The following is a 57,671-nucleotide window of genomic DNA, read 5'->3' as shown; positions in this document are numbered from 1 at the left end:
ATTTAAAGTATCTCCGGCCACCTGCCCGCTAGCCCGCGTATTTAGGGCTTCTCCAAGGAGGATGCTCTGAAGCCCTTGTAAACAGGTCATTTCCGGCGCCCATGCCCTGAAGCCCTTTATTGATAAGGGTTCCAGAGGTGCCTGCCTGGAAACACCCACTCCACGCGGGTTTCCGAGGGGGCGTGCTGCCGCTCAGCGCAACGGCATCAAGAGAAGTCTCTTAGGGGAAGGTCAGTGCGCAGGCTGTGGCGATTCGTGTTTTTCGTGTATTTGGAGCATCTCTGAACACCTCCCCTGCCAGCGCACACGCACCAGCAGACCGCCTGCATCCGAGTCGTGCAGACTGACCGTGGCGCCATGCCGCTCGGCGATGGCGCGCACGATCGCCAACCCCAGCCCGCTGCCGGGTTCCTGTTCGCCCGCACGCCGGTAGAAACGGCCGAAGACCCGCTCACGCTCGGCGGCGGGAATACCCGGCCCGTTGTCGGCCACTTCAAGCACCGCCGCCCGCGACGCAGCCTCGCCATACGTATTGGTGGAGTCGCTTTTTCCTGCCGTTTTTTCCTCCGCCGCCTGGCTGTCCTCATAATGACAGGTGACGTCGACCCGTCCACCCGGCGGTGCATGGCGCAACGCATTGGTCAGCAAATTGGCCAGTAGAATGCGTAAGGCGCCCGCCTCGCCCGTGACAAAAAGACTGTTTTCCCCCGCGAGCAGCCCAAGATCAACGCCGCGCGCTTCGGCAAGCGGCATCTGCTCGACGATTGCTTCGCGCGCCAGCATCGTCAGATCAACGCGCTCCATCGGCATCGCCGCCGCGCCCGGCTCCAGCCGCGCCAGCGTCAGTAACTGCCCGACCGTATGGCTGGCGCGTTGCAGCCCGCGCTTAAGATTATCGAGCGCGGTGCTCCGCTCCGCCTCGTCTGCCGCCCGCTCGACCAGCTGTATCTGTAATTGCAGTGCCGTCAGAGGGGTACGCAGTTCATGTGCGGCGTCGGCGACGAAATCGCGTTGTGCCGCAAAAGCGCTTTTGAGCCGCGCCAGCAGATCATTGAGCGCTGCGGCCAGCGGTTGAATTTCCTCCGGCAAATCGTCGTCCGGCAAGGGGCTGAACGAATCGGGCGAACGCGTGCGCAGCGATTCGGCCAGGCGCGCCAGCGGCCGCAGCCCCAGACCGACCAGCGCCCAGACCAGCGCGCCAACAGCGGGCAGAAGAAAGAAAAACGGCCGCAGCGTCTTCCAGGCCGCATTGGCGGCCAGGCGGTCGCGCACGCGCATCGGCTGGGCGACGGCGATGGTCATGCCCTGGTACTGAAGGGCGAAAACACGCCATTGCCCTTCACTTGTCCTGGCCTGTGAGTAGCCAAGCTGTGTCAGTTCCGGCAGCGACTCGTGCGGCTTGGAGTAGTAGACCGTCAGGCCGGTCGCATTCCAGACACGGATAACGTAGTCAACATGGCCGTCGTCAGCCGGAAAGGAGTGGGCGTCAGGGAAACGTTGATCGCGCACTGACAGCGCAATCTGCCGTAGATGGTAATCAGACAGCGCATCCGCTTCATGGCGGGCGGCGCGCCAGGTTGCCCAGCCGGCGATCAGCATCGCCAGAGACATGGCGCCGAGCAGCGCCAGCAGCAGTTGGCGGCGAATCGAGTTCATGGTGTTTTCACGGCCGCTCCGGCACCAGATAGCCGACGCCGCGCACGTTGCGGATCCATGCCGCACCCAGTTTGCGCCGCAGCGAGTGGATATGAACCTCGACGGCATTGCTTTCAACCTCTTCGCCCCAGCCGTAAAGGCGTTCTTCAAGCTGGGCGCGCGAAAGCGGCATCCCCGGCCGTTCGAGCAAAGCGCGCAGCAGGGCGAACTCGCGCCCGGAGAGGCTGACCGGGCGCCCCTCCAGCGTCACGGCGCGTGTGGCCGGATCGAGCGTTAATGCACCGTGTTCGATCAGCGGCGAAGCGCGTCCGCCGCGCCGTCGCATGAGGGCGCGAATGCGCGCCGACAGTTCGTCGAGATCAAAAGGCTTGACAAGATAATCGTCAGCGCCGGCATCAAGCCCCTTGACGCGGTCGGCAACCGCATCGCGTGCGGTAATCACGAGCACTGGCAGTTCGACGCCCTGGCGGCGCAAACTGGCCAGCAGGTCGAGCCCCGACAGGTGCGGCAGCCCGAGATCGAGCAGCAGCATTTCATGCACCCCTTCGGCAACTGCCAGCGTTGCCGCAGCGCCATCGCGCACCCAGTCGACGGTATGCCCTTCCTGACGCAAACCACGCTGTACGCCATCGCCGATCATCGGGTCATCTTCGACCAACAGCAGACGCATCGCCTACTCTCCACAAAACGACATGATCACGGCGGCCATGATACCCGCTCTACAGCTACCCACCATTTTTGTGCTGTTTGCCCCCTCGCTTCTATTCATTTTCATCCGTTGATTCGCCGCGCACGATATGGAATATCCGGGAATATTTGCATGCGGGAAAAACGCCCCTGCAATTCGATTTTTAAGAAAGCGGAAAGGAAAACGCATGAAAACGCATTTTTGGCACTTCGCCGCCTTATGTCTGAGCAGTCGCGGCACCAAGGACAAACGTCAAGGCCAAAACGGGCAGTCCATCATCCCAATCATTGTTTCATCATGACCCGTTTTGCCTATTTTTACGTCCTAAAGTGTTTATTTAAATGGGCGATGACCGATGATTTCTGCTACGCTTGGGCGTCAAGGGAATGTTGCCAAACAATCTGCCGGTATGCATCCGCCGCGCACCCTACCCTGTCAAAAAGGCCAGAAACAAACAGACTCCTCCAATGCATGAAAGCGCCCCGCTGATCACCACGCTCGCCCTGGGACTTGGGTTTGGCCTTATCTTCGGACTCATTGCCGAACGTCTGCGTCTGCCGGCGCTGGTCGGTTACCTGCTCGCCGGCGTCTTCATCGGTCCATTCACACCGGGGTTTCTCGCCGATGTCGACATCGCCAAACAGTTGGCTGAAATCGGCGTCATGCTGCTGATGTTTGGCGTCGGGCTGCATTTTTCCGTCGATGATCTGATGGCAGTGCGCAAAATCGCGCTGCCCGGCGCGATCATCCAGGTCACCATCGCCGCCATGCTGAGTACGCTGCTGGCACTGGCGTGGGGATGGAATGCCGGCGGCGCGATCATTTTCGGCTTTGCTCTTTCCGTCGCCAGTACAGTCGTTGTATTGCGCGGGCTGGAAGCACAGCGTGCGCTCGATTCAATGAACGGCCGCCTTGCCGTCGGCTGGCTGGTCGTCCAAGACCTGATCATGGTGTTTGTGCTGGTCTTGCTGCCCCCGCTTGCCAGCCAGCTTGGCGGCGAACAGCAGTCGTGGAATGACGGCATCTGGCAGAATTTGCTGATCACCGTCGAGAAAATGCTCATCTTCGTTGTGCTGATGCTGGTCGGCGGGCGCCGCTTGATCCCGCGTCTGCTCTGGCTCGTGGCGCGTACCCGCTCGCGCGAACTCTTCACGCTTTGTGTGGCCGCTGCCGCCGTCAGCATCGCCTATACCGCCGCCCGCTTGTTCTCGGTGTCTTTTGCTCTGGGCGCCTTCTTCGCCGGCATGGTGATGCGCGAATCGGCATTCAGTCAGCGGGCCACCGAGGAATCGCTTCCCCTGCGCGAAGCCTTCTCGGTGCTTTTTTTCGTCTCGGTCGGCATGCTCTTCGACCCGCGCATCCTGCTTGAAGACCCGTTCCAGATTCTGGCCATGCTTTTCCTCATCATGCTCGTCAACCCGCTGGCGTCGGCAGCCATTGTGCTGGTTTTCCGCTACCCGCTCAATACGGCGCTGATGCTCATGGCAAGCCTGGCGCAAATCGGTGAATTCTCCTTCATTCTCGCCGGCTTGGGCCTGAACCTCGGCCTGCTGACGATGGAAGCGCAGAATCTGATTCTGGCCGGCGCGCTGATTTCGATCACCTTTAACAAACTGATGTTTTTCTGCGTGCCGCTACTGCAAAAATGGATTCTCGCGCATCCTAAACTCGCCAGAAAACTGGAGCGCCCCGGCGACCCGCTCGCCGAACTGCCGATGAGTACGGAAGAGAAATTTCTTTCCGGACAGGTCGTACTCGTCGGTTATGGCAAGGTCGGTCAGCGTATCGCCCGCGCCCTGACCGAGAAGAACATCCCCTTTGTCGTGGTTGAGGAAAACCGAGAAATCGTCGAAAGTCTGCGCCAGCGCGGTATTGCCGCTGTCGGCGGAAACGCCGCCGAACCGGCCGTACTCGTTCAGGCGCACATTGCCCGTGCCAGCATGCTGGTCGCCTCGGCGTCAAGCGCCGTCGAAGTACAGAAAATGATACAAACGGCACGCACGCTGAACCCAGGAATCGAGGTCATCATCCGCGGCCTTTCCGAGGAAGAAGCTGACCTGCTCGCCGAAGAACACGCCGGAAGAGTTTTCCTCGCCAAGGAAGAACTGGCCAACAGTATGTGCGCCCATGTGCTGAAGCGTTTCGGCAAAGCGCGCAGAAAATCCGGCGCGCGGCACTAAGGCTTGGGCACTAAGACCGGCATGGCAGGATCACCGGCCCATCCTGGCCTATCCTGACCCCTCCTCGCTTATCCTGACTGATCCTCACGCTTTTCCCTGCCCGGTTGCCTGCTCCGGCTTTTTCCGGGAACGCGCAGCGCGCATCAGGATAATGGTCGTTACCGGCGAGGCAAGCAGAATAAAAACGGCAATCAGCAGTTCATGAATCACCAGGTGCCTGGCCATTGCCGAGGCCATAAGGGTCGAGGCCAATAATACGCACCCCGTGCCCAGTGTATTGGTCAGGGTTGGTGCATGAACGCGGGCGTAAAAATCATCCAGACGCAGGAGACCGAGCGCGCCGATCAGCGAAACCAGGCCCCCGGCGACAAGCAGAAGCGAAGCCGGCGCAACGGCCCAGAGCGGAAGATCGACAGCGTTCATGGTTCAATCACCTCGCCGCGAAGCAGGAACTTCGCCATTGCCGTCGAACTGACAAAGCCGAAAATGGCAATCAGCAGGGCGCTTTCGAAATAGACGGATGAGCCGATGTCGATTCCCAGTGTCAGGATAATCAGCATGGCATTGATGGAAAGCGCATCCGCCGCGAGAATGCGATCCTGCGCCGCCGGCCCACGCAGTATGCGGATCAGCGCAAAAACCATGGACAGCGTAAAACAGACCAGCGCAAAGATCAGTGCATATTTGAGCATGACAGTCATGTAAAAATCTCCATGAGCGGACGTTCGTAGCGTTCCTTGATTGTGCGTTGAACACCGGCACTATCTTTGAGATCAAGAATGTGCAGCGTCAGTACATTGTTTTCCGGATTAAGGCCGGCCCAGGCCGTGCCCGGCGTCGCCGTAATGATGATGCTGAGCATTGCCAGTCCGTGCGGATTGCGCATATCCAGAGGAATATCCAGGAAGGCCGAATGGGGCGGCCGACGGGCGGCGTATAGAATCACCTGTCCGGCTTCGATATTGGCCTGAACGATATCGACCAGTACCCGACCGCACAGCGCCAGCATAACGCCCAGACGCCGCGGCACGGCATGCAGTGGACGCACGCGCCGGGTCAGCGCATTTGCCGCCAGCGCAAACACGCCGCCCAGCAACCAGTCGGCGCCATCCAGCGACTTATTGATCACCAGCCAGAAAACAAGCAGGCAGGCAGGCATCAGGAAACGCCGCATACGTTCAATCATGGTGTCCCTTCCCTGCCCTCATTGTCTCCTCTCCCCCAACTCCCCCGATCTCCCCTGCTTCCCCTATTTTCTTTCCCAACCCGGCTCATTGCGCCTTATCCGGCGTCACGGCATAGATATACGCGCCGACATCATAAAGTGCGTGCGAGGCGGCCGAAAAATAGGACATGGCCGCTTCCGGCCGCAAGGTTAACGCGATGCACAGCAACAGCAGCGCCGCAACCGGCCCGGCTTCCAGCCAACGCAATCTCGGCGTCTGGCGCTCCATATCCCAGAAAATACGGATGCCGAGCCGTGAGAGTGCAATGATGCCCGCCAACCCGGACAGCAGCATGGCGGCAATAAACAATCCGACGTGCCAGTTTGATGCCGGCGGCAGCGAGTTCAAAGAGGCGCCCAGCATGGCAAATTTGCCGATGAAGCCGGGCATGGGCGGCAACCCTGTCAGCACCAGGCCGCACAAAATAAAGGACAGCCCGAGAAAAGCGGCCGTGGCCGGAATCGGAACACCGGCATCCTCATCGGAAGCGTCCGCCTCGTGCGAGGATTTGACGCCAAATGCCTCCAGGCTGATAGCCAGGAGATCGTCAATCTGGCTCCGGTCGCGCTCGGCAATTTCGACCAGCATGAAAAAAGCGCCACACCCCAGTACCGATGCGGTCAGATAAAACATGGCGGGAGCGGTCAGTAAAGTACCGATAAAGCCAAAGGCGGTCAGCAATGTACCGGAAGAGACGATCACGAAAAAAGCAGCCAGGCGGCCCAGTTTCTGCGAACTGAGCACGCCCAGCGTACCGATAGCGACCGTTGTCAGCCCGCAATAAAACAGCCAGTCGCCGTCAAACGGCGCGGGTGCGATGCCGTTTTCCTGCAACAGCGTTCCCATGCGCAGCAAGGCATAGATGCCCACTTTAGTCAGGATGGCAAAGACCGCCCCCGCCGGCGGCGCGGCATTGGCATAGGCTGCGGGCAGCCAGAAATTAAGCGGCCAGGCCGCCGCCTTGATGAGAAAAACAATGCCCAGCATGGCTGCCGCCAGATCGAACAGGCGGCGGTCATCTGCCGCCAGCTGCAAAACACGCTCCGGCAGCTCTGCCATATTGAGCGTTCCCGTCAAGCCATAAACGAGCGCCGCCGCTACCAGAAAGAACAATGACCCCAGCAGATTGACTGCGATGTAATGCAATCCCGCGTTGACCCGTAGTGTATTCGGGCTATACAGCGTCAGTGCGTAAGACGCGGCGAGCATGATCTCGAAAAAAACGAAAAGATTGAAAAGGTCGCCCGTCAGGAAAGCGCCGTTTAAGCCCATCAGCTGAAACTGAAGCAAAGGGAAAAACTGGACGCCCGCGCGCTCCCAGCGCGCCAGTGAATAAGAAAAAGCCGCCGTGCCAAGCACCGTCGCCAACATAACCATCATGGCCGCCAGGCGATCCACGACAAGAACGATGCCATACGGCGCAGCCCAGTTACCCAAGGCATAAACGCCGATTGTTTCCGGCCAGGCGGCAAGCCGGCCATCCGCGGCCGCCATCAGCGCCAATGCAACGCCCAGTTGTATCGACAGGGAGAGCAGTGAAAAGGCCGCGCGCGCCATGCCGGGCATTGCGCAACAGCAGCAGCACCGCGCCCGTCATCATCGGCAGCAGAATCGGCAGGATCGGCAGATGCGGTAGCAGGATGCCCATCAACGAAATTTCCATGGCCCGCGTCATCCGGCGTTATCCGACATTATCCGGCTCGTGGCCATCGACGTGATCATTGCCATTCAAACCGCGCGCAACCAGCAGAACGACAAGAAAAAGCGCCGTCGTGGCAAAGCCGATGACGATGGCGGTCAACACCAGCGCCTGCGGCACGGGATCGGTATAAAAGGCGCTGCTGGTGGAAAGCGGCGCGATCAGCGGCGGCGTGCCGACGCGCAGGCGTCCCATGCAGAAAATGAACAGATTGACCGCATAGGAAAGCAGCGACAGGCCAACGATGACCTGGAAGGTACGCGGCCGCAAAATCAGATAAATCCCCGATCCGGCGACGATGCCAATCGCCAAAGACAATACTATTTCCATCGGACGACCTCGCTGGCCTGATGCTCTCTGGAATGACGGCGCAAAGACTGGTGGGCGATGGCAATCAGCATCAGCACGGTGGCGCCTACGACCACCAGATACACGCCCATGTCGAACACCAGTACGCTCGACAGGTGAATCTGCCCGATGCCGGGCACTTCACCATGCCAGGTCTGGCTGGACAGGAAAGGTTCGCCCGCCAACGCACCGGCGATGCCGGCAGCGCCGGCGCAAAGCAAACCCAGGGCCATCCAGCTGAGCGGCAGAATACGCAGGCGCAGCTCGACCCAGACCACACCGCTGACGATATATTGCAGGATGATCGCCGTGGCAAACACCAGTCCGCCGACAAAGCCGCCGCCGGGCGCGTTGTGGCCGCGCATCAGGAAATACATCGATACCATCAAGGCCAGCGGCAGGATCAAGCGCGCCAGGACGGCAGGAATCATGGCATCGCCTTCCGGCAGCAAAACCGTTTGCGCCGCGGCTTCGGCATCCAGTGCTTCAGCCATTTTTTCGCCTCCCACGGCAGGCGCGGGTTCAGCCGCTTCCGCATTGCGAATACTTTCCGGCGCTGGCCGGAAACGGCGCAGCAAGGCAAATACGGTCAGCGCAACAATGACCAGCACCGTGATTTCACCAAAGGTATCGAAACCGCGAAAATCAACGAGGATGACATTGACGACATTCCGGCCACCACCCTCTGGCAGCGAGCGCTCGACGAAAAACGGGGAAATCCCATCGACACTCGGACGGCTCATGATCGCGTAGCTGAGTGCCGCAAGGCCACCGCCGCCCAGCACGGCCAGCAGCAGGTCGCGCAGCCGCCGCAAACGGGGGCGTATCGATGGCCGCGCCTCTTCCATAAACCGCCTGTCACGCTGCGGCAGCCAGCGCAGCCCCAGGAGGATCAGCACGGCCGTCACCACTTCGACAGCCAGTTGGGTTAACGCCAGGTCCGGCGCGGAAAGCCAGACGAACGACAAACTGGTTGCCAGGCCCGTTCCGCCTAGGAAAATCAGCGCAGTGAAACGGTGATACTTCGCCTTCCAGGCAGCCATGACGGCGCAGGTCGCACCAACGATCCACAGCAGTATGAAAGATACGTCGGGCGCGATCGTCCACCGCCGCCCCCAGGTCAGCCCGCCGTTCCACAAAGAGAGTATGCCGCCCCCCACAATGACGAGCATCATGAAGCGCAGTTGCGTTTGCAGCCTGTCGGAAGAAAGCACGGGCAATATCCGGCTGGCCATTGATGTCATGGCCCTCAGGCAGTTTTCAAACGCCCGCTTGCCATCGATAGCTTCCAGCAGAGGAACAGCATCTCTCTGGCGGGTAAGCCATGAAAAATAGAGTGCAACGCCGCCGCATAAGGCGATCAGGCTCATGTAAACCGGAAGATTCAGGCCGTGCCACAACGCCAGATCGTAATGCGGCGCGTCGGCGCCGAGCAGTGCCGTCGTCGCCATTTTCAGAAAACCTTCGACCGTCTGTCCGGGAAAAACGCCGACCAGCACGCACATCACGACCAGCAACGCGCTGGGCAACAGCATCCAGCGTGTCGGATCGTGCGGCGTATGTGGCAAATCAGTGGCCTGCGGCCCAAAAAACACATCGTGGATGAAGCGCAGCGAATAGGCAACGCTGAACACGCCGGCAAGCGTTGCAAAAAACGGCAAAACGATGCGCACCCATCCCACCTGGTCAAGATAGACGGTTTCTGCAAAAAACATTTCCTTAGACAAAAAACCGTTGAGCAAGGGTACGCCCGCCATCGCCGCGGCCGAAACCATCGCCAGCGTTGCCGTGATCGGCATGACGCGCGCAAGGCCGGACAAGCGCCGGATATCGCGCGTACCGGTTTCGTGATCGATGACGCCGGCGGCCATGAACAGCGAGGCCTTGAACGTCGCATGATTGATCATGTGAAAAACTGCGGCAACCAACGCCAGCGTGCTGTTCATGCCAAGCAGCAGGGTAATCAGCCCGAGATGGCTGATCGTCGAATAAGCCAGAATGCCCTTCAGATCATTCTGGAACATGGCCAGATAACCGGCGATGACCAAAGAACACAAACCGGCGCCGCCCACCATCCAGAACCATTGATCAGAACCGGCCAGCAACGGCCACAGCCGCGCCAGCAGAAAGACCCCCGCCTTGACCATCGTAGCCGAATGCAGATAGGCGGAAACTGGCGTCGGCGCAGCCATCGCATGCGGCAGCCAGAAATGAAAGGGAAACTGTGCGCTTTTGGTCAGCGCCCCCAGCGCCACCAGGGTAACGATCGCGGGATACCAGGCATGGTTTTTGACCACATCGGCCGCCGCCAATACGGCATCAAGATCATAGCTGCCGACGATACGGCCAATCAGCAGTACGCCACCGAGCAGCGCCAGCCCGCCGGCGCCGGTCACGATCAATGCCATGCGCGCGCCGCTACGCGCTTCGCTGCGGTGATGCCAGTAAGCGATCAACATGAACGACACCAGGCTGGTCAACTCCCAGAACATGGCCATCTGCAACAGATTGCCGGATAGAACGACGCCCAGCATGGCGCCCATGAAGGCGAGGAAAAAGGAGAAAAAACGGGGGACGGGATCGGCCGGTGACATGTAATAACGCGCATAGACCACAACCAGCAACCCCATGCCCGCAACCAGCATGGCAAACAGCCATGAAAAGCCATCCAGACGCAGCTGAAAAGCAAGACCCAGCGTCGCCGACCAGGGCATTTCCAGGCGCAGAACGGCATCGTTGGCTAAATGCGGGTACAAAGACGCGAGCAGCACCGTCGTCAGCAAAGCGACAAAACCGGCCAGCCACGCCTCGGCATTGCGGGCATTAGTCGGCATGAGTGCCGCACAAATGCTGCCGATCCAGGGAGTTATCAGAATAGTCAGGAGCAGGGTCATCGCGGCGCAAGTTTAACCGATAAGCGCCAGATTCCAGCCGGTTATCGGCACATTCCGCGGATTTATTTCACTGTGGTCTCCACCGCCGGCACAACGCTTAAAAATCCCGGCAACGGCACGGCCAAAATCTCGGCAACGGCACGGCCATCCAGAATCAAAATAGCCCAATGCCCAGTACGCCTTCCATCAAATCCTCAAGCCCTCCTCAACCCCTCCTCAAGCTCAACGCCGGCGGGATGGCGGCCGCGGCCAAACTACGTCATTTTCATTCCACAATGATGATTTATCAGGCATGATACGCCCCATGGCCTGCTGCACGGGTCAGCCGCCGCGTCCGCCGTGTTCTCCGCGTTCTTTTTTGCGCTTTAGCTTTCACACCGTCACGGGACGCTTTCCGTTTCTGCTTCATCCAACCTGAAAGGAACCATTATGGGAATTTTTAGCACGATCCTGTCCAAGCTGGGCTTTGGCGAAGCTGAGGCCGCCGCGCCAGATCCCTCGACCGCTGCCCCTGCTGCCCCTGCTGCCCCCGCCGCTTCTGCCACTTCTGCCGCACCGACGCCAATCAGCACCGTCGATGTCGTCTCCAAACTGGAAGGGATGGCCAAGGCCAACCCTGAAAAGCTGAACTGGAAGACCTCCATCGTCGACCTGATGAAACTTCTCGGCCTCGAAAGCAGCTTGGCCGCGCGCAAGGAGCTGGCTACCGAACTGGGCTGCCCGGCCGAAAAAATGGGCGATTCGGCGCAGATGAACATGTGGCTGCATAAAACCGTGCTGCAAAAGCTGGCCGAAAACGGCGGCAACATCCCGAAAGAACTGCTCTAGGGTCTTGGCCGGCGCTGAGCGGCGATACCTGCTTCAGCGGGTTGAGCCAGAACGCCGGCAAGCGCCGCTTCTCCTGACGTACACAGCAAGGCCGCCTGGAAATCCAGGCGGCTTTTTTATCCCATTTCAAGAACGCCCTGAGATACCCTGTCCACGCGGGTTTGCGAGCATCCTCCTCTGAAGCGCCCTAAATACGCGGGCTAGCGGGCATCCTTTCCGCGGCGCCTAAAACATAGCGGCTCGACTTTGCCAAAAGACAAGGCGTTAAGCCGCTGACAGACCATTCAGTACGGCAAGGCAAGGCCAACACAGCAACGCAGTATTTTGGCAAAGGAAGCCGTGATTCCCCTGTTTATGTTTTTTGATGCCCGGAAGCCCTTATATTTAAAGGGCCTCCGGGCGATTTATGTTTTCTGGCTTGTTTGAAAGGGTCTCAGGGCAGAATTTTCAGCGCGTCTCACCACTTGCCAGCAGGTTATCGACGACTTCGGCCACGTCGCGCGACAGGTTCGGCGTCTGTCGAACCGCTTCCAGCGCAGCGCGGGCATGCGCCTGTCGGCCGGCATCAAACCTGCGCCAGCGGTCGAAACTGCGCGCCAGGCGCGAAGCCACCTGCGGATTGAGCGGATCGAGTTTCGTGACCCACTCGGAGATCAATCGATAGCCGCTGCCGTCGGCCGCGTGGAAGTGCCGATGATTGGCGCCGAAGGTACGCAGCAGGGCATACACTTTGTTCGGATTGCGGAAATCGAAGGCCGGGTGCGCACTCAGCTCGCGAATGCGTTCCGCCGTCACGGCGCAGCTTGTGGCCTGCACCGCCAGCCATTTGTCGACGACCAGCGCTTCGTCCCGATAACGCGCGTAGAAATCGGCGAGCGCCTGCCCGGCAAGCGATTCTGGGCAGCATTCGTCCGCTTCGTGCGTTTTCTGTTTTCCCGAAACCTCTGCCATCTCGCCCATCTCCTGCGCCAACGTCGCCAGCGCGGCGAAACGGTCGGTCATGTTGTCCGCCTGGCGGTATTGCGTCAGCGCCAGATGCAGCCCCGCTTCACCGGCCGCCTCGCTGCGCTCGGCAAGATAGCTGAGGCATTGATTACGCAGGGCGCGCTCACCCGCACCCTGCATATCTGGCGGGCAGGAAGCCCGGTTCTCCCCGGCCGACAACGCTGCATAGACGGCCGAAAAATCTTCCGACAACGCATCGGCCAGATAGGTGCTCAGGCTGCGCCGCGCCTGATATAGCGCTTCCGGATCAACCGTCGGCAAGGATTCTGCCAGCGTTGCTTCACTGGGCAGACTCAGCGCTTCGGCAACAAAACCGGCGCCAAACGCGGCGTGCCCGTTCAGCAGCCGGCGCACGGCCTCGGCATAGGCGGCAGGCCAGACGGGGGGACGTCCGGCGGCGATCTGCGCCGTCGCCGCCAGAATCAGGCGGCTGGCCAAGCGCTGCCCGGCCTCCCAGCGATTAAACGGATCGCTGTCGTGCGCCATCAGGTAAATCAGGTCGGTATCCAGATCCTCTTTATCGAGAATGACCGGCGCGGAAAAATCACGCAGCAGTGAAGGAATCGGCGGCGCATCAATGTTCTCAAAAACAAAGGACTGACGATTCTCGTTGAGCAGCAATGTGCGCGCCGAACCCGGCAATTCGCCGCCGGAAGGATCGTACAGGGCAACGCGGATGGGGATCGGATACGGCGCGGCATCACTTGCGCGAATGTTGGACTGCGTAAAGTTCAGTGTGTAGCGTCTGGCCGCCGCATCATAGGCGCCGGATACCGCGACGCGCGGCGTGCCCGGTTCGGCATACCAGCGCATGAAACGTTGAAGATTAAGGCCGGGATTTTCTCCTGCCGCATCCGGCGTCTGTGCGGCCATCGCCGCAACAAAATCCTCACACGTCACAGCCTGCCCGTCATGCCGGCGGAAATATTCCTCCAGACCGGCGCGAAAAGCGGCGCGTCCGATCAGCGTCTGGATCATGCGCACGACTTCCGCTCCTTTTTCATACACCGTGGCCGTGTAGAAATTGTTGATTTCCACATAAGAGGACGGTCGCACCGGATGCGCCATCGGGCCGGCATCTTCAGGGAACTGCACGGCGCGTAACGTGCGCACGTCCTTAATGCGCGCCGTGGCGCGATCATGCGCATCCGCACCGAACTCCTGGTCACGGAACACCGTCAGCCCCTCCTTGAGCGAGAGCTGGAACCAGTCGCGGCAAGTGACGCGGTTGCCCGTCCAGTTGTGGAAATATTCGTGGGCGACGACACGGTCGATATTCTCAAAATCGGTATCCGTCGCCAGATCGGGGCGCGCCAGCACGTACTTGGTATTAAAGATGTTGAGGCCTTTGTTTTCCATCGCCCCCATGTTGAAATCGCTGACGGCAACGATCATGTAATGGTCGAGATCGCACTCCAGGCCAAAGCGCTGCTCATCCCAGCGCATCGCCTTTTTCAGCGCCGCCATCGCGTGTCCGCACTGGTCGAGCTCGCCGGGCTCGACGTAGATCGCCAGATGCACCGTGCGCCCCGAAGCCGTCGTGAACGCATCGCGCAGCACATCAAGCCTGCCGGCAACCATGGCAAAAAGATAGCAGGGCTTACGGAATGGGTCTTGCCAAACCGCGTAGTGGCGGCCGTCCGGCTCATCGCCCGCCGCAACCGGGTTGCCGTTGGCAAGCAGCACGGGAAAGCGCGCTTTATCGGCATGCAGCGTCACCGTATAACGCGCCATCACGTCCGGCCGGTCAGGGAACCAGGTAATGCGGCGGAAACCCTGCGCCTCGCACTGGGTGAAATAGCCGTCGCGGCTGCGGTAAAAACCGGACAGCGCCGTATTTGCATCCGGTTGGATACGCACGCGCGTTTCCAGTGAAAAACGCTCCGGCAGATCACCGGACAGCGTCAATGACTGCGCCGTCAGTTCGTATTCATCCGGCGCCAGCGCCCGACCATCACAGCGCACCGATAACGTTTCCAGTGCTTCGCCATCGAGCCGCAGAGGCTGTCCTGCTTTGGCCTCCGGGTTGCGGCGACATGCCAGCGTCGCCGTGATGCACGTTCCATCCGCGCGGATATCGACATCGAGCCTCACTTCATCAACCAGCCACGGCGGCGGCGCATAATCGGCCAGGCGAACAGGAGAGGAAATCGTATCGTCAGTGTCGTGCATGATTGCTCCGAAAAATTATAAAAATGAGCCCAATGATAAGCCCAGTCGGCGATGATGGCCGAAATATCGAGGCATCAGTCGAGGCATCAAAAAAAGCCCGCCGGAATAGCGAAGGGCGCAGGAACAGCGTGCAATCCGATGGGAAGCGATACCCCGTTCCCACCCATGCGGCCAAAAATTATGGGGAAAGCAGCCGCTGTCGCTGGATCCAGGATCGTCAGATCAGCCAACGTCGCGCCATCCTACGCCGATTCCCTACACCGGGAGAAAGTCTCCAAACAATCTCCAAACACTGCGGTGATTTTTTAACGAAGGCCGAGCCAGAGGCGTGCATGAGCGATGCAAGCACGCACAGCCGCTGGCGTGCCAATCCGGCAACCCAAGCCACAATTAAAAATTGGCTGCGGCAAGACAGAAGACGCATAGTCACCCTCCTCGTGCGCCAGACGGGATGCATGGCATATGCAGCCGCGATAGCCGCGAAAACAAACGGCTATCTTGAAGATTGGCGGCCGCAGATTCAGCGAGCGATCGGCTTGTAGCGGATGCGTTTTGGCTTTGCGCCCTCCTCGCCCAGTCGCTTTTTCTTGTCTTCTTCGTATTCTTGGTAGTTGCCGGTGAAGAAGATCCATTGCGATTCGCCTTCGGCGGCCAGAATGTGCGTGCAGATGCGGTCGAGGAACCAGCGGTCATGGCTGATGACGAGCGCACAGCCGGCAAATTCGAGCAATGCATCTTCGAGCGCACGCAGCGTTTCCACGTCGAGGTCGTTGGAAGGTTCGTCGAGCAGCAACAGATTGCCGCCCGTCATCAGCGTTTTCGCCAGATGCAGGCGACCACGCTCGCCGCCGGAGAGTTTGCCGATAATTTTCTGCTGATCGGCGCCCTTAAAATTGAAGCGGCCGATGTAGGCGCGGCTGGGCATTTCAAATTTGCCGATTTGCAGGATGTCGCGCCCATCGGCGAGTTCCTCGAAAACGGTCTTGTTGTCCGAAAGGTTTTCCCGACTCTGGTCGACGTAGGCCATTTTCACCGTCGGGCCGATGACAATCTCACCGCTGTCGGGCTGCTCGGCACCGGTGATCATGCGGAATAGCGTCGATTTGCCGGCGCCGTTCGGCCCGATGATGCCGACGATGGCGCCAGGCGGCACAGTAAAGCTCAGGTTATCGATCAGCAATCTGTCGCCAAAGGCTTTGCTCACGCCCTTGAATTCGATCACCTTATCACCCAGCCGCTCAGCAACGGGGATAAAGATTTCCTGCGTTTCGTTGCGCGCCTGGTATTCGTGGCTGGACATTTCCTCAAAACGGGCCAAGCGCGCCTTGCTCTTGGCCTGTCGCGCCTTGGGGTTGGAGCGCACCCATTCTAGTTCCTGCTTCATCGCCTTCATGTGGGCGTCGAGCTGTTTCTGCTCCTGTTCGAGCCGCGCTTCTTTCTGCTCCAGCCAGGAAGAGTAGTTGCCTTTCCAGGGAATACCGTGGCCGCGGTCAAGTTCGAGAATCCACTCGGCCGCATTGTCAAGGAAGTAACGGTCGTGCGTCACGGCGACGACGGTGCCGGGAAAGCGGACAAGATACTGCTCCAGCCATTCGACGGACTCGGCGTCCAGGTGGTTGGTCGGCTCATCAAGCAGCAGCATATCGGGCTTGGAGAGTAGCAATTTGGCGAGCGCGACGCGGCGTTTCTCGCCACCGGAAAGATGCTTGATGGACGCCTCCCACGGCGGCAGGCGCAGCGCATCGGCGGCGATTTCCATCTGGTTTTCCGTATCGGAGCCAGCGGCGGCGATGATGGCCTCCAACCGCGCCTGTTCCTCAGCCAACTTGTCGAAGTCAGCATCCGGTTCGGCATAGGCCGCATACACCTGATCCAGCCGCGCCTGCGCATTGATGACTTCGCCCATGCCGCTTTCGACTTCATCGCGTACGGTTTTTTCCGGGTTGAGACGCGGTTCCTGTGGCAGATAACCGATTTTGATGCCGGCCAGATGCTGTACTTCGCCGTCGTATTCTTTGTCCTCGTTGGCCATGATACGCAGCACGGTCGACTTGCCTGCGCCGTTGAGGCCGAGCAGGCCGATTTTGGCGCCGGGGAAGAAGGAGAGGGAAATGTCTTTGATAATCTGCCGCTTGGGCGGTACGACTTTGCTCACGCGGAGCATGCTCATAACGTATTGCGCCATGACGAACCTTGCCTGAAGTAAAAGGATTGGATGATTGAAAAAGCGAGGAAAAGCCGTGAAGGGCTGGAGTTTACCCGAGCCGCGCCGGTTTGTACCGCTGGCGCGGCGGCGCGGCTTTTGCGCTATCTGCCCTGTTTTGATGCGCTTGCCACCCACACCATCTGTGGCACCTGTGGCTACGGATAAACACTCCCAACCCGATCTAATGCGAATGCGCCACCCAAGCCACCCGCCGCTTGTCCGCATGTAGCGGGCATTTCCGGCCACCCTGCCCTGAAACGCCCATCCAGCAAGGGCTACAAAGGAGGCTAGCCGGAAAAGCCCAAAAGACACGGGCTACAGCAAGCCAACGCACCGCTGGCCAGGTAGTATCCAGGACAAAGGCAAAGCAACGCGTCGCGGCTTAATCGTGCTGCGCGGGGAGTTTCTTGCTCCTGTTCCTGCGCATTCTCAGGTTAAGCGTCTCGACGGTCAGCGAGAAAGCCATGGAGAAGTAGATATATCCTTTGGGCACATGGTAGCCAAAGCCATCGACGATGAGTGTCAGACCAACCATCAGCAGAAAAGACAATGCCAGCATTTTGATCGTCGGGTTGGCTGAGACGAATTCACCAATAATCCGGGCAAAGAGCATCATCAGGCCGACGGATGCCACGACAGCGGCGATCATCACCTCGACGTGATCGACGAGGCCGACGGCAGTGATAATCGAATCCAGCGAAAAAACCAGATCGATCATGATGATCTGGAAAATAATGGAGGAAGCCGTCACCTGCCCGGCACTCGTTGTCAGATGCTCTTCCTCGCCCACGACCATCTGGTGAATTTCCTGCGTACTTTTCCAAAGCAGGAAAATACCACCGCCGATCAGAATCATGTCGCGTGCGGAAAAGCTCTTGCCAACAAAGGAAAACAGCGGCTCTGTCGCACCAACGATCCAGGAGAGGATAAGCAGGAGGCCGATACGCATGAACATGGCCAGAAACAGCCCGAGCTTCCGGCTTCTTTCCCGCGTCTCACGCGGCAGCTTATCGACGAGGATCGAAATGAAAATAATGTTATCGATCCCCAAAACCAGTTCAAGCACCGTCAGGGTCAGAAATGCGATCCACATCTGGGGATCGAGCAGAATGTGCATGGTTAATGCCCTTTGAAAATATTTTGGCCGCCAGAGGCAATTCACAGAAGCAATTTACTGTGACGGCTTTTCATCAACGGCGGATTCTAACGGCGACAGCGCCATGAGAAAAGAGGCAAAAAGCCTTCGGAAGAGACGCCTGTTTTTATCCTGATTCCAATTTACCCGTTCCGCCCTGTTGTTTCGTTTTACCTCTCTCCTGATGCCATTCGGTCAATCATGTTTCATCCGTGCCCTAAAAATCGAACGTACTTTTCAGGCATCGGATTGCGCATACGGAAACGCCTGATCGGATTAAATCGGATGAATTGTCAGCCGGCCAGATATCGTCCGGTTTTGCCGACGCCCTCGCCGGCAGCAATCGTTGCCTTGGCGAACCGGCCAGTTTCAGGATTCTGAACCTTCCGTGCACTCAGCGTACATTCAGGCGTCCGCCGGGCTAGCGTATGCCGCGGCATCAAGCTGTGCGTCGACATCCGCGTCGTTGTCCGGCTTCAGCCGGAATAACCAGATCGGTTTGCGCATTCCGGCTGATGCGTTCCGGTGAATCGACAACGGCGGTATGGGTTTCGACCACCGGCGCATATACATCGGAAGCGGCCTTGACCGATTCGATGGCGACGGCTTCCTGCCCGGCAATTCGACGAACACGAGACCGCCCAGCAATTCCTGGGCATGGCCGGTCATGCCGATGGTCGGCATACCGTCAGCTTAAAACGCGCCCATTCATGACTCTGCGTGCACTTCAGGTTAGCGGAAATATTAATACAAAATATCCTTAAATAATATATAAAACAATATATTATAAATATTACTTAATAAATTACATTAGGAAATTTCAGCGCCGTGTCGCGCACGAAGCGGGCCTGCCGTATTCATCGTAAACGCCACGTACTGCCAAACACCCCACCCGCCCTGGATAGAAAATAAAAAGCCTTCCATGCGCCCTTATTGCGGTTGAATTGGGCGCTGGCAACTCGACTTTTGCCTACCGCCCAGGAAATTTCGGCTTGCGTTTTTCACGGAACGCGCGGATGCCTTCCTGATAGTCCTCGCTGTCATAGACAACCCGCCGCATTCCCTGGATACGCTCGAACAACTCGGGCGACACAGCATGGGCGCTGGAAAGCATATGCAAGGTATTTTTCATGACACTGATGCTGAGCGGAGAATTCATGGCGATGTGCGCAGCAATGTTTTCAACAAAGGATTCGATCTCATCCGCCGGCCTGACATAATTGACGATACCGAAATTGAAGGCCTGGTCGGACGGCAGCGGCTGTGCGGTAAACAACATCTCCTTGACGATCGGCAGCGGAATCATGTTGAGCAGGGTCAGCAGACCGCCAATGTTGTAGGGCACGCCCATCTTGGCGGGCGTGATAGTAAAAGTGACATTTGGCGTGATGACGAGAATATCGCAGGCCATGGCGACTTCGCAGGCGCCGCCCCAGACGCTGCCCTCGATCATGCCGATGACAGGCGCCGGACATTCCTGGATGGTGCGGATCAAAAGGCGTAGCGGGTCGTTCCAGCCCAGCGGGTCGCGTTTGCCGCCAGGCAGCTCACTGACATCGTGCCCGGCCGACCAGACCCGGGCGCCCGGACGAGCGCGCAGGATGATTGCGCGGACTTCCTGACGGCGGAAATCCCTGAACGCCGCAATGATTTCATAGACGAACGCTTCGCTAAGCGCATTGCGTTTTTCATCGTGATTCAATGTGATGATGCCGGTAAAACCGCGCGTTTCCGTGATGATGTGCGCCATAAGAAGCCTCCTTTGTGACGGTTCTTTTACCCTTGCATTTTGCCTGTGATGCGGAAGCGTACGGAGAAACGGCATCCGCCAGAACGGCACCGAAAATTTTCGTCTGAAAATAAACTCATAAAGATCAAAGAACTACCTGCTATCACCATGCAGCATTCCGCGACAAACCTCCGTACACACGCTGACGCTCTGCCGATGCCCGCCAGGCATTTTGCCGTTTTTCTGTCGCCTTTCCACCTTTTTTCACCGTCATTTCCGGCACCTGTCCTGGCGCACCGGATTGGGACGGAAAGGATTGATATGCCGGGGTGAAAAGCCTGGATATGGTACCATCGCGCCTTCAGTTTTTTCCCGGTTTTCCGCATCTTTCCGCCGTGTTCGTTGTCGATCTTCACTGTCACTCTACTGCCTCTGATGGCCTGCTTGCCCCCGCTGATCTTGTCCGTCGCGCGGCGGACAACGGCGTGACCCTGTTTGCGCTGACCGATCACGATACGCTGGACGGTTTGCCCGAAGCGCGCGCAGAGTCGGAACGACACGGCCTGCGTTTTATCCCTGGCGTCGAGATTTCCATCGAATGGTCGGGCGCCCAGGTTCATGTGCTAGGCCATGATTTTGACGCGAACAACGCCGCGCTGACCGCCGGTCTGGCCTCGATTCATGACGGCCGTATCGAACGCGCCCGCCGCATGGCTGACGCACTCGCCGCCATTGGCCTTGACGGCTGTTTTGAAGGCGCCATGCGCCATGCTGGCAACCCCGGACTGATCAGCCGCGCACACTTTGCCCGCCACCTCGTCGAACGCGGTGTATGCAAGGATGTACGCAGCGTTTTCGAAGCCTATCTGGTCCCCGGCAAACCCGGCTATGTCGAACACCGCTGGCCGTCGCTCCAGGAGGCGGTCGATTGGGTAAACGGCGCCGGCGGCCTGGCCTCAATTGCACATCCGACGCGCTACAACTTCACGCGCAGCGCATTGCGGCAGTTGCTCAAGGAATTCAAGGCTGCCGGCGGGCGCGGGCTGGAAGTTGTCTCCGGCGCCATGCCGCGCGAGAGCATTGCACAATGCGCCCGGCTGGCCGAGACACTGGGCTTGGCGGCCACCTGCGGCTCGGATTTCCACGGCGCCGGGGAAAGTCTCACCGATCTGGGACGCATCGCCCCTTTGCCCGACGGGCTGACACCTATTTGGGAGCTTTTCCGATGAGACGCTATCTGACGGTTCATCCCGACGATCCGCAACCGCGCCTGCTGGCGCAGGCCAGCGAAACGCTGCGCGCCGGCGGCGTCGTGGCGATCCCGACCGATTCCTGCTACGCGCTGGCCTGTTGTCTGGGCGAGAAAGCGGCAATGGATCGCATCCGGCAAATTCGCCAGCTTGATGAGCGCCACCACCTGACGCTGATGTGCCGCGACTTGTCGCAGATCGCCCAATTTGCACGCGTCGACAATGCCCAGTATCGCCTGCTCAAGGCGACCACGCCGGGCAGCTACGTATTCATTCTCGAAGGCAGCCGCGAGCTGCCGCGCCGTGTGCTGCACCCTAAACGCAAGACGATCGGCCTGCGCGTGCCGGATCACCCGCTTGCGCAGGGGCTGCTGGCAGAATTGGGCGAACCGCTATTGACCTCGACCCTGCTCTTGCCGGGCGATGAAACGCCATTGACCGAAGGCTGGGAAATCGACGACCGGATTGGCGATGCGCTCGATCTCACGCTCGACGGCGGCCATTGCGGCATCGAACCGACGACGGTGATCGACCTGACCCATTTGCCGCCACAACTTGTGCGCGCGGGGCGCGGGCCGCTTGCGCCGTTTGGTTTGACCCTAGCGGAAGAATGAGACGCCATGGATCTTTCCGATACCCTGCAAATCATTCTGGTCGCCGCCCCACCGGCCATTCTTGCCATCACCCTGCACGAGGCGGCGCACGGCTACGCCGCCCGCTATTTCGGCGATCCGACGGCCTGGCAGGCTGGACGCATCAGCCTCAACCCGCTGCGCCATATCGACCCGATCGGCACGCTTTTGCTGCCGCTGCTGCTCGCCCTGTTCAAAAGCCCGATCCTGTTCGGCTGGGCCAAACCCGTGCCGGTCAGCATCCACCGCCTGCGCCACCCCAAACGCGATATGTTATGGGTCGCCGCAGCCGGCCCGGCAGTCAATCTGCTGATGGCCGTGGGCTGGACGGCATTGCTCAAGCTCGACACGCTGATCCCGTACAACATGCTGAGTCAGCCGCTGGCGCTGATGTGCCAGGTCGGCATCATCATCAACCTGTCACTGGCGATGCTCAATTTGTTTCCCATGCCGCCGCTCGATGGCGGACGCATTGCCGCCAGTCTGCTGCCTGAACCGCTGGCTAGCCAATTCGCCCAACTCGAGCGCTGGGGATTTCTCATCCTCATCGCGCTTCTTTATTTGGGCGCACTCGACGTAACGGTCTGGCCGCTGGTCGACGCCCTTGAGCGGTTCATTCTCTCCCTGTTCGCACTGACGTGAATCCAACGCCCCTTGATTCTGAATCCGGCTTAGGGACAGCGGAAAGCAGCATGCAGGAACACGCACACGCCCCGGAAATGCCGGAAATGCGCACGGCACCGCCGGCTGCGGCATCTTTCGCCGCCATTGCCGCGCCGGCAGAGGCCAGTGCGCCGGTTGCCCGCATTTACGGCGAACCGATGCAGCAGATGCCGCTCGATCTGTACATCCCGCCGGACGCCATGGCGGTGATGCTCGAAGCCTTTGAAGGCCCGCTCGACCTGCTGCTCTACCTGATTCGCAAGGCGAACATCAACGTTCTCGACATCCCGATGGCGCCGCTCACCGAACAATATCTGACCTACGTTGAGGCGATGCGCGCACAGAATCTCGAACTGGCGGCCGACTATCTGGTCATGGCCGCCATGCTGATCGAAATCAAGTCGCGCATGCTGCTGCCGCGCCCGAAAGCGCCGGAAGGCGAGGACGCCGAAGACCCGCGCGCCGAGCTGGTACGGCGCCTTGTCGAATACGAGCAGATGAAGCTGGCGGCGCGCCGACTTGACGACATGCCGCAGGCAGAGCGTGATTTCGACTGGGTAGACGTCTGGGTCGAAAAATCGGCACAACGCCGCCTGCCCGACGTGCGCCCGGAAGATCTGCACGCGGCCTGGCAGGCCGTGCTGCGCCAGGCCAAACTGCATATGCGCCATACCATCGCGCGCGAAGAACTGTCGGTGCGCGAGCACATGGGCCAGATTCTGCGCCTACTGCGCGACAACGGCGGCTTTGTCGAATTTACCGATATGTTCGATGTCGCGCGCGGCCCGCAGGTTGTCGTCGTGCACTTCATCGCCATGCTTGAACTGGCGCGCGAATGCCTGCTCGAGATGACGCAGGAACACCCTTTTGCCCCCATCTACGTGAGGTTGGCTGATGGATGACATTCCCCCAAAAACCGTGCTTCCCGGCACAACACCTTCACTGAAAGCCGGCAAAGCCGATCAACCCGAAGCGGCAGCGATCCTGCCGGTACAGGAAACCCCGCATCCTCCGGAAATTCGGGAAACTCCGGAAAGGTGCGCTGATGCCGAAAACGCGGCACAGCCGGCTGATACAGGCACCGGCCCGAATGCGGCGCCGGAGGCGCAGAGCGAAATGCCCTCCCTGGAAGCAGAAGCCTTTGCGCTCGAAATGTCGCCGCCTGACCCGCCGGATAACGCCCGCGAACTCAAGCGGATTCTGGAGGCCGTGCTGCTCAGCGCAGCCGACCCGCTGAGCATGGCGGATCTGCGCCGCGTCTTTGATGGCGACATTGGCGCCGATGTTCTGCGTGTCCTGCTCGACGAACTGCGCGCCGAATGGGCGGAGCGGCCGCTTGAGCTGCTTCAGCTGGCAAGCGGCTGGCGCTTCCGCACGCGCGCTGAATTCATGCCCTATCTGGAAAAACTTAACCCGGAAAAACCGCCGAAATACTCGCGCGCCGTACTCGAAACCCTGGCCATCGTCGCCTACCGCCAGCCGGTGACGCGCGGTGATATTGAGGATATTCGCGGCGTTACGGTCTCCTCGCAGGTGATCAAGGCGCTCGAAGAACGCGGCTGGATCGATGTTGTCGGCCACCGCGATACCCCGGGACGCCCGGCTCTGCTGGCAACGACACGCAAATTTCTCGACGATCTCGGCCTGCGCAGCATCTCCGAATTGCCGCCGCTTGAAGCGATGATGAACCACGAACTGGATCTATCCCATGCCCAATGATTCCAAAGGCCGCGCCGGCAGACCGGCAAGAAAAGCCGTTGCTGGACAATCCGCACAAAAAACCGCCCCAAAGCGCGGCAACCATGCTGGGCAAGCAGCCTCGCGCGAAAACATCCGCGCGGATGAGCGCCTGGCACAGGCACGTTCTGCCCGCTCAGCGAAAGCCTCAAAACCATTCCGCCAATCAGACCGCCCGCGCCGGCAACCTGAGCATCACGAGCACCGTCCGTGGTATGAAGAACCCAGCGAACGCAACCATTACGGACATCCTGACGCCCCGTTGGTGCGCCGGAATAAAAATGGCTCGCCCGATAAGGCAGCACGAAAGGCGCGGCCAAGTCGCCGAAATGACCGGCAAGATGACGGGCAGGATCGCCCGCCTCAGCAAGCCCGACAGAAACCACCGCAACCGGAAAGGTTGGAGCGGACAGCATGGCGGGGGAAACGCGACAGGAACGATAGGCACGATAGGTACGACAAGCCGGCGCTGACGGACAAACCGGATCGCCCGGAAAACCCGCGCAATTTACGCCGCACGCCGACAGAACACCGCTTCCCGCCTCGCCACACAGAAAATGTCGATCTGGCCATCGCATTTGCACAGTCCACACGATCCGCCCGATCCATTCAGTCCGACCCGGCTGCCTCACACAGAGACAGTGGCCGCGGCAAAAAAAGCCGGCGCAGAAATTTCCGGGAACCGCAAGGCACGCCGGAACGCCTGCACAAGCTGCTCGCCCAAAGCGGCCTCGGCTCGCGCCGCAAAATGGAAGAATGGATTGCCGCCGGCCGCGTAACGATCAACGGTCAAACGGCGATGCTCGGCCAATCGGCCTATCCGGGCGACCGCGTCAAGATCGGCGGCCGTCTGGTCAATCTGCGCTTCTCCGGCCGCCTGCCGCGCGTCATTCTCTACCATAAACCGGAAGGCGAAATTGTCTCGCGCGATGACCCCGACCACCGTCCCAGCGTTTTTACGGCGTTGCCCAGACTCTCCGGCGCGCGCTGGATTGCGATCGGCCGTCTCGACTTCAACACCAGCGGCCTGCTGCTATTTACGACTTCCGGCGAACTGGCCAACCGCCTGATGCACCCGCGCTACGAACTCATCCGCGAATACGCCGTGCGCGTGCTGGGCGAACTGACTCCGGAAGCACAACGGCGCCTCATCGACGGGATCGAACTGGAAGACGGCATGGCGCAGTTTGCCTCGCTGCACGAAGACGGCGGCGAAGGCGCCAACCGCTGGTATCGCGTCTCGCTGTACGAGGGACGCAACCGCGAAGTGCGGCGCATGTTTGAATCTGTCGGCGTCACCGTCAGCCGCCTGATGCGGGTGCGCTACGGCCCCTTCATTCTGCCGCCCCGCCTCAAACGCGGCCGGGTCGAGGAACTGGACGAAGCGACCGTCCGTCGCCTGCTGGCAGATTTCGGCATGGCTCAGGATTTACCGCAAGCACGGCCAGCACAGCGCCCGCGCCGCGGGAGGCGTCAATAAAGTCAATTCCACAAGGGATGCCCTGAAGCCCGTGTAAACAGGGCATCTCCGGGCACCCTGCCCGGAGATCCTTTATCCATAAGGGTTTCAGAGGTGCCCCACCGGAAACGCCCTATCCACGCGGGCTTCCGGGGTGCTTTTTTCCGTGAGTAAACCAGGAATCGATGCAAGGCCAGTGAAAGAGAGAGCACAATGAGCAAACTCATCCGCAACAGCACGGCTGAATTTTTAATCTTTACGGCACAGCATACCAACCAAAGCCTGCGTGTCCGCTACGAAGCGGGTGAAATCTGGCTCACACAAAAAATCATGGCGGAGCTTTTTGCTGTGGACGTGCGCACCATCAGCGAGCATCTGGGCAACATCTTCAAAACAGAAGAATTATCGGAAGACGCAGTTATCCGGAATTTCCGGATAACTGCCGCTGACGGCAAAACCTACACTGCTAAACATTACAACCTTGATGCCGTTATCTCCGTGGGCTACCGCGTCAACTCCATCCGCGCCACCCAATTTCGCCAATGGGCAACGCGCGTACTGCGCCAATTTGCGCAAAAAGGCTATGTACTAGATAAAGACCGCATGGAAAACGGCGCTTTTCTTGGTGAAGATTACTTTGAACGCCTGCTGGAAGAAATTCGCGAAATTCGCCTTTCTGAGCGCCGTTTTTATCAAAAAATCACCGATATTTACGCCACCGCCGTGGATTACGATAAAAACGCCCCCACCTCCAAGCGCTTCTCTGCCGGCGTACAAAACAAACTGCATTACGCTGTACACAGGCACACCGCTGCCGAGCTGATTATCCAGCGCGCGGATGCCTGCAAACCACACATGGGGCTCACCTCTTGGGCAAAAGCACCGGACGGCAAAATACTCGCCAGCGACACCATTACCGCCAAAAACTACCTGACGCAAGACGGGCTTAATCGTCAGCGCCTTTCTTGACTTAGCCGAGCGCCGTGCCAGACGCAAAATCCCCATGACCATGGAAGACTGGGCAAAACGCCTGGATCGTTTTCTGCAAGGTGATGATTTAGCCGTTTTAGAGAACGCAGGTACAGTCAGCGCAGAAACCGCGCACGAACACGCCCAACGCGAATACGGCAAATTCCGCCCAATACAAGACGCACAATTTCAAAACGACTTTGATAAAGCGCTTGCCGCCGCAAACCAAGTCAAAAAAGACAAATCATAAGCACAAGAGGGATGCCCTGAAGCCCGTGTAAATAGGGCATCTCCGGGCACCCTGCCCGGAAATCCTTTATCCATAAGGGTTTCAGAGGCGCCTTGCCGGAAACGCCCTATCCACGCGGGCTTCAGGGGTGCCTCGGTAAGTGGAGACGTGCCGTGGGAAGCCGCCGCGGTAAGCAGAGCTGCGCCGCGCGCCCTCAAGCCGCGCAGGTAAAATCTGCCGAATCAGGCCGGGCGGCAATGCGCGGCGATGAAGCGCTTGACGGCGTCAGCATCCACATTCATGACTTCGACCCGCTGCGGCAATGCTTCAATGCCGCGCATGCTTTCAGGGCGCGGCGGCGCAATGCCCAGCGCTTCGGTGATCGTTTCCTCAAATTTGGCCGGCTGCGCCGTTTCCAGCACCAGCGTCGGCATGTCCGGCCGGCGATGCTCCGCCGCGACCTTGAGTCCGTCAGCCGTATGCGTATCCACCATGACGCCGTAGCGTGCGTAGATGTCGCGGATCGTTCGCAGGCGGTCGGCATGCGTACTTTTGCCGGTGACGAAGCCAAATTCCGGCAAGTGCCGGAAATGGTCGGCATATTCCGATGAAGCCAGGTCAAAACTACCGCCGGCATCCACTTTCGCCCATAAGGTACGGATGAGGCTCGGGTTGCGCCCGACCAGATCAAACACGAAGCGCTCGAAGTTGGATGCCTTGGAAATGTCCATCGACGGGCTTGAGGTGACGAAGGTTTCCGTCGTCGATCGGGGGCGATAGCAGCCGGTGCGGAAAAATTCGTCGAGTACGTCGTTTTCGTTGGTTGCCAGAATCAAGCGACCAATCGGCAGGCCCATCATGCGGGCAATATGGCCGGCACAGATATTGCCAAAATTGCCGGAAGGCACGGCAAAAGCGATCTCGTCGTCATTATTGCGCGTGCCGGCGAAATACCCCTTGAAGTAATAGACCACCTGCGCGGCGACGCGCGCCCAGTTGATCGAGTTGACCGCGCCGATACTGTATTCGGCCTTGAAGCAGGCGTCGTTGAACACGGCTTTGACGATATCCTGCGCGTCGTCAAACATGCCGCGCACGGCGATGTTGAAGATGTTCGCATCCTGCAGCGCGTACATCTGCGCGCGCTGGAAGGCGCTCATCCGGTTGTGCGGCGAAAGCATGAAGACACGGATGCCGCGTTTGCCGCGCATGGCGTATTCCGCTGCCGAGCCGGTATCGCCGGAGGTGGCGCCGAGGATATTGGTCGTCTCTCCCCGCTTCGTCAGTACATATTCAAAGAGATTGCCGAGCAGCTGCATGGCCATGTCTTTGAAGGCCAGCGTCGGCCCATTGGAGAGTTCAAGCAGGCCCAACCCCGGCTCAAGCCAGTGCACCGGGGTGATTTCGGCGGCCTTTTCCGGCGCGCGGCCATTGCAATACACGGCCGCCGTGTAGGTTTTGTCGACCAGTCGCTTGAGGTCGTCCGCAGGAATATCGTCGATGAACTTGGAGAGGACGGCAAAGGCCAGGTCGGCATAAGACAATTTCCGCCAGGCGTCCAGCTCGGCACGCGTGACGCGCGGGTAGGCTTCCGGCAGGTATAGCCCGCCATCCGGCGCAAGGCCGCTCAGAAAAATTTCGGTAAACGTCTTTTGCGACGGGATTGACGAATTATCCCGGGTCGAGACATAGCGCATGATGGCTCTCCGAATGATTACGATTACATCAGCGATTCAAGCCGCAAGCGGATGATTTCGCCAAGCACCGTGGGCAGCGTGCCGATTCTGGCAATCGCGGCATCCACGTTCTTTTCACGCGTTTCATGCGTGAGCATGATGATATCCGCCTGGTCTTCGCCTTCATCGGGTTCGCGCTGGAACATGGCATCAATCGAAATTTCCTGGTCGGCCAGGATCCGTGTAATGTCAGCCAGGACGCCCGGTTGATCGGCGACGCGAAGGCGTAGGTAGTAGCTGGTAATGATGTCTGCCTGCGGCAAAATCGGCAGGTCGATCACGGCATCCGGCTGAAACGCGAGATAAGGCACGCGATGTTCGGATTCGGTGGCATGCATGCGCGTGACGTCGACGAGATCGGCGATGACCGCCGAAGCGGTCGGCTCGGCGCCCGCGCCCTTGCCGTAATACAGCGTCGCCCCGACGGCATCGCCTTTGACCAGCACGGCGTTCATCGCGCCTTCGACATTGGCGATCAGGCGCTTGGCCGGCACCAACGTCGGATGTACACGCAGTTCAACGCCCTCCGGCATGCGCTTGGTGATGCCCAGCAGTTTGATGCGATAGCCGAGCTGCTCGGCATATTTGATGTCGACCGCTTCCAGCTTGCTGATGCCCTCAATGTAAGCCTTGTCGAAGTTCACATTGTTGCCAAAGGCAATTGCACTCATCAGCGAGATTTTATGCCCGGCGTCAATGCCCTCGACATCGAAAGTCGGGTCAGCCTCGGCATAACCCAGCCGTTGCGCTTCTTTGAGCACTTCGGCAAACGGCAGGCCTTTTTCACGCATTTCGGTCAGGATGAAATTGGTCGTGCCGTTAATAATGCCGGCGATCCATTCGATGCGGTTGGCCGTCAGCCCTTCGCGCAGCGCCTTGATGATCGGAATCCCCCCCGCCACGGCGGCCTCAAAAGCGACGATCACGTCTTTTTCACGCGCGGCGGCGAAAATTTCATTGCCATATTTAGCCAGCAGCGCCTTGTTGGCGGTCACGACATGTTTGCCGTGCTCGATCGCCTTCAGCACCAGCTCGCGCGCCACGCCATAGCCACCGATCAGTTCGATAATGATGTCGACCTCCGGATCGGCAACGACGGCAAACGCATCGTCAGTCAGGCGACAGGCGCCGCCGGTGACCCGGCGCGCCAGTTCGAGGTTTTTATCGGCGACGACGGTAATTTCGATCGGCCGGCCGGCACGGCGCGCAATTTCATCGGCGTTGCGCTTGAGTACCGCGTAGGTGCCGCCACCTACCGTGCCAATTCCCAGCAACCCTACCCGCATTGGTTTCATTCCAACCCTTTCCTAAAGCAAAACGCGGGGATATGCATCCCCTCACGAAAATAAAAATGATGCGCCCGGCTCCGCTGCACGCCGGAATCGAGCGCCAGCACGCCGCACCCTAATTGCCGGGCGCGCGCTTCCAGCCAGTTAAGCATCGTTTTGCCCGCACCGCGCGAACGGCGGGACTCATCACTCACCAAATCGTCGACATACAGGCGACGTCCTTCATAAGTGTTCTCGATTACCCGCCAGACGGCAACGCAGATGACTTCTTCCGTTCCTGTTTCCGTTCCCGCCGCCACTACCACGCACATCCGGGCGCCAGCCGCAAGTACCTGCGCCATCCTTCCCGCATAATCCGCTGGCAGCCCCGGCCGCAGCTGGCGGTGGACGGCTTCGGCTTTAATTAGCCAATCCGATGCAATGATCTGCCCGGAGGCATCACCAATTTCAATGATGCGCATCTCAGCGCCCTGCTCCGTAACGTTTGCGGTAACTCTCCAGAAAGCGGGCAATGCGTGTAATCGCTTCGCGCAGGTCTTCCTCGTGCGGCAAGAAAACCAGCCGGAAATGATCGGGATACGGCCAGTTGAAGCCCGTCCCCTGGACCAGCAAGACACGCTCGGCCAGCAGCAGCTCCTTGATAAACTCCTGATCGTTCGTGATCGGGTACATCTCCGGATCAAGACGCGGGAACATATACAGTGTGGCCTGTGGCTTAACACAAGTGACGCCGGGGATCGCCGTGATCAACTCGTGGGCCAGATCGCGCTGGCGGCACAGCCGCCCGCCCGGCGCGACCAGATCGTCAATGCTCTGATAGCCGCCCAGCGCTGTTTGAATGCCATACTGCCCAGGCACATTGGCGCACAGGCGCATCGAAGCCAGCATATCCAGCCCTTCAATGTAATCGCGCGCCGCGCTCCGGTCGCCGGAAACGAACATCCAGCCGGCACGATAACCGCAGGAGCGGTAATTCTTCGACAGTCCATTGAGGCTGATCGTAAGCACGTCCTCTGACAGCGAAGCAATCGCCGTATGCTTGACGCCGTCGTACAGCACCTTGTCGTACACCTCGTCGGCATAGACGACCAGGCCATGCTGACGGGCAATCGCCAGAATTTCCCGCAGTACGTTTTCAGGATACACAGCGCCGGTCGGGTTGTTCGGGTTGATGATGACGATCGCGCGCGTATGCGGCGTAATCTTCGCGCGAATATCGTCAAGATCAGGCAGCCAGCCATTGTTCTCATCGCACAGATAATGTTGCGGCGTCCCGCCCGACAGGCTGACTGCGGCCGTCCATAGCGGATAATCAGGCGCCGGCACCAGCACCTCGTCCCCCGTATTCAACAAGGCATTCATCGCAATGGCAATCAGCTCGGATACGCCGTTGCCAATATAAATATCATCCAGCGTCACCCCTTTGATATTTTTCTGCTGGGTGTAATGCATGACGGCCTTGCGCGCAGAAAAAATCCCCTTGGAATCGGAATAACCGGCGGCATTGGGCAGATTCCGGATCATATCGAGCTGGATTTCTTCCGGCGAATCAAAACCAAAAGACGCCAGATTACCGATGTTCAGCTTGATGATTTTGAGGCCTTCATCTTCCATGCGCTTGGCCTGCTGGAGTACAGGACCGCGAATGTCATAGCAGACATTGGCCAGCTTGTTTGATTTAAGTACGGGTTTCATCACATTTACCTTCACCACCGGACAAAAAACGACGCCCGCCAGAGTATGTTGCGGAATATCGCACCCGATGCGAACCCATCCGCAAAATGCGCGGCCTCAAACCTCAATCTGGCCGTGCAATCGAACGATCACTCATGGCATGCGCCGGAAAGTTATAATCTTACTTGCTCACTTCATGTGCCGCAATTTCCGGCATTATTTCGACACCATTGCGTTGCAACTCATGAATATTGAGGTTACGGAAAATCTGCGGCAGCCGTCCTATCCACACGCATTCGCCCTGTTGCAGGCTGCCCCGCGTCCTGAATAAAATCCCACGTTCCCGATACACGCCACCCACTGCACCGCACTCATGAAACGTATCGCCCTGAAAATCGACGTCAACACCCACCAAGGCGCACTGACCGGTGTGCCGGCGCTGCTGGCTCTGTTCGATCGCTATCAGGCATCGGGAACCTTCTTTTTCTCATTCGGCCCGGACCGCGGATTTCAAGCGCAAACCACTCTGCTCAGAAATTGCCTGCGCAGCATACGTCTTCATGGTCACGGTCCACAGGGCGCCGACATTAGTAAAGACTGCGGCCACATTTTGCGTGAGACGCTGGCGGCCGGATTTGAAATCGGTGTCGGCGCATGGAACCAGGCTGCCTGGGAGAAAAACGTCGGGACGGCAGACGCGGCCTGGATCACAACCTCCATGCAGCGCGCACAGGCAGAATTCACCGCCCTTGTCGGTGAACGTCCGGCCGCCATCGCCGCGCCTGGCTGGCGTAGCAGCCGACGCGCGCTACGCCTGACACAGCGCCTTGATTACGCTTACGCCAGCGATTGTCGCGGCAGCCACCCTTTCATCCCGATCGTCGAGGGGGAGATCATCGCCTGCCCGCAATTGCCCACAACGCTGCCAACGCTCGATGAAATTCTTGTCATCGACCCAACACTATCGCCGGAACAGGCTGCTGAGCGTATTCTGCAACTCTCAAAAGTCATTCCAGGCGACCATGTCTGCACCCTGCGTGCCGAAATTGAAGGCGACTATTTTGCCGATGCCTGCGAGTACCTGCTGCGTGGTTGGCAAACTGCCGGCATTTCGCTCATCGCCTTGCGCGATCTCTATATTTCCCTGGATCTGGAGGCACTCCCCCGGCACGCCGTCGTATTTGACGAAATCCCCGGCCGACCGGGAAAACGAATGATCCAAGGGGATCTGTTTCCCGCCCCCTTACCGCCCACCTGACAAGCCGAACCGGCTTATTCACGGGTATTCACGGACATTGGCAAAAAACCAGAACGACAGAGCAAAAAAACGGGCGGCTCAAGCCGCCCGTTTTTTTTGCTGTCAATCCTTCAGCAACCTGATTGGTGTTCCTGCACGCTCAGTCACGGCTGCCGGTAAAAGCCATCAGCAGGTTAAGCAGATGGACGAAGATATTGTAGATATCCAGATAAACCGCCAATGTCGCTGAAATGTAATTGTTTTCACCGCCATTAACGATACGGCTGATGTCGTAAAGGATATACGCGGAAAAAAGCAGCACGCACACAGCGGAAATCGTCAGTGACAGTGCCGGAATCATAAAAAACCAATTGGCAACCATTGCCAGCAACGTCACGACCAGGCCGACGAACAGGAATTTCCCCATGAAGCCGAAATCTTTTTTTGTCACCGCGGCAATGCTTGCCAGCGTGAAGAAGATTGCCCCCGTGCCGCCAGCGGCCGTCGCAATCAGCGTCCCACCGTTGGAAAAGCCCAGCGCGACCTGCAGGATGCGCGAAAGCATCAACCCCATGAAGAAGGTAAAGCCCAGCAAAAGGAGAACGCCCAAACCGCTGTTTTTGGTGCGCTCAATACCCCACATGAACGCAAACGCGACGCCCATAAACATCAGGAAAGACACCCCCGGGCTGCCGGCAAAGAAAGAAAACCGCATCTTCACGCCAATCAGCGCGCCGATGACCGTCGGCACCATCGACAAAGCGAGCAGCAGGTACGTGTTGCGCAAAACACGGTTCTGCTGCGCAGCGACCCGAATGCTTTGACTCGTCATCACATCATAATGTTGCGACATAAAACGATCTCCCGTAAAAAAACCTCGCCTAAGCGAAATGAGGGCAGCGTACGGTAAGTCACACAATGCAGGGGTAACAGTCTGTAACGTGGTATGATGCGACCCGCCTCACGGAAAGCGCCAGAAGTCTAGAAGCGCGCCGGGCGAAAAAACAGGCCGAGAGATATCCCGGAATCCAACAACCTTAGCAGTAGAAAATGGGAATACGGTGGGTTGGCAGAGCGGTTGAATGCACTAGTCTTGAAAACTAGCAAGGATTTACGTCCTTCCAGGGTTCGAATCCCTGACCCACCGCCATCACAACAAGAACAAAAAGCAGGCGAGCAACCTTGCTCGAAACAGTTGGAAAAACCAGTCTGGCAAGACGTTCAACCTATTGATATTCAACGTTAATTGACCAGACCAACTCATCGTTCCGATGGGGCGGATATCTGGATACACCGATAACCCGTATCACCGAGCCGTTCCGCGCCAGCGACTGCATTCCCGCATTCCCACATCCCCGTATTTCCACACGCCCGCACATTTTTCCAGATCGTCTCAATTTCCTGCTGTGCCTGTTCCGTAAGGAAGGCGTCGATGCCAAAACAAGCTGTATCGGACAAACCAATCGTGCAGAGATCATCGGTCAGAAATGTGCAGTAATCCGTATCGACAGGAAAGTTCTGTCGCTGAAAAACAACATCATCTAGGCAAACCGGTCTGGACTGCACCTGTCCAGTCAATTCGAGTTTCTGAAGAACCCGAGATTTCCGAAGAACCACCAGGCAGTGAAACACGTAGTTTTATCGGTTTTTGCTACGCAATGTACGCCCCGCCCCGCAACACGAGGCTATTCTCATCACTCATGAATCTTTTTAATCTACACTTTCGTGCAGTTTCACGACGTAACCCTTTCTGACGCAACCATTTCTGCGCGATCTCGACCTCACCGGATTAAACAATGACGCTACTGATACGCCCTGCCCGAGCGGAAGACTGGCCTGCCATCTGGAATATCGTCGAGCCGACGATTCGTGCCGGCGAGACCTATGCGCTCGATACAGCGATGAGCGAAGAAGCCGGCCGCGCTTACTGGCTGGGGCAGGACAAGGAAACCTTTGTCGCCGAGTCGGAGAAGACTGTGCTCGGCACCTATTACCTGCGGACCAACCAGCCGGGCGGCGGCGCACACGTCTGCAATTGTGGCTATATGACGCATCCCCATGCCACGGGCCGCGGCATTGCACGACAAATGTGCCTGCACTCTCTCGAATACGCCCAAACGCGGGGCTATCGCGCCATGCAGTTCAATTTCGTCGTGAGCACCAATGAACGCGCCGTCCGGCTCTGGCAATCGCTCGGTTTTCACATTGTGGGCCGCCTGCCGCTTGCCTTCCGGCACCCGAAATATGGCGATGTCGATGCGCTGGTCATGTTCCGGCAGTTATCGGCAACAGACTTGACACCGCGGACTTCCTTGCATCATCCTGCATAAAACTCCCGTTCCATCGACGATATCATCCAATTTCTGAAAAGGCGATCCAATGTCGCGCATCCTCAATTGCCTTCTTTCGGCCATTGATTTTCTCCTTTCGGTCATTGGAATGGTATGCATGATAAGCGGCCTTATTCTGATGCCAAGAATGCCGAGTGCGGCAGGTATTGCCTTTGTTGTAGGGATTCCCGCATTTATTTTGGGAATGGTCCGGGATAACCGGCGCACCAAACAGATCAAATCGACCCATCAAGCACATGTCGCCCGCCGTGTAGCCGAACTGACCCAGCGGCCATGGGCGCCTAACCAATCGCTGGTAATTACCGGCAATACTTTTAACGCATTGGTAATTTCTATATTATCGATGTCAATACCTATTTTTATAATCTACGAAGAATATACAAGTATTTCTCCCAATTGGAAAATAATTATTTTATTCATATTATTTTTTCTATTATTATTAACTACTGCTATTCGATGCTTTATATTACTTGGCAAGCCTATCTGTAAATTCTCTAAAGATAAAATCAGTATCCCAGTATACGGAGAAATTAACTGGAAATATATTGATAAAATTAGTTTAAAAACAAAAATAGGAAGAAAAACACTTTATTTTCTAAAACTTTATCTCTCTGATAGCCCAGAATTCTTAAAAACTATTTGCCGGATTAACCGCCTTATGGCTTTATTAGTTCTAGGGTCAATGCGCTGTAGAGAAGTTTCTATTAGTATTACTTCAGCCAATGAAGATCCAGAAGTCATTGCTAAAGTTGCTATTTATTTGTGGCATCAGGCTACCGAAACTGTATATGACTATGATCCTGAACTCTTAGATATCTATAATGAAGTCGGACAATATATCTCTGAATTCTGGAAAAAACATCCAACAGGTGAAAGAAATAATAAATTTTATTCTGACATGAAACAGCTTGATGCTGATCTGGAAAAAATTTATTTAAAAGGAAATAGAAAAAAGAATTTTTCTTTGGATATGAAGCAACTCGAATCAGACCTGGAAAGAGACGTGCCCAGATGGAAAGAAGTCGCCCAAAAGCAGGACCCAGCATCAGGATAAACATTCGCGACAAATATTCGTATTTCCCTCATATTTTTTATCGCCTTTCATGTCATCTATGCCATCCATCCCTGAATCCTTACTTACCGCCCTGAGCGGCGCTAAGCACGTCGTCGTTTTCACCGGCGCAGGCGTCTCGCAGGAAAGCGGCATTCCAACTTTCCGTGACGAGTTATCCGGCTTGTGGCAACGCTATGACCCGCAGGAACTGGCAACGCCAGAAGCCTTCGCGCGACAGCCTGATCTCGTCTGGGGCTGGTACGAATTCCGCCGCCGAAACGTCATGCTGTGCTCGCCGAATGCCGCGCATCGAACCATTGCCGCAATGGCCGGCGTCTTTCCACGGCTTACGCTGATTACTCAGAATGTCGACGATCTCCATGAACGCGCGGGCAGCCAGAAGGTTCTGCACCTGCACGGCAGCCTGCTGCAACCGCGTTGCCACGAATGCGCTCGCGCCTACCCCATGCCTTCGGGAATTCCCGTAGAGCCGGCAACAGGCTGGCGCATTGAACCGCCACGCTGCCCGGACTGCAACGGCCACATTCGCCCCGGCGTCGTCTGGTTTGGCGAGTCGCTACCGGAAGACGCTTGGCAGGCCGCGCAGGATGCCGCGCAATCCTGCGACGTGTTTTTCAGCATCGGCACATCGGCCGTCGTCTATCCTGCCGCCGCCTTGCCTGAACTCGCCGCGCGGCGCGGCGCCCGCCTCATTCAGATCAACCCGCTGCCCACGCCGCTCGACCTGCTTGCCGCCGACAACCTGCACGGCAAGGCCGGTGAAGTGTTGACGCAGCTTTGGGCAGCGTTTCGCGCATAGGGCTTGCACGCTGCCGAAGGCAGGCGGATGCAAGCGATCGTCAAGTACAGTATTCCAGTTTATGTTTTTTGATGCCCTGAAGCCCTTTATTTACGCGGAACCCAGGGCGTTTTATGTTTTCTGCCCTGCTTTCGCGGGTCTCGGAGCTTCTTTTTTACCCCAACGCTTCACTGCGCTTTTTCCAGTTTTATCGACTTTTTGGCGTCTTTTTCAGCTTCCGGCGCGGGCGCGTCCTCGACCTCCAGCCCCCAGTCGCCGTACAAATACCAATCATCCCCCAGCAATTCGGCGGGGTGCTGGGTGCGGTCGGAACCGTTGCCGCAACCCATCGCCTCTTTCGAGCAATACCTGTCGCATCCCCAGCAGATTCGCTCAGGGTGTTTGGGATGCAGGGGAAATTTCCTCGCCATATGTCTATGTCTATTGCTACATATCGGGGCGCCGTGGTTGGCTGACTCGGACACTATACGCCTTTATCTAAAAAATTAGAGCAGATCCCGGAAAGCCACAATCTACGCGGGCTGGCGCACCGCTGTAGCCGCCTGTTTACGGGGCTTCCGGCGGCATGCCATTGGAAGCCCGCAGCGCCGTAGATCAAACGACGGTAAAACGCGCGCCCTATATTCACGGGAAATCCATCTAATCCCAAGAAATTCACGCAATTCCCGGCGGCCCCGCGCCCGGCGGCGGAGGCGGTACATAGCCGAACAGGGCCAACGCAAAACCTAAAGCGGCAAATAAAAATACGACCAGCAAGGCGATGAGAATCTGGCTCATGATGAAACCGCCGATGCTATAGCCGAGGCTAGCTTTGGGAATCGCGCCGGACAACGCATTTCCGGTAACCCAGATCGAATACAACCCCTGTGGCAATATCAGCAGCGGCGATGTGTCAAGCAGCATCAGCCCGATGCATAGCGTATCCGCCACCAGGTATGAGGCCGCCAGCAGATTGAACAAATCGCCCCGACCATCCCAGCGGCCGCCGCGCTTGAGCCACCAGCGCAAAAAACCGAGGCTGACAAGAAAAGCGCCCCATATCGATAACATCGCCATGCCAAACATTAACCACGAAGGAATAATCAACGTCTCCGGGTCTGACCAGACGCGATCGGAATCCAGGCCAACCAATAGCCCAAGGAAGGTAATCGCCAGCACGGCTTGCCAGCGCGGAAAGGCGTAGCGCTCGAAGGGAAATTTTTGCAGGAAGAATAGCGGAAAAACAAGCGACAACATGGCGCCTCCATGCCTTATCATAATCTTGAGCGAAAAGCAAACGGCCTGCTTACCCGCCCACCATCTGCTTTAGGAATAAAAACATAAGCACTGAAACTTCTATAAGCGTCAGCCAAAACAGTACTTTCCCCATGAATTAGCCTTTAGATTATCTGATATCTCAATAAAATTTGTCTGAATTAGCAAACAATACATTTAAACCTTTTTAAGGAAAATCATTTTTCCGGGATATTATTTTATCGTCGGCAATTTCAGCGAATATACACGGAGAATATACACCAAAATTCTGCCGCTCACCTGAAATGCGCACCGCCGCAGGTTCCCTATAAAAACTGCGGGAGCGCCGACGTTTCGACGCTCCCGCAGCGGATCGTGCGGCCGCAAGCTGTCAGGCGGCGTTAGAATGACTTCCGATTACTTCCAGAGATTGGCAATCCCCTGCAACGAAATCCAGCCGGCCCAGGCGGCAGTCGCCGCCGCCAGAATACCGAAGATTTGCAGCCACATCGGGTGCGCGTAGTCACCGACGATTTTCTTACTTTTCGCCGCCACCAGCATCACGCCCAGCGTCAGCGGCAAAATCAGGCCGTTGAGTGCGCCCACCAGCACCAGCGTCTGAACCGGCCGGCCAAACACCACGAATACGATCGTAGAAAAGGCAATAAACAACATGATGACGTAGGTGTTATATCTTTCGACCGCCGCCGACATCGAGCGCAAAAAGGAAACGCTGGTATACGCTGCGCCGACAATGGAAGTGATTGCTGCCGCCCAAAGGACGAGGCCAAAAAACTTGTACCCCAGATTGCCAGCGGCATGCCGGAAAACGGAAGCCGGCGGATTGGTCTGGTCCAGCTTCAGGCCTGCGGCTACGACACCCAGCGCCGCCAGAAAAATAACGACGCGCATGACGCCGGTGATCAGGATGCCGGTCACGGCGGCGCGGTTGACGCGCGGCAGGTTTTCATGCCCCGTCACGCCCGCGTCGAGCAGGCGATGCCCGCCGGCAAACGTAATGTAGCCGCCGACCGTACCGCCGACCAGCGTAATCGTCGGCAACATCAGCGCAGCATAATCATTGGGAAAGATGGATTTGACGATCGCCTCGCCGACCGGCGGATTCGAGGAAAACATCACGTAAGTGGCGAGCAGGATCATCAATCCGCCCAAGATTTTAGCGACCCGGTCCATCGCCAGGCCCGCTTCTTTCGAGGCAAAAATACCAATGGCGATAACGCCCGAGATAATGGCGCCGGTTTCAACGCTGATACCGAACAGCACATTGACCGCCATGCCCGCTCCGCCCACATTGCCGATGTTGAAGGCCAGCCCGCCGGCGACAATCAACAGCGCGATGAGGTGCCCCAGGCCGGGAAGGACCTTGTTGGCGATATCCTGACCGCGCATACGGCTCATCGTAATCACACGCCAGACGTTCATCTGCGCGCCGATGTCGATCACAATCGAAGCCAGAATGGCAAAGGCAAAGTTGGCGGCGAATTTTTCGGTAAATACGGCCGTCTGCGTCAAAAATCCCGGCCCGACCGCCGAGGTGGCCATGATAAACGCGGCGCCAAGCAGCACTGACCAGTTGGTTTTGCCTTGCGTTTCGGCCTTGTGGATGACAGGTTCTGCCATATTTATCTCTCTCCCTTCAGCAAAAATTCGTAGGGTCATGAAAAAAGTTCATTGGAAGGCAGCCTTGGAACATTATTTTTCCCTACGCAAGAACAATGCGTTCCGCCACTGCGCCGTGTTGCGAAGGCGCGATCATAACTCTTCTATTGCAATTTCAGAAGCATCTTGTGCAATTCCGGAAGCCAGATGGCTCTATTTCTCGCTGGATGCGACACAAAAAGCAAATCACATGATCTGCGCGTATAGATCTCTGCGGATTGCCCGGGTTTGCCATCGAAACAGGCAGAATGAGCGGGCTGCCCAATGCCCACAGCCTGTACCGGATGTGTCAAAATACCGCCCGCACCGTCCCGCTTTTATCGACGCATAGCCCCGTAAAACCCGGCTGTTCAGGCGATAGCGGACACGGCGCAGGCGCGGGCATTTTCCCAACGCACGCTTTTGGCCAATCCGACAAATTTGACGATTCAGACAACCTGACCTTGACGCTGCGCAATCCCTGCCCGTATGACATCCGCCGCTCCCCGTCTCGAACTGCACAACATTACCAAGCGCTACCCGTCCGTCGTTGCCAACGAAAATGTCAGCCTGACGATCATGCCGGGGGAAATTCACGCCCTGCTGGGCGAAAATGGCGCGGGTAAGAGCACGCTGGTCAAAATCATCTACGGCGCAGTCAAAGCGGACGCCGGCACCATCCGCATGAACGGCGAGGCGGTCGATATCGACAACCCCGCGCAGGCGCGGCAGATGGGCATTGGCATGGTCTTCCAGCATTTCTCGCTGTTTGAAACGCTGACCGTCGCCGAAAATATCGCCCTGGTGCTGGACGAACCGTTCAACCTGCCGAAGCTTTCCGAGCGAGTCAAAGCCGTTTCCGAGCGCTATGGCCTGCCGCTTGACCCCGACCGGCGCGTGCACAGCCTATCGGTCGGCGAACGGCAGCGCGTCGAAATCGTCCGCTGCCTGTTGCAGAACCCGCAGCTCCTGATTCTCGACGAACCGACATCCGTACTGACGCCGCAGGCCGTCGAAAAACTGTTTGAAACCCTGCGCCAGATCGCCTCCGAAGGCGTCTCCATCCTTTACATCAGTCACAAGCTACACGAAATCCAGGCGCTGTGCGACAAGGCAACGATTCTGCGCAACGGACGCGTCACCGGCACCGTGGTCCCGCGCGCAGAAACATCGGCATCGCTGGCGCGCATGATGATCGGCCGCGATCTGCCGGTCTGCCAGGCGCCGCCGTACACGGGCGAACGGCGGCCGATGCTGACCGTCGAGCACCTGAGCATTGATGCCGAAGGCCCGTTCGGCGTTTCCCTGCACGATATTTCGCTCACGCTCAATGCCGGTGAAATTCTCGGCATCGCCGGCATTTCCGGCAACGGACAGGCCGAGCTGATGGCAGCGCTCTCCGGTGAGCGGCCGGTCGGTAAGAAGACTATCCAGCTGGACGGCACCCCCATCGGCCACCTGAACGCCGGTCGACGCCGCGCCAAAGGGCTGGTCTACGTGCCGGAAGAACGCCTGGGGCGTGGCGCCGTGCCGCCGTTCTCGCTGAGCCGAAATGCCCTGCTGACCGCACACCGGCAAGGCATGAAACAGTGGGGGCTCGTCCATTACGGCAAGGCGCGAGACTACGCCCGCGCATGTGTCGAACGCTTCGACGTGCGCGGCGGCGATGTATCGACCAACGCCCGTTCGCTTTCCGGCGGCAATCTGCAGAAATTCATCGTCGGCCGCGAAATCATGCTGCGGCCCAAGGTCATGATCGTCGCCCAGCCCACCTGGGGGGTCGATATCGGTGCGGCGAGCGCGCTGCGCCAGGCATTGCTTGATCTTTCCCGTTCCGGCGTCGCCCTCCTCGTCGTCTCGGAAGAACTCGAAGAACTCTTTGAAATCAGCGACCGCATCGCCGTGCTCGCCCAGGGGCGGCTTTCGCCCGCACGCCCCAAGACCGCGCTCGACGCCGAAACGGTCGGCATGCAGATGGCCGGGCTGTTTACGCCGCCCGCAGCGCCGCAAAGCACAGCGGATGCCCAACCAGAAACGGCTACAGATGCCGCCAATCATGCACCTGCTTGAACCTCGCCCTTACCCTTCCCGGCTGATGCGCTGGCTGTCGCCGCTCATCGCCGTCATCGCCACACTGGTGACCGGTTCGCTGCTTTTTTGGGCACTCGGCAAACCGCCGCTCGAATCCTTCCATATCTTTTTTATTCAACCGCTGACCAGCAGCTACGGCTGGAGCGAACTGCTGATCAAGGCCTGCCCGCTAATCCTGATTGCGCAAGGGCTGGCGCTCGGCTTCAAGGCGCGCATCTACAACATCGGCGCCGAAGGCCAACTGATCGTCGGCGCGCTCGCCGGCGGCGGCGTCGCCATTGCCTGCGAAGGCAGCGATTCCGCCTGGATTCTTCCGGCCATGGTGCTGGCCGGCGCACTGGGCGGCGCATTCTGGGGCGCGATTCCCGCCCTGCTCAAAACGCGCTTTAACGCGCAGGAAACGCTGACGACGCTGATGCTTGCCTATATCGCCAACTACCTGCTCGCCTATATGGTCAATGGCCCGTGGCGCGACCCGGAAGGCATGAACTTCCCGCAGTCGATCATGTTCAGCGATCCGGCGCTGTTCTCGCCCCTGTTTGAAGGTTTGCGCGTTAACACTTCGGTTTTCATCACCCTTTTTGCCATCCTCGCTTTCTGGGCTTTCAACGCGCGCAGTTTTTTGCACTTCCAGATCGAGGTTGGCGGCTACGCGCCCGCCGCTTCGCGTTACGCCGGTTTTTCTGCCAACCGCACTGCCTGGTTTACGCTGGTGCTTTCGGGCATGGTCGCCGGCATCGCTGGCGTCGGTGAAATCGCCGGCCCAGTCGGCCAGCTCAATCTCAACATTTCCCCCGGTTACGGCTTTGCCGCCATCATCGTCGCCTATCTGGGGCGTCTGCACGCGCTCGGCATCATCGCCGCAGGGTTTTTGATGGCGCTGCTCTATCTCGGCGGCGAGGCCGCACAGGTCGCCCTGCAACTGCCGGCGGCAATTACGGGGATCTTCCAGGGCATGCTGCTTTTCTTTCTGCTTGGCGCCGACGCCTTCGTCGATAACCGTCTGCGCCGGCCGCTCGCCGCATGAACACGACTGCATAACGCCATGATCGAACATATCGTCCCCATTCTGGCTGGTACGCTGGCCGCTGCCGTACCGCTGATTTTCGCCGGTCTGGGCGAACTCGTCGCCGAACGCACCGGCGTCATCAATCTCGGTGTCGAAGGCATGATGCTCGCCGGCGCCATTGCCGGGTTCGCTGCTGCCGTAGAAAGCGGACAGGGCGCGGCCATTGGCCTGCCGGCCGGGGCGCTGGCCGGCGCCGGCATGGCGCTGATCTTCGCTTTTTTCGCGCTGCTGCTGGCCGCCAACCAGGCGGCCTGCGGGCTGGCGCTGACGATTTTCGGCATCGGGCTGTCGGCCTTCATCGGTCAGCATTACATCAGCTATAGCCTGCCTGGGCTAAAGCCCTTCGCCATTCCGCTGCTTTCCGACATCCCCCTGCTCGGCCCGATACTGTTTAAGCAGGATGCCGTTGTCTACCTGTCGATCCTCACGTTCGCCGTTATTGCCTGGGGGCTGGCGAAAACCCGTCTCGGCCTGTTGCTCAAGGCCGTTGGCGAATCACCGGAAGCGGCGCACGCCATCGGCTATCCGGTCATTGGCATCCGCTTCGGCGCGACGCTTTTCGGGGGGGCGCTGGCCGGCATTGCCGGCGCTTATCTGTCGACCGTCTATACGCCGCTGTGGGTGCAGAACATGAGCGCCGGCCGCGGCTGGATCGCCGTCGCGCTCGTCGTTTTCGCCTCCTGGAAGGCAGAACGGCTGATGCTCGGCGCGTATCTGTTCGGCGCCGTCACTATCCTGCAATTTCACGCGCAAGGGCTGGGCATTACGATTCCCGTGCAACTGCTCGCCGCCTTGCCCTATCTCGCCACCATCATCGTACTCGTCGTCATTTCGCGCGACCGCCGCGTGCTCCAGAACAACCTGCCCGCCTCGTTGGGCCGCTCTTTTCTGCCCTGAACCGCCTTAATGACGACGCTGCTGCTCAAGGATGCCGATCTGCTGGTGACGATGGATGCCGACCGGCGCGAAATTCCGGGGGGCGGCGTTTTTGTGCGTGATGGCGTCATTGAAGCGGTCGGCCCATCCGCCAGCCTGCCGACGCAGGCCGATGAAACGCTTTCGCTGGCCGGTTGCCTTGCCCTGCCCGGTCTCATCAACACGCACCACCACATGTACCAAAGCCTGACGCGGGCATTGCCCGGCGCACAGGACGCCGAGCTGTTTGCCTGGCTGCGCCGCCTGTATCCGGTCTGGGCGGGGCTGACGCCGGAAATGATCCGCGTCTCGACGCTAACGGCGATGGCCGAACTGATCCTTTCCGGATGTACGACGAGCAGCGACCATCTCTACCTTTATCCGAACGGCGCGCGGCTCGACGATTCGATTGAGGCCGCAGCGCAGATCGGTATGCGTTTTCATGCCGCGCGCGGCAGCATGAGCGTCGGAGAAAGCGAGGGAGGCCTGCCGCCCGACCGGCTGGTCGAAGATGAAGACACCATTCTCAAAGATACGCAGCGGCTGATCGAAACCTGGCACGACTCGGCGCGGCACGCCATGCTGCGCATCGTCGTTGCGCCCTGCTCGCCTTTTTCGGTCAGCCGCAGCCTGATGCGGGAAGCCGCGCGCCTGGCGCGCGCGTACGGTGTTTCGCTGCACACGCATCTGGCCGAGAACGACAACGATGTTGCCTACAGCCGCGAAAAATTCGGCATGACGCCGGCAGCGTATGCCGAATCGCTCGGCTGGACGGGCGCGGACGTCTGGCATGCGCATTGCGTCAAACTCGACGAGGCAGGCATCGACCTTTTTGCACGCACGGGAACTGGCGTTGCGCACTGTCCGTGTTCAAATATGCGTCTAGCCTCCGGTATCGCACCGATTCCCGCCATGCGCCGGGCAGGCGTTCCCGTCGGCCTCGGCGTCGACGGCAGTGCCTCGAACGATGCCGCGCACCTGCTCGGCGAAGCACGCCAAGCCATGCTCCTCGCCCGCGTCGGCTGCCAGCCCCATGCGGAGCCGGCGGCGATGAGCGCGCGGCATGCGCTGGAACTCGCCACATTGGGCGGCGCCCGAGTGCTGGGGCGCGACGATATCGGCGCGCTGGTCCCCGGCATGAGCGCTGATCTTGTCGCTTTTCCTCTCGATACGCTGGCGCTGGCCGGAGCGGCCGTGCATGACCCCGTGGCCGCGCTGGTTTTCTGCGCGCCGCAACAGGTTCGTTACGCCATCATCAACGGCAAGCCCGTCGTGGCCGAGGGGCAACTGCTGCCGCTCGAACTACCGTCATTGATTGCCGACCACAACCGGCTGGCCAGGCAGCTCATCCGTTCAACGAAGTCGTAAAAACAGGCGTAAGGACATTTAGGGTGATAAAAAGAGCTTGAAGCCTTATGCTGCAAGTCTTTAATGGGGATCCAAGGCTTTGAACAAAAAGTTGCCCTTTTTGCAGCGCAAAACAGATCAAGCAGAACGGCGCTTCGTCATCGATGTCAGCGATGGTAAATAGACCGCCGCGCAACTTGCAGCCCAGTATGGATGCAGTTCAAAAACCATCCATCCGCCGCCATCTCGCCCAAGCAGCCACCAAGACCCCTTACAAAAATAACCGGAGCGTATTGCCGCGCCAGGTTGAAGCATCACCGAATCACAGCCGCCGTGACCGAAGACACGCAATAATGCTTGCCCCGCAGCCCGCGTAAAACGGGCATCTCCGGAAGGGCTGCCCGCCAGCCCAGTGTTTACGCGGGTTTCCGGCCTGCCTATCCGCAAGCCCAATGTTTACGGGGACGTCCGGCCTACCTGCCCGCAAATGCCCGATTGACGTGGGCTTGCGGCCAATCGATTTAGATAACCGAGCGTCACATCCAGGACAGGCAGGCAGCAATCTTGGTTTGCTGTCTTGAACGTTCCGTAGCCGCCCGCGCACCACTGACACACCACCGGACGCACAGGAGCGAAGCATCACTTCGGCTGTCGGCGCTGCGACAGTGCCTTGCGTTGCAATACCGGCTGCGCAGGAAAGAAGCATCGCCAGTTGAATCACCGTCAACTGCCGCAGACTCACCCTCCACAATATCCGCCACAACACCTGCCCTGAACCCCGCGTAAAATGGGCGTTTCCGGAAGGGCTGCCCGCCAGCCCAGTGTTTACGCGGGTTTCCGGCCTACCTATCCGCAAGCCCAATGTTTACGGGGGCTTCCGGCCTACCTGCCCGCAAATGCCCTATCGACAAGGACTGCAGAAGCAACCGACCGGGCTGAAACACCCAAAAGACACGGGGTCCGGAAGGGGGATTTGGCGGCATGAAAAGTCTTTTGCAGTGACATTACGGGCTGAAAAAGGAGAATAAGGGACGGTCTATAAAGAATTATTTCGCTCAAGAATGAGACCTTGAGCATGAATTTTGTCCTTTAGCGCCAAGCGTCTGAGGAAAAGCATGAAATTTGGCCATTACCCCTAAAAACAGCCGGCGCCCTTATCTCAGCCTGATGCCGCCGAAGAGACTCTTGCGCCCATCGTCGACCAGCGGTTCAAACGGGACGCCCATCCTGGGCGAAGCCGATATAAGGATACGAGGTCTATTCGACCGTTTGCTTCAAAGCCTCACGAATGCCGGTGCGCAGCGCTGAATTTCAATGCGTTTTGCCAAAGATTCAAAGATTGCGGGGGTTCGGCTCAAAAGCCTTGCAGGGTTTCGACCGTGTGAATGACTTCCGGCGGCGCGGCGAAGCAGTGGCTAACGCAGCTCCGCCATTTCTGGAAATCCTCTGACGCCCGGAAGTCGACGGTATGGGCTTCCAGCGAGTTCCACTGGACGAGCAGGTGATACATGCAGGGGTTTTCGACAAAGCGCCGCAATTCCATACTCAGGCACCCTTTGGCGCGCCGGAACAATGGCGCAGCCTGGCGCACGCCCGCTTCAAATTCCGCTTCCATGCCCGGTTTGATGGAAAGCAGGCAGACTTCAAAAACCGTTGTTTGGGTCATTGGCTGTGTCATTTTTATATTTCCTTTTTTATGCCCTCAGATTCTCTGAGGCCAACCCACGCCGCGACAAGCAGAGGGCATCAAACATCGTGTCAGCCCCATATTTCACGGGCTTTACTTTTTTGGTGATCTCCGCTCGTAAAAACCATACGAAATTCCGCTCATCCGGCATCTACTTGGCAATTTTTCTTTAGCGGCGGCACAAAGGTGTAGTCGATATCCCAAGGGAAGTACACCCATTTATCCTGGCGGAACTCCTTGACGCAGAGATCGACGACTTCCCGCCCCATCGGCTTGGCATAAAGCGTGGCGAAGAAGGCCTTGGGTAACAGCTTGCGAATCATGCGCGCCGTCGCCCCCGTATCGACCAGATCGTCGATCAGCAGATAGCCTTCGCCGTCGTGCTCGACCCCCTTGAGAATCTTGACCTCGGTGCGCATGATCTGCGCGCCCTGTCCGTCGTCGGACGCGGCCTCGTAGCTGGAAGCACAGATCGTATCGAGCAGGCGGATTTCCAGTTCGCGCGCAACCAGCGCCGCCGGAATCAGGCCGCCGCGCGCAATGGCAATGATGCCTTTGAACGGCCCCCGATCCATCAAGGCGCGGCACAGCAAGCGCGTATCACGGTGCAGCTCCGGCCATGAAATGACGATATCGTCCCGATAGGGGCTGATGAATGCATTTTCCATGCATGGATCCTTGAGTCAGAACTTGAATGAAAAATCAGCAGCGGCCGCACATGAACTGATGAACGGGCATATGGCAAGGCCCATGGCGTGCGGTAGGCCGGCTGCGCGGAGCCGAAAAACGTTCTCCGCGCGCGATGGTCATCCGGCCTTACTTGGGCAGATTGCCTTCGATGCCCTCGACGTAAAAATTGATCTGCTTTAACTCGGCGTCCGTATAGGTTTTGCCAGCGGGCAGCACTTCCTTGCCGGACTGATCCTTGAGCGGGCCGGCAAAGGGATGCAGGCTGCCGGTTTTAAGTGCATCGCGCCGCGCTTCTACCAGCTTTTTCACATCTTCCGGCAATTGAGGGCCGAAATAACCAACATTGACCGCGCCCTCTTTGACGCCCCACCAGATATTCGATGTTTTCCAGGCGCCGGCCTCAACGTCGGCAATGACTTTTTTGTAGATCACCTCCCAGTTGAGGACGGAGGCGGCCAATTGCGCCTTGCCGCCGAATTTGGTCATATCCGAGTTCCAGCCAAAACCGAGGATGCCTTTTTCCTGCGCTGTCTGGACGACGGCCGGCGAGTCGGTGTTCTGCATCAGCACGTCACTGCCCTGGGCAATCAGCGCCAGCGCCGCTTCACGCTCTTTGCCGGGGTCGAACCAGGAATTCACCCAGATGACGCGCGTCGTTACCTTCGGATTAACGCTGCGCGCGCCGATCGTGAACGCATTGATGTTGCGGATTACCTCAGGAATGGGAATCGAGGCAACAATGCCGAGCTTGTTGTGCTTGGTCATTTTGCCGGCGATGACCCCGAGCATGTAAGAACCTTCATACGTGCGCACGTCAAAAACGCCAAGGTTAGGCGCCGTTTTATAGCCGGTGGCGTGCATGAAGATGGTGTTCGGAAAGGCTTTGGCCACTTTGACCATCTGGTTCATATACCCGAACGATGTGCCAAAAATGACTTTGTAGCCCTTTTGCGCCAGATCGCGGAAAACACGCTCGGAATCGGCGGTTTCCGGCACATTTTCAACGAAAGTCGTCTTGACCCTGCCGCCGGAATGCGCTTCGAGCTGTTTGCGCCCTTCGTCATGTGAATACGTCCAGCCATGATCGCCTGTCGGGCCGATGTAAACAAAGCCGGCCTTCAGCGGCTCGGCAGCGTGCGCCAGAGCCACGCAGGAAGCGGCGAGCAGCGCCGAAGCCAGGGTTTTGAAACGTGCCAGTGCCATAAAAAGACTCCTTGATCTCGTCGAGATTGATGAAGTCGGCTATTTTCCGGAACTTTCCGGATCTTGTACATAGCCGGGAAAGGTTTCCGGTGTGTGTTTTCGGCATATCAATGACCAAAACGACATCCGCCGATTTTTACTCTATGGAAATCCCGCAGACAAAATGGAAATCCCGCAGACAAAACACCAGCAAAGCAGAACGATGTTGCGCCGCCCTGGCGCCAGCGCGTCGGTCAAGCTTGCCGGATGCTGATTCCCAGCTTTATCCCAACCCTGGTTTCAGCCTCTTTCCTAACCTATCCCCACATACGCGAAAGCACCGGCGCTCCCCGGCCTTGGTGAATGATCGTCATCACGACATGGCCGGCAACCAGCACAAGCAACACCCACCCCAGTTCGCCGTGCCACTGGTTCCCGAGTTCGACCAGGAACTTGTTCCCCTGCGCCCTGCCGATCTGGCGGGCAATAGCCAATGCCGGAACGGCAATCATGAGGGCATACAGTGCCAGATGCCCGGTTCTGGCCGCCAGATTATTCTTGGGACGATGCGACATTTGCGTCACAGCCCATAAAACACGCAGGACGATCAAAGCGGCCAGCACAAAACCGACCGTTTTGTGCATTCCCATGAGCGAGGATCTGAACTGTTTATCGATATTCCAGGCGATGGCCGTTCCGAACATAAAAAGATAACCCACGGCCATGATCCAGTGAAAGCTGCGCGAAATGCTGCCGTAGCGGTTTCTTGTATCGGTTTTCATCCTTTTCTCTCCTCGTTTCATGGAAGATTCTGGGCGCGGAAGATCCAGCATTCAGGCCGTTCTCAAGGAGAGTATAAATCCTTGATTCATCTGCGCGCAGCGTGCCGGTTCCGGCCAAGTCCTTCCCTATCAGCGCCCGATTGTACGGCTGGCTATACGACTCGGCGCGTTGATCAATCCCGCCTGGCTGAGTAATCCGTGCTGGCGAAGATGCCGCGGCCCCAGCGAACGGCTTTGCCGCTTAGTTTTTCATCGACTGCACCGGCGCGGGGATGCGGCCGCCGCGCGCGATGAAGTCCGCACACGAGCCCGTCTTGACCGGCATAATCGGCGCGTAGCCGAGTAGGCCGCCGAATTCGACGCGTTCACCCACGCCTTTGCCCGGTACGGGGATGATGCGCACGGCGGTGGTTTTGCTGTTGATCATGCCGATGGCGGCTTCGTCGGCAATGATGCCTGCAATGGTCGCCGCCGGGGTGTCGCCCGGCACGGCAACCATGTCGAGGCCGACAGAGCACACTGCCGTCATCGCTTCGAGTTTGTCCAGGGTGAGGACGCCGCTGGCAGCGGCGGCAATCATGCCTTCGTCCTCGGAGACGGGGATGAAGGCGCCGCTCAGGCCGCCAACGGCGGATGAGGCCATCATCCCGCCTTTTTTCACCGCGTCGTTCAGCAGGGCAAGGGCGGCGGTGGTGCCGTGCGTGCCGCAGACGCTGAGGCCCATTGCTTCGAGAATGCGGGCAACGCTGTCGCCGACGGCGGGGGTGGGCGCGAGCGAGAGGTCGAGGATGCCGAAGGGGATGCCGAGGCGTCGCGCCGCTTCCTGGCCGATAAGTTCGCCGACGCGAGTGATTTTGAAGGCGGTTTTTTTGACGACTTCGGCGATTTCGGTGAGGTTCTTGCCGTCGCAGTGTTGCAGCGCCGCCTGCACCACGCCTGGTCCGGAGACGCCGACGTTGATGACGGCGTCCGCTTCGCCCGCGCCGTGGAAGGCGCCCGCCATGAAGGGGTTGTCTTCGACGGCGTTGCAGAAGACGACAATTTTGGCGCAGCCGAAGCCTTCCGGGGTGATGGCGGCAGTGTGCTTGATGGTGTCCGCTGCGAGCTTGACCGCGTCCATATTGATGCCGGCGCGGGTGCTGCCAATGTTGATGGAGGCGCAGACGATGTCGGTCGTGCGCATCGCTTCCGGGATGCTGGCGATCAGGACGCGGTCGGCAGGCGAAAGGCCTTTGTGCACCAGAGCGGAGAAGCCGCCGATGAAGGAAACGCCGATGGCTTTGGCGGCTTTGTCCAGCGTCTCTGCCACGCTCACATAGCTGTCCGCCCCGGTCGAAGCGGCGATTTGCGCGATCGGCGTGACGGCAATGCGCTGGTTGACGATGGGTACGCCGTATTTGGCGGAAAGCGCTGTGGCAGTCGCGACCAGGTCTTTGCCGATGCGGGTGATTTTGTTGTAGATGTTGCGGTTGAGCGTATCGATGTCGGGCGAGATGCAGTCGTGCAGGTCGATACCGATGGTGATGGTGCGCACATCAAAGTTTTGCTCGGACACCATGCGGATGGTTTCGAGGATTTCGGTGGAATGAATTTGCGTCATGGGTTTCTGTGATGAATGGGTTGAATGCTGCACGGTGATACCAATTCCAGGAATTGGGCCGGGAAGGCGGCGCGCCGCGGACAGCATATGAGTACAGCAAGGCGCGCCAATACACTCAGATTGTTTTCTGAGATAGGTATTAAACCCGGTGCATGGCGTTGAACAACTCTTCATTCTGCATGCGGATGTCCAGCGCGAGCGCCTGGCTGGCCTGTGCGAAGATGTCGAGCATTTCCTGCCGCGATTTCGGGCATTGCGCGGTATCGACCAGAATGATCATGGTAAAGAATTCGCCCATCAACTGCTGACTGATATTGAGGATATTGATTTGGTTTTCGGCCAGCAGTTTGGATACGTCGTAAACAATACCAATGCGGTCTTTGCCGATGACGGTAATGACGGAATGGTTCATCACATCTCCTGTTTCGTTAAATTTTGGTTTTTGACAGCCTGGTCGATCCAGTCAAACAGTTCGTCCAGATCGTAATCGCCGCTGTGCGGCACGTCCCACGGCAGGGCGAAATCCACGCGCTTGCCGCTGTTTTGCAGCTTGGCGGCGAGAATGGCGGCGATGGCCAGCGAAGTATCGCTATCGGCGGTGCCGACGCGGATGCGCCAATGCTGCGGCGGCGTATGCGGGCCGATGAAGGGCATCGGGTTCATCAGCTGCACGGTATGCGGGTCGGCCAGCGTAGCCTGTGGGTCGGTACGGTGTTGGTAGGAGAAAGCGGTGAAGTGCTGTTTGTCGATGGTGGCGGTGCCGAACAGTTGGTTCTCGCCGCTGCTCAAGTCCAGCGCGTCGAAGGCGGGCGGAGTTTTCTGGCGGCCGGTAGCACGGGCATAGGCGGCAAAATTCACGGCGCGGACTTTGCCGTTGCGGAGGGTGAGCCAGTTGCGATCGCTCAGGTCTTTGCCGGCATCGAGCTGACCCTGGGCGGACTGTCGCAGGAAGGAGGCGACATAGTTTTTAAAGCTGCCATTACCTTGCGCATTCAAGCGCAGCCGGCGGCCTTGTGGGTCGCGCAGGTTTAGGCTATTCACATAGGCAGGGAACCGGGCTTTGAGACGACCTGAAACCTGGATTTGCGCCTTGGTAAGCGTGCCGCTGACCAGTTTGCGCTCGGCATGGTAATCGAGCATGGAGGCGTCCATTTTTTGGTAGTTGTTCACGCCGTTGAACTGCCATTCGTAGGCGGCATCGGCATGATCCAGAATGGAAATCGGGCAATAGGCGGAAACGGCGAAAATATGGTCTTTGGCCGGCGCGGCGCCGAGCTGTTGCATATAGGGTTCGTAGTCGGCCTGGTTGCCGGTGGCGCCGAGCAGCACAGATAACGCCCCACCGGCGCTGGTGCCGTTGGAGATGATTTTTTCGGCATCACCGGCCATCACTGCATCGTTGAAGCGCAGGTAGCGCACGGCAGCTTTCAAATCGATAATCGCAGCGGGCGCCTTGCCGGTGGCGGCAGTGCGGCCGCGCGCGCCGGGCGAAGCCACGACATAGCCTCTGGCCAGGGCGGCCTGCATGGCGTCAATCTGCCCGGCCTTGTGCGGGCCAAAACCGCCCTGCCCCGGCACGCCGGCTTTGGCCGGCATATAGCCGCCGATTGGGTTGGGCAGAAAGATGGGCGCGGTTTGCGCGGTGTAGCCGTTGATACTGCCGCCGTTGAAATAGGCTTCCGGAATGTAGATATTGATGGTTTCGTGAGCCGCGTCGACAGGATTATTGACATAAACGATATTTTCAAATGCTCGGTAACGTATCGTTTGTCCGCCGACCTGCATCGTTTTATCTACATATTTCTGGCCGGCAAAATCAAGAGGCTGCGTGTTTTCATGCTTGACGACCGGCGTACTGCACGCCGCAAGCCCCAGCCCGGCAACGGTCAGTATCGTGGCTTTGAATTTCATGGCCCCCCCACAAAAAAACAGGATATCTCTAGGATACACAAACCCAAACCAGATAGGCACCCGGCAAAACCGCGATCACACGGCTTCGCGTTTCCCTGTGTATTGCAGATACATCATGTCCTGCATCAATTGCCTCGAGTAATCTGGCGCGAATATCATCCAGAACCCTCCAGACATCCCCATCTCCAGGCCACATCCAAATTTCCAGGCAACATGCAAGGTGACCGGACAAGCCATCTCCGTGCGACGGCGCAATGTAGCCAAGATGCAATGTGTTTACGGGCATTCGCCCGAAAGCTGGCCAAACGCACCCAACGCTTTCTCGGCAAGAAAAAGTCTGGCAGTCGAAAGGCCAAGACGCCTGTGTGCGCTATAATCCGCCTGCCTTGGCAGCGACCGGGCGCATCGAAGCGACTGCAGTTTATGGCGTGTCTGAGCCTCTCGTATTTCCACTGCTGGATGCGACACGCATTGATTTTCCATTTCGCCGTATGGCGGTCAAACTCAGGTCATACGGATGATTTATAGAAAACTTTTCCATCGACTCAGTACCCGTATCTTTCTCTGCCTGTTTACCGTTGTGCTGACCGGCTGCGCCAGCCTCGGCCGGACAACCTGCAATACGACATCGGAAAACAGCGAAGAATGCCCTCCCCGCAAAGGAACGACAGCTGACTATCTATACCCGGCCCCCATCCTGACGCCCTTGCAGAGCTACGAGGTTCCGGCATTACCGATTAATCTGCCGACTGTCGACCTGACCAGCGAAACGGATAATATTTTTTCCCGCATCCGCAAGGGCTTTTCCATGCCGGACATCAACAACGACCTGGTACTAGAACACCAACAGCGCTACCTTAATCAGCCCGATTACCTGCGCCGCATGGTTGAACGCGGCGCCCCCTACCTCTATCACATCGTCGAAGAAATCGATCAGCGCGGTATGCCCATGGAGCTGGCATTGCTACCGATGGTGGAGAGCGCCTACAACCCGATGGCCCATTCGCCCGCCAAAGCGTCCGGTTTATGGCAATTTATCCCGACAACCGGCAAACGCTACAATCTCGACCAAAATTGGTGGAAGGACGAGCGCCGCGACATCATCGCCTCGACGGCCGCCGCGCTTGAATACTTGCAGGAAGTCTATGAAATGCACGGCGACTGGCATCTGGCGCTGGCTTCTTACAACTGGGGGGAAGGCGCCGTCGCCCGCGCCATTGCCAAAAACAAAGCACTCAACCTGCCGACCGATTACCTGAACCTGAGCATGCCGAATGAAACGCAAAATTACGTGCCCAAGCTACAGGCGCTGAAAAATATCTTCAGCAGTCCGGAAACGCTTAAGGAACTTGGCATCCCGCGCATTCCCAACCGCCCCTATTTCACCACCGTCACCAAGCCGGTCAACATTGATGTCAAACTGGCCGCACAGTTTGCTGGTATTCCGGTACATGAATTTCTTGCGCTCAATCCGGCGCACAACCGCCCCGTGATCGTCTCCGACTCGCCGATGGTCATTCCCGCAGAAAAGTACGACCATTTCGTCAGCAACTTGGAAGCGCACGAACAGAAGCAAAAACCGCTTTCTTCCTGGCAGTCCTATACCCTGCGCCCCGGCGACCGCCTGGAAAAAATCGCACCGCGCTTCGGCATGACCGTCGCCAACCTCAAAGCAATCAATGGCATCCACGGACGCATTCGGCTCAAACCCGGACTCACGCTACTGGTGCCTAGCAACGGCGGCGCAAAAGAGATCGACCCGGCCACGATGGTTGCCCAACCGCGCTTCCCCAGCGCCGACTTGCAGCCGGCAACGCGCACCTACAAAGTACGCAAAGGCGACACCCTGTTTTCCATCGCCAAGCGGCACGGCATGAGCGCCGATGAGCTGAAACGCCGGAACCACCTGAAAAACATGAAGATCAAGCCAGGAACAACGCTCGTCGTCCTGGCAACGGAGCAAAAGGCCAGCAAGCCCGACCCACAAAAAGGCAAATCATCCGCTTCTGCAAAGAAAAGCAGGCACTCGGTCTCTTCACAGAAACAGAATGCCAAGAAAGCACCCACACCCCGCAAGAATGCCGCACAGGCAAGCAAACCGGCAAAACGTAAGAAATAAAGGCGTCAGCTCAAACTTGACTTCCTTGGTTACATACTTCCTCTCATACGGGCGAGGGCATGTCGTGTAACAGGACAACGCCGCGTGGGACTGGCATCATAGATTCGTGCCGTGCAGTCTGTTGAGCTGTTGGCGGGTACGCTCCAGCTTAGCCTTGACTCTGGCGATGCGCGCGCGTGAGCGCTCGGTGCCAAGCTGCTCCGAAATGCTGATTATCAAAGCACTGAGGCTTTTCATTACCTCGTACTCCTCGAACGTCGGCGCGGCGTTTAATTTGACAACGTTACTCTTTGTTCTACGCACTTTGCATCTCCATAGTTAGTTGCAATATCCCCCTCAGCCGCCACGGCGCCTACGGCTACGAAAGCGCCAAGGCGCAATACGCCCCGTTTGACCGCCTGCAAGACCCCGACCCCACCACCCGCGCCCACCTCGCCCGCGTCATCACCGGCACCTGCGGCGCGGGGCAGAACGCCTATGTAACCATCAATAACAAGGCGGAGAGATCTGCACCATTGTCAGTAAAAGCTTTAGCAAAATATTTATGCTTCCCAGCCTAACCGAGCATTGGCTTAGAGCTACATACAACTAGCTTCATCGAACCACGGGTCATGGTCACATACAGATGTTGGGCGTTATACGGTTGCGTTATACGGTTTGCATCCAATACAACAGCCACTTCAGCTTCTCCCCCTTGGAACAATAGCATTCAGTGATCCCCCATGTGGTATGCCTTCACGGTCACGCCACGATTCGCCGCTAAATGGCTCTACTGAATCAAAAAACTTGAAAAAATCTCAGCTACTTTCTAAACTTCGACATCTTATAGCCAATTGGCGCAGGCTTGAATAGCGGCTTCTTCTCTTTACAACGCTGCTCTGCACGAAGTCGCTCGTAGTCAATCTCGCCCAGCACATAGTAATCGCTAACTCCACCTTTTACTTGAACTACATCGCGGGCGTAGTCGTGAACTGCAGGTGCCCTGATTCGACTATCACCAAAGCAGCGATTGTTGGCTTGCACAACAAAAGCATGCAGGTCGTTGGCACTCGACTCAACAAGAGCAGAAAAGGTCTTTGTATCTTGATTCCACTCCAGAGCAAATAGTGCATCTATTTCCCCTCGCAGATAGTTGCGATTCGATATGTTTGTGAGATCACTGCAGATTAGAATCGAAAAATAGAAATTACGATGCCCGTAGATTGTTGGCTTTGCTTTTGCGCCATTTGGTTTGTAGATCTCAGTTTTCTTTTTAAGTAATTTCTGCAGATCCTTCTCCTCGCCGTGCGCTGGCTCGAACTTAGATTGCAGAACTACAACGTTACTTGCATACCCGGGCCAGTAAGTCGTCAATGAAACTAGGCTATCATTTCTCAGCTTGTTCGTTTTCCAATCATGGTGATATTCGACACCTGCAAGCATCGAGATACCATTAGTTGAGAGTTTGCGTGCAGCACGCAGAGCCCATCGTAGCGGGATGCTTAGCTCTGGCATAACAATGTAATCAGGCCTTTTTTGCTCCTTCAGTATTAAGTTTATTAATCTGTTGAATTTAACATATCGGTCTAAAGATCTATCTTGATTTCCACGTGCTGCTGCAACCCACTGGTCTTGAGAAGTCTCCCAACTTGTTACCGCAATTCGAACATCACCCCTTGATCGACCTGAAACAATGAAGTGATTAATCGGCAATCCTTTATCGTTCAAAAAGCCTATCGAATGATTAGTAGTCACTTTTGCGCCACGGAAAAAGTGAATGACCTGTCGAAAGAGCTTTGAATCAGACAGGACGGCTGGTGCCACAAGCCCTATTTCATCGATACGAAGGGGGCGCGTAGGAAAAACCAATGCAGGCCAATATGGAACTTTAAGATTCGTAGCTATCCGTTGAATTTTTCGTATTATGTCGAGCCGTAGATGCCGTTTCACCTCCATGCTGCATGGAACCTTGGGCCATGTCTCATCAGTAGTCAGCTGATTTTCAAACCAGTATTCTTTGTATGGTCGGCGCCCCCAATCTGAAAGCAAAACTTTCCTCGCTAAAGACTTAAGGGAATAAATATCTTCTGGAATATTTACATTTTCATCCAGCTGCTTTAGCTTCTGAATAGCACCCAAGTAATCACGACCCAAGTTTTCCAACCCGAGAGTGGCAGCCTGAAGTCCAGCCTGCAACAAGGCAAGTGCATACTGCTGAAGGCAGAGTTGAAATCTGGCTTTCTGACTCTCTTGACCAAGAGAAGTTGTCTTTTTAAGGATTAAAGAAATGTCGACAAGGTCTTTGATTAATTTCTTTGCCTGCTTAATATCACCACAGCTCAACATCAAACCAAAAATACGGTGAATGTAACTGAAATAGTCGAAAAATCCTGATGGTGTTATTAAGTGTCGGCGTATAAGACCATAGAACTCCTTGCGCAGCGATTGCCACGATCTCGGCGACAAGTCTAAAGCGTATGTTTCAATGTCACTAAGAAGAAGAGAAAATCCAAGTCGCCGCACAGAAACCACATCTGCCTT

The 57,671-nt window shown here is 57.8% G+C and carries 49 protein-coding genes, 1 tRNA gene and 1 pseudogene (1 of these 51 running past the window's edge); 20 read left to right on the top strand and 31 right to left on the bottom strand.

The window, feature by feature from the left end:
• Positions 1-231 precede the first annotated feature (231 nt).
• Positions 232-1,656 carry an ATP-binding protein gene (locus ABCS64_RS04395; protein ID WP_418890689.1) on the bottom strand — a complete coding sequence of 475 codons (1,425 nt, stop codon included), beginning with the start codon at positions 1,654-1,656 and terminating at the stop codon, positions 232-234.
• A 7-nt stretch (positions 1,657-1,663) separates the two neighbouring features.
• Positions 1,664-2,326: a response regulator gene (locus ABCS64_RS04390; protein ID WP_418890688.1), complete on the bottom strand. Its 663-nt coding sequence runs from the start codon at positions 2,324-2,326 to the stop codon at positions 1,664-1,666.
• A 485-nt stretch (positions 2,327-2,811) separates the two neighbouring features.
• On the opposite strand from ABCS64_RS04390, the gene ABCS64_RS04385 reads away from it, so the two are divergent.
• The gene (locus ABCS64_RS04385; protein ID WP_418890687.1) at positions 2,812-4,524 is read left to right on the top strand and encodes a cation:proton antiporter; all 1,713 of its coding nucleotides are present in this window, start codon (positions 2,812-2,814) and stop codon (positions 4,522-4,524) included.
• A gap of 84 nt (positions 4,525-4,608) precedes the next feature.
• On the opposite strand, the gene mnhG is transcribed toward ABCS64_RS04385, so the two are convergent.
• From mnhG to ABCS64_RS04355, 6 genes are all read right to left on the bottom strand, one after another.
• Positions 4,609-4,947, bottom strand: coding sequence for a monovalent cation/H(+) antiporter subunit G (gene mnhG / locus ABCS64_RS04380; RefSeq protein WP_418890686.1), 339 nt, complete (start codon positions 4,945-4,947; stop codon positions 4,609-4,611).
• On the bottom strand, positions 4,944-5,225 hold the full coding sequence (locus ABCS64_RS04375; protein WP_418890685.1) for a K+/H+ antiporter subunit F: 282 nt from the start codon (positions 5,223-5,225) through the stop codon (positions 4,944-4,946). Before ABCS64_RS04375 ends, mnhG begins: the two co-directional genes overlap by 4 nt.
• A complete protein-coding gene (locus tag ABCS64_RS04370; RefSeq protein ID WP_418890684.1) occupies positions 5,222-5,710 on the bottom strand; it encodes a Na+/H+ antiporter subunit E in 489 nt (162 codons plus the stop codon). The genes ABCS64_RS04375 and ABCS64_RS04370 overlap by 4 nt, the downstream gene beginning before the upstream one ends.
• Positions 5,711-5,795: 85 nt before the next feature.
• Positions 5,796-7,307 carry a monovalent cation/H+ antiporter subunit D gene (locus ABCS64_RS04365; RefSeq protein WP_418890683.1) on the bottom strand — a complete coding sequence of 504 codons (1,512 nt, stop codon included), beginning with the start codon at positions 7,305-7,307 and terminating at the stop codon, positions 5,796-5,798.
• A 124-nt stretch (positions 7,308-7,431) separates the two neighbouring features.
• A complete protein-coding gene (locus tag ABCS64_RS04360; protein ID WP_479686649.1) occupies positions 7,432-7,767 on the bottom strand; it encodes a Na+/H+ antiporter subunit C in 336 nt (111 codons plus the stop codon).
• A 2-nt stretch (positions 7,768-7,769) separates the two neighbouring features.
• Positions 7,770-10,691 carry a monovalent cation/H+ antiporter subunit A gene (locus ABCS64_RS04355; protein WP_418890681.1) on the bottom strand — a complete coding sequence of 974 codons (2,922 nt, stop codon included), beginning with the start codon at positions 10,689-10,691 and terminating at the stop codon, positions 7,770-7,772.
• A gap of 429 nt (positions 10,692-11,120) precedes the next feature.
• On the opposite strand from ABCS64_RS04355, the gene ABCS64_RS04350 reads away from it, so the two are divergent.
• Positions 11,121-11,519, top strand: a complete 399-nt coding sequence (locus ABCS64_RS04350) for a DUF3597 domain-containing protein (protein ID WP_418890680.1) — start codon at positions 11,121-11,123, stop codon at positions 11,517-11,519.
• Positions 11,520-11,966: 447 nt separating this feature from the next.
• Here ABCS64_RS04350 and pepN read toward each other — a convergent pair whose 3' ends face one another.
• The 5 genes from pepN to scpB (ABCS64_RS04325) form a co-directional block, all read right to left on the bottom strand.
• Positions 11,967-14,696, bottom strand: coding sequence for an aminopeptidase N (gene pepN / locus ABCS64_RS04345; RefSeq protein WP_418890679.1), 2,730 nt, complete (start codon positions 14,694-14,696; stop codon positions 11,967-11,969).
• 520 nt (positions 14,697-15,216) lie between these two features.
• Positions 15,217-16,881, bottom strand: a complete 1,665-nt coding sequence (gene ettA, locus ABCS64_RS04340; RefSeq protein ID WP_418890678.1) for an energy-dependent translational throttle protein EttA — start codon at positions 16,879-16,881, stop codon at positions 15,217-15,219.
• A 403-nt stretch (positions 16,882-17,284) separates the two neighbouring features.
• Positions 17,285-18,019, bottom strand: coding sequence for a TerC family protein (locus ABCS64_RS04335; RefSeq protein WP_418890677.1), 735 nt, complete (start codon positions 18,017-18,019; stop codon positions 17,285-17,287).
• A gap of 457 nt (positions 18,020-18,476) precedes the next feature.
• Positions 18,477-18,635: a glycine cleavage system protein H gene (locus ABCS64_RS04330; protein ID WP_418891881.1), complete on the bottom strand. Its 159-nt coding sequence runs from the start codon at positions 18,633-18,635 to the stop codon at positions 18,477-18,479.
• A 372-nt stretch (positions 18,636-19,007) separates the two neighbouring features.
• A complete protein-coding gene (scpB, locus tag ABCS64_RS04325) occupies positions 19,008-19,787 on the bottom strand; it encodes a methylmalonyl-CoA decarboxylase (protein ID WP_418890676.1) in 780 nt (259 codons plus the stop codon).
• A gap of 323 nt (positions 19,788-20,110) precedes the next feature.
• Here scpB (ABCS64_RS04325) and ABCS64_RS04320 point away from each other — a divergent pair, with 323 nt between their 5' ends.
• From ABCS64_RS04320 to ABCS64_RS04290, 7 genes and pseudogenes are all read left to right on the top strand, one after another.
• Entirely contained in the window at positions 20,111-20,995 is an 885-nt protein-coding gene (locus ABCS64_RS04320) for a 3',5'-nucleoside bisphosphate phosphatase (RefSeq protein WP_418890675.1), read from the top strand.
• Positions 20,992-21,630, top strand: a complete 639-nt coding sequence (locus ABCS64_RS04315; RefSeq protein ID WP_418890674.1) for an L-threonylcarbamoyladenylate synthase — start codon at positions 20,992-20,994, stop codon at positions 21,628-21,630. Before ABCS64_RS04320 ends, ABCS64_RS04315 begins: the two co-directional genes overlap by 4 nt.
• A gap of 6 nt (positions 21,631-21,636) precedes the next feature.
• Positions 21,637-22,290: a site-2 protease family protein gene (locus ABCS64_RS04310; protein WP_418890673.1), complete on the top strand. Its 654-nt coding sequence runs from the start codon at positions 21,637-21,639 to the stop codon at positions 22,288-22,290.
• A gap of 86 nt (positions 22,291-22,376) precedes the next feature.
• On the top strand, positions 22,377-23,213 hold the full coding sequence (locus tag ABCS64_RS04305) for a segregation and condensation protein A (RefSeq protein WP_418891880.1): 837 nt from the start codon (positions 22,377-22,379) through the stop codon (positions 23,211-23,213).
• A gap of 250 nt (positions 23,214-23,463) precedes the next feature.
• Positions 23,464-24,030, top strand: coding sequence for an SMC-Scp complex subunit ScpB (gene scpB, locus ABCS64_RS04300; RefSeq protein ID WP_418891879.1), 567 nt, complete (start codon positions 23,464-23,466; stop codon positions 24,028-24,030).
• Positions 24,020-25,528 carry a pseudouridine synthase gene (locus ABCS64_RS04295; RefSeq protein ID WP_418890672.1) on the top strand — a complete coding sequence of 503 codons (1,509 nt, stop codon included), beginning with the start codon at positions 24,020-24,022 and terminating at the stop codon, positions 25,526-25,528. The genes scpB (ABCS64_RS04300) and ABCS64_RS04295 overlap by 11 nt, the downstream gene beginning before the upstream one ends.
• Positions 25,529-25,720: 192 nt before the next feature.
• Positions 25,721-26,726, top strand: a pseudogene (locus ABCS64_RS04290) (virulence RhuM family protein).
• A gap of 221 nt (positions 26,727-26,947) precedes the next feature.
• Here the strand turns inward: ABCS64_RS04290 and thrC are convergent.
• The 4 genes from thrC to ABCS64_RS04270 are packed head-to-tail and all read right to left on the bottom strand — an operon-like array spanning position 26,948 to position 31,425.
• Positions 26,948-28,402, bottom strand: coding sequence for a threonine synthase (thrC, locus tag ABCS64_RS04285; protein WP_418890671.1), 1,455 nt, complete (start codon positions 28,400-28,402; stop codon positions 26,948-26,950).
• Positions 28,403-28,425: 23 nt separating this feature from the next.
• Positions 28,426-29,736, bottom strand: coding sequence for a homoserine dehydrogenase (locus tag ABCS64_RS04280; protein WP_418890670.1), 1,311 nt, complete (start codon positions 29,734-29,736; stop codon positions 28,426-28,428).
• Positions 29,733-30,191 carry a GNAT family N-acetyltransferase gene (locus ABCS64_RS04275; RefSeq protein WP_418890669.1) on the bottom strand — a complete coding sequence of 153 codons (459 nt, stop codon included), beginning with the start codon at positions 30,189-30,191 and terminating at the stop codon, positions 29,733-29,735. The genes ABCS64_RS04280 and ABCS64_RS04275 overlap by 4 nt, the downstream gene beginning before the upstream one ends.
• 1 nt (position 30,192) lies before the next feature.
• Entirely contained in the window at positions 30,193-31,425 is a 1,233-nt protein-coding gene (locus ABCS64_RS04270) for a pyridoxal phosphate-dependent aminotransferase (RefSeq protein ID WP_418890668.1), read from the bottom strand.
• Between the two features lie 352 nt (positions 31,426-31,777).
• On the opposite strand from ABCS64_RS04270, the gene ABCS64_RS04265 reads away from it, so the two are divergent.
• The gene (locus ABCS64_RS04265) at positions 31,778-32,662 is read left to right on the top strand and encodes a polysaccharide deacetylase family protein (protein WP_418890667.1); all 885 of its coding nucleotides are present in this window, start codon (positions 31,778-31,780) and stop codon (positions 32,660-32,662) included.
• Positions 32,663-32,801: 139 nt separating this feature from the next.
• On the opposite strand, the gene ABCS64_RS04260 is transcribed toward ABCS64_RS04265, so the two are convergent.
• On the bottom strand, positions 32,802-33,494 hold the full coding sequence (locus ABCS64_RS04260) for a Bax inhibitor-1/YccA family protein (protein WP_418890666.1): 693 nt from the start codon (positions 33,492-33,494) through the stop codon (positions 32,802-32,804).
• Positions 33,495-33,701: 207 nt separating this feature from the next.
• Here ABCS64_RS04260 and ABCS64_RS04255 point away from each other — a divergent pair.
• The 4 genes from ABCS64_RS04255 to ABCS64_RS04240 all read left to right on the top strand — a co-directional run bounded on the left by ABCS64_RS04255 (position 33,702) and on the right by ABCS64_RS04240 (position 36,866).
• Positions 33,702-33,791: transfer RNA gene (locus ABCS64_RS04255), tRNA-Ser, on the top strand.
• A 646-nt stretch (positions 33,792-34,437) separates the two neighbouring features.
• Positions 34,438-34,971 (top strand): GNAT family N-acetyltransferase, encoded by a 534-nt coding sequence (locus ABCS64_RS04250; protein WP_418890665.1) that lies wholly within the window; start codon positions 34,438-34,440, stop codon positions 34,969-34,971.
• 49 nt (positions 34,972-35,020) lie between these two features.
• A complete protein-coding gene (locus tag ABCS64_RS04245) occupies positions 35,021-36,046 on the top strand; it encodes a hypothetical protein (protein WP_418890664.1) in 1,026 nt (341 codons plus the stop codon).
• Positions 36,047-36,104: 58 nt separating this feature from the next.
• Complete coding sequence (locus ABCS64_RS04240; protein ID WP_418890663.1) at positions 36,105-36,866, top strand: SIR2 family NAD-dependent protein deacylase; 762 nt, start codon at positions 36,105-36,107, stop codon at positions 36,864-36,866.
• A 167-nt stretch (positions 36,867-37,033) separates the two neighbouring features.
• Here the strand turns inward: ABCS64_RS04240 and ABCS64_RS04235 are convergent, their stop codons facing one another.
• The 3 genes from ABCS64_RS04235 to ABCS64_RS04225 all read right to left on the bottom strand — a co-directional run bounded on the left by ABCS64_RS04235 (position 37,034) and on the right by ABCS64_RS04225 (position 39,740).
• Positions 37,034-37,276: a DUF3079 domain-containing protein gene (locus ABCS64_RS04235; protein WP_418890662.1), complete on the bottom strand. Its 243-nt coding sequence runs from the start codon at positions 37,274-37,276 to the stop codon at positions 37,034-37,036.
• 244 nt (positions 37,277-37,520) lie between these two features.
• Positions 37,521-38,102: a hypothetical protein gene (locus ABCS64_RS04230; protein ID WP_418890661.1), complete on the bottom strand. Its 582-nt coding sequence runs from the start codon at positions 38,100-38,102 to the stop codon at positions 37,521-37,523.
• Between the two features lie 414 nt (positions 38,103-38,516).
• On the bottom strand, positions 38,517-39,740 hold the full coding sequence (locus tag ABCS64_RS04225; protein ID WP_418890660.1) for an NRAMP family divalent metal transporter: 1,224 nt from the start codon (positions 39,738-39,740) through the stop codon (positions 38,517-38,519).
• 507 nt (positions 39,741-40,247) lie between these two features.
• Here ABCS64_RS04225 and ABCS64_RS04220 point away from each other — a divergent pair.
• The 4 genes from ABCS64_RS04220 to ABCS64_RS04205 are packed head-to-tail and all read left to right on the top strand — an operon-like array spanning position 40,248 to position 45,201.
• Positions 40,248-41,828, top strand: a complete 1,581-nt coding sequence (locus ABCS64_RS04220) for an ABC transporter ATP-binding protein (RefSeq protein WP_418890659.1) — start codon at positions 40,248-40,250, stop codon at positions 41,826-41,828.
• Positions 41,803-42,876 (top strand): ABC transporter permease, encoded by a 1,074-nt coding sequence (locus ABCS64_RS04215; protein WP_418890658.1) that lies wholly within the window; start codon positions 41,803-41,805, stop codon positions 42,874-42,876. Before ABCS64_RS04220 ends, ABCS64_RS04215 begins: the two co-directional genes overlap by 26 nt.
• Positions 42,877-42,894: 18 nt before the next feature.
• Entirely contained in the window at positions 42,895-43,815 is a 921-nt protein-coding gene (locus ABCS64_RS04210; protein WP_418890657.1) for an ABC transporter permease, read from the top strand.
• A gap of 9 nt (positions 43,816-43,824) precedes the next feature.
• On the top strand, positions 43,825-45,201 hold the full coding sequence (locus ABCS64_RS04205; protein ID WP_418890656.1) for an 8-oxoguanine deaminase: 1,377 nt from the start codon (positions 43,825-43,827) through the stop codon (positions 45,199-45,201).
• 1,333 nt (positions 45,202-46,534) lie between these two features.
• Here the strand turns inward: ABCS64_RS04205 and ABCS64_RS04200 are convergent.
• The 7 genes from ABCS64_RS04200 to ABCS64_RS04170 all read right to left on the bottom strand — a co-directional run bounded on the left by ABCS64_RS04200 (position 46,535) and on the right by ABCS64_RS04170 (position 53,032).
• Positions 46,535-46,858, bottom strand: a complete 324-nt coding sequence (locus ABCS64_RS04200) for a putative quinol monooxygenase (RefSeq protein ID WP_418890655.1) — start codon at positions 46,856-46,858, stop codon at positions 46,535-46,537.
• A 149-nt stretch (positions 46,859-47,007) separates the two neighbouring features.
• Entirely contained in the window at positions 47,008-47,535 is a 528-nt protein-coding gene (gene gpt, locus ABCS64_RS04195) for a xanthine phosphoribosyltransferase (protein WP_418890654.1), read from the bottom strand.
• 148 nt (positions 47,536-47,683) lie between these two features.
• Entirely contained in the window at positions 47,684-48,760 is a 1,077-nt protein-coding gene (locus ABCS64_RS04190) for a BMP family ABC transporter substrate-binding protein (RefSeq protein ID WP_418890653.1), read from the bottom strand.
• A gap of 296 nt (positions 48,761-49,056) precedes the next feature.
• Entirely contained in the window at positions 49,057-49,521 is a 465-nt protein-coding gene (locus ABCS64_RS04185) for a cytochrome b (protein WP_418890652.1), read from the bottom strand.
• A gap of 241 nt (positions 49,522-49,762) precedes the next feature.
• Positions 49,763-51,121, bottom strand: coding sequence for a PFL family protein (locus ABCS64_RS04180; RefSeq protein ID WP_418890651.1), 1,359 nt, complete (start codon positions 51,119-51,121; stop codon positions 49,763-49,765).
• 139 nt (positions 51,122-51,260) lie between these two features.
• Entirely contained in the window at positions 51,261-51,533 is a 273-nt protein-coding gene (locus ABCS64_RS04175) for an ACT domain-containing protein (RefSeq protein ID WP_418890650.1), read from the bottom strand.
• The gene (locus ABCS64_RS04170; protein ID WP_418890649.1) at positions 51,533-53,032 is read right to left on the bottom strand and encodes a subtype B tannase; all 1,500 of its coding nucleotides are present in this window, start codon (positions 53,030-53,032) and stop codon (positions 51,533-51,535) included. The genes ABCS64_RS04175 and ABCS64_RS04170 overlap by 1 nt, the downstream gene beginning before the upstream one ends.
• A 517-nt stretch (positions 53,033-53,549) precedes the next feature.
• Between ABCS64_RS04170 and ABCS64_RS04165 the strand changes: the two genes are divergently transcribed.
• Positions 53,550-55,151 carry a LysM peptidoglycan-binding domain-containing protein gene (locus ABCS64_RS04165; RefSeq protein ID WP_418890648.1) on the top strand — a complete coding sequence of 534 codons (1,602 nt, stop codon included), beginning with the start codon at positions 53,550-53,552 and terminating at the stop codon, positions 55,149-55,151.
• A gap of 96 nt (positions 55,152-55,247) precedes the next feature.
• On the opposite strand, the gene ABCS64_RS04160 is transcribed toward ABCS64_RS04165, so the two are convergent.
• Positions 55,248-55,388, bottom strand: coding sequence for a hypothetical protein (locus ABCS64_RS04160; RefSeq protein ID WP_418890647.1), 141 nt, complete (start codon positions 55,386-55,388; stop codon positions 55,248-55,250).
• A gap of 53 nt (positions 55,389-55,441) precedes the next feature.
• Between ABCS64_RS04160 and ABCS64_RS04155 the strand changes: the two genes are divergently transcribed.
• Positions 55,442-55,711 (top strand): hypothetical protein, encoded by a 270-nt coding sequence (locus ABCS64_RS04155; protein ID WP_418890646.1) that lies wholly within the window; start codon positions 55,442-55,444, stop codon positions 55,709-55,711.
• Here ABCS64_RS04155 and ABCS64_RS04150 read toward each other — a convergent pair.
• Both ABCS64_RS04150 and ABCS64_RS04145 read right to left on the bottom strand, forming a co-directional pair.
• The gene (locus tag ABCS64_RS04150) at positions 55,708-55,860 is read right to left on the bottom strand and encodes an ATP-binding domain-containing protein (protein WP_418890645.1); all 153 of its coding nucleotides are present in this window, start codon (positions 55,858-55,860) and stop codon (positions 55,708-55,710) included. The genes ABCS64_RS04155 and ABCS64_RS04150 overlap by 4 nt on opposite strands.
• A gap of 92 nt (positions 55,861-55,952) precedes the next feature.
• A protein-coding gene (locus ABCS64_RS04145) for an RNA-directed DNA polymerase (RefSeq protein WP_418890644.1) crosses the window boundary here: on the bottom strand, positions 55,953-57,671 show its 3' portion. It continues 1,269 nt past the right edge of the window; the window shows 1,719 of its 2,988 coding nt (coding positions 1,270-2,988); its start codon lies off the right edge, out of view — the gene reads right to left on this strand; the stop codon is at positions 55,953-55,955.

The sequence above is a fragment of the Dentiradicibacter hellwigii genome (genome assembly GCF_041770905.1).
Lineage (GTDB): Bacteria > Pseudomonadota > Gammaproteobacteria > Burkholderiales > Rhodocyclaceae > Propionivibrio > Propionivibrio hellwigii.
The sequence above is the reverse complement of the archived record's forward strand: the minus strand, read 5'-3'. Positions and strand labels throughout refer to the sequence as shown.

Bases quoted from the DNA above. Each gene is read 5' to 3' on its own strand.
- ABCS64_RS04395 (WP_418890689.1), bottom strand. From the start codon at position 1,656: ATGAACTCGATTCGCCGCCAACTGCTGCTGGCGCTGCTCGGCGCCATG.
- ABCS64_RS04390 (WP_418890688.1), bottom strand. From the start codon at position 2,326: ATGCGTCTGCTGTTGGTCGAAGATGACCCGATGATCGGCGATGGCGTA.
- ABCS64_RS04385 (WP_418890687.1), top strand. From the start codon at position 2,812: ATGCATGAAAGCGCCCCGCTGATCACCACGCTCGCCCTGGGACTTGGG.
- mnhG (WP_418890686.1), bottom strand. From the start codon at position 4,947: ATGAACGCTGTCGATCTTCCGCTCTGGGCCGTTGCGCCGGCTTCGCTT.
- ABCS64_RS04375 (WP_418890685.1), bottom strand. From the start codon at position 5,225: ATGACTGTCATGCTCAAATATGCACTGATCTTTGCGCTGGTCTGTTTT.
- ABCS64_RS04370 (WP_418890684.1), bottom strand. From the start codon at position 5,710: ATGATTGAACGTATGCGGCGTTTCCTGATGCCTGCCTGCCTGCTTGTT.
- ABCS64_RS04365 (WP_418890683.1), bottom strand. From the start codon at position 7,307: ATGGCGCGCGCGGCCTTTTCACTGCTCTCCCTGTCGATACAACTGGGC.
- ABCS64_RS04355 (WP_418890681.1), bottom strand. From the start codon at position 10,691: ATGACCCTGCTCCTGACTATTCTGATAACTCCCTGGATCGGCAGCATT.
- ABCS64_RS04350 (WP_418890680.1), top strand. From the start codon at position 11,121: ATGGGAATTTTTAGCACGATCCTGTCCAAGCTGGGCTTTGGCGAAGCT.
- pepN (WP_418890679.1), bottom strand. From the start codon at position 14,696: ATGCACGACACTGACGATACGATTTCCTCTCCTGTTCGCCTGGCCGAT.
- ettA (WP_418890678.1), bottom strand. From the start codon at position 16,881: ATGGCGCAATACGTTATGAGCATGCTCCGCGTGAGCAAAGTCGTACCG.
- ABCS64_RS04335 (WP_418890677.1), bottom strand. From the start codon at position 18,019: ATGCACATTCTGCTCGATCCCCAGATGTGGATCGCATTTCTGACCCTG.
- scpB (WP_418890676.1), bottom strand. From the start codon at position 19,787: ATGGCGCACATCATCACGGAAACGCGCGGTTTTACCGGCATCATCACA.
- ABCS64_RS04320 (WP_418890675.1), top strand. From the start codon at position 20,111: ATGGTACCATCGCGCCTTCAGTTTTTTCCCGGTTTTCCGCATCTTTCC.
- ABCS64_RS04315 (WP_418890674.1), top strand. From the start codon at position 20,992: ATGAGACGCTATCTGACGGTTCATCCCGACGATCCGCAACCGCGCCTG.
- ABCS64_RS04310 (WP_418890673.1), top strand. From the start codon at position 21,637: ATGGATCTTTCCGATACCCTGCAAATCATTCTGGTCGCCGCCCCACCG.
- ABCS64_RS04305 (WP_418891880.1), top strand. From the start codon at position 22,377: ATGCGCACGGCACCGCCGGCTGCGGCATCTTTCGCCGCCATTGCCGCG.
- scpB (WP_418891879.1), top strand. From the start codon at position 23,464: ATGTCGCCGCCTGACCCGCCGGATAACGCCCGCGAACTCAAGCGGATT.
- ABCS64_RS04295 (WP_418890672.1), top strand. From the start codon at position 24,020: ATGCCCAATGATTCCAAAGGCCGCGCCGGCAGACCGGCAAGAAAAGCC.
- thrC (WP_418890671.1), bottom strand. From the start codon at position 28,402: ATGCGCTATGTCTCGACCCGGGATAATTCGTCAATCCCGTCGCAAAAG.
- ABCS64_RS04280 (WP_418890670.1), bottom strand. From the start codon at position 29,736: ATGAAACCAATGCGGGTAGGGTTGCTGGGAATTGGCACGGTAGGTGGC.
- ABCS64_RS04275 (WP_418890669.1), bottom strand. From the start codon at position 30,191: ATGCGCATCATTGAAATTGGTGATGCCTCCGGGCAGATCATTGCATCG.
- ABCS64_RS04270 (WP_418890668.1), bottom strand. From the start codon at position 31,425: ATGAAACCCGTACTTAAATCAAACAAGCTGGCCAATGTCTGCTATGAC.
- ABCS64_RS04265 (WP_418890667.1), top strand. From the start codon at position 31,778: ATGAAACGTATCGCCCTGAAAATCGACGTCAACACCCACCAAGGCGCA.
- ABCS64_RS04260 (WP_418890666.1), bottom strand. From the start codon at position 33,494: ATGTCGCAACATTATGATGTGATGACGAGTCAAAGCATTCGGGTCGCT.
- ABCS64_RS04250 (WP_418890665.1), top strand. From the start codon at position 34,438: ATGACGCTACTGATACGCCCTGCCCGAGCGGAAGACTGGCCTGCCATC.
- ABCS64_RS04245 (WP_418890664.1), top strand. From the start codon at position 35,021: ATGTCGCGCATCCTCAATTGCCTTCTTTCGGCCATTGATTTTCTCCTT.
- ABCS64_RS04240 (WP_418890663.1), top strand. From the start codon at position 36,105: ATGCCATCCATCCCTGAATCCTTACTTACCGCCCTGAGCGGCGCTAAG.
- ABCS64_RS04235 (WP_418890662.1), bottom strand. From the start codon at position 37,276: ATGGCGAGGAAATTTCCCCTGCATCCCAAACACCCTGAGCGAATCTGC.
- ABCS64_RS04230 (WP_418890661.1), bottom strand. From the start codon at position 38,102: ATGTTGTCGCTTGTTTTTCCGCTATTCTTCCTGCAAAAATTTCCCTTC.
- ABCS64_RS04225 (WP_418890660.1), bottom strand. From the start codon at position 39,740: ATGGCAGAACCTGTCATCCACAAGGCCGAAACGCAAGGCAAAACCAAC.
- ABCS64_RS04220 (WP_418890659.1), top strand. From the start codon at position 40,248: ATGACATCCGCCGCTCCCCGTCTCGAACTGCACAACATTACCAAGCGC.
- ABCS64_RS04215 (WP_418890658.1), top strand. From the start codon at position 41,803: ATGCCGCCAATCATGCACCTGCTTGAACCTCGCCCTTACCCTTCCCGG.
- ABCS64_RS04210 (WP_418890657.1), top strand. From the start codon at position 42,895: ATGATCGAACATATCGTCCCCATTCTGGCTGGTACGCTGGCCGCTGCC.
- ABCS64_RS04205 (WP_418890656.1), top strand. From the start codon at position 43,825: ATGACGACGCTGCTGCTCAAGGATGCCGATCTGCTGGTGACGATGGAT.
- ABCS64_RS04200 (WP_418890655.1), bottom strand. From the start codon at position 46,858: ATGACACAGCCAATGACCCAAACAACGGTTTTTGAAGTCTGCCTGCTT.
- gpt (WP_418890654.1), bottom strand. From the start codon at position 47,535: ATGGAAAATGCATTCATCAGCCCCTATCGGGACGATATCGTCATTTCA.
- ABCS64_RS04190 (WP_418890653.1), bottom strand. From the start codon at position 48,760: ATGGCACTGGCACGTTTCAAAACCCTGGCTTCGGCGCTGCTCGCCGCT.
- ABCS64_RS04185 (WP_418890652.1), bottom strand. From the start codon at position 49,521: ATGAAAACCGATACAAGAAACCGCTACGGCAGCATTTCGCGCAGCTTT.
- ABCS64_RS04180 (WP_418890651.1), bottom strand. From the start codon at position 51,121: ATGACGCAAATTCATTCCACCGAAATCCTCGAAACCATCCGCATGGTG.
- ABCS64_RS04175 (WP_418890650.1), bottom strand. From the start codon at position 51,533: ATGAACCATTCCGTCATTACCGTCATCGGCAAAGACCGCATTGGTATT.
- ABCS64_RS04170 (WP_418890649.1), bottom strand. From the start codon at position 53,032: ATGAAATTCAAAGCCACGATACTGACCGTTGCCGGGCTGGGGCTTGCG.
- ABCS64_RS04165 (WP_418890648.1), top strand. From the start codon at position 53,550: ATGATTTATAGAAAACTTTTCCATCGACTCAGTACCCGTATCTTTCTC.
- ABCS64_RS04160 (WP_418890647.1), bottom strand. From the start codon at position 55,388: ATGAAAAGCCTCAGTGCTTTGATAATCAGCATTTCGGAGCAGCTTGGC.
- ABCS64_RS04150 (WP_418890645.1), bottom strand. From the start codon at position 55,860: ATGCTATTGTTCCAAGGGGGAGAAGCTGAAGTGGCTGTTGTATTGGAT.